Genomic DNA, 57,193 nt, shown 5'->3' on the forward strand with positions numbered 1-57,193 from the left:
ACGTAAGCGGGACAAGACCAAGGCGGATGGTAGGGGGGATGACAGCTGTTATGCTGAGCCTCCCTCAGAGGGAAACCAGTGTTGTGTCCTGTTTGCGAATGCGACGAGTGATAACATGACCGGCACTTCCACCAGCACGCCGACGACCGTTGCCAGCGCCGCGCCAGATCCCAGACCGAACAGGCTGATCGCGACCGCTACGGCCAGCTCGAAAAAGTTGGAGGTGCCGATGAGGGCGCAGGGGGCTGCGACGTTAAACGGAATGCCCCAAACCCGCGCGGTCCCGTAAGCCAAAAAGAAAATGCCGTAGGATTGAAGCAACAACGGGACAGCAATCATGGCGATCACCAGCGGACGTTCAAGGATAACCTCTCCCTGAAACGCGAAGAGCAGCACGACAGTGACCAGCAAACCGATGATCGAGAACGGCTGAACGCGAGACTTGAAAGACACGATAGCCGCTTCCCCGCCTTTGGCAACCAAGCGCTGTCGCGTCAGGTATCCGACCAACAATGGCAATATAACATATAAGCCAACCGACAACATCAAGGTGTCCCAAGGCACGACGATGTTGGTTGTCCCCAGCAGGAAGGCCACGATCGGCGCAAAGGCAAAGACCATGATAACATCGTTCACACTGACTTGAACCAAGGTGTACGTGGCGTCGCCGCGTGTCAGGTTCGACCAGACAAAGACCATGGCCGTGCAGGGCGCAGCCCCCAGAAGGATCACCCCCGCGAGATAGGCTTGCGCGTCATCCGGTGGGATCAGGCCTGCGAAGACGTAGTTGAAAAACACCACGCCGAGCGCTGCCATCGTGAATGGCTTGATCAACCAGTTGACCACTAGCGTGACGACCAAACCTTTGGGCTTGTCGCCCACTTGACGCAGCGCGCCAAAGTCAACACCCACCATCATGGGATAGACCATGGCCCAAATCAGCACCGCCACAGGTAAGTTGACTGACGCGATTTCCAAAGAAGCGAGTGCGGAAAAAGCGCCCGGAAACAGATTGCCGAGCAACAGCCCCGCGCCAATCGCCAGCGCCACCCAGACGGAAAGCCAGCGTTCAAAAAGTCCAAGTCCTGCCGCAGCGGGAAGTGATGTATCGGTCATGTCATGCTTTCTGTAGAAAGAGAGACGTCGCCAGTTTGGGTGGCAGACGTGTCAGTATCGTCGAGGGTGTGTTGCAGGGGCATTTGGTATGGCGCCCTGCTTTTGCTGTGTCGTTTGCGCGGATCGAGTGCGCAAAACTCCCAGTGCAACGGACTAAAATATTGTATCTTTCCTTGGCCATGTCTGTGTCCTAACAGGCGCATGCGAGTTCGTTGATGACCGGCTGGCACAGCTCTGGTTGTCCGCCACAGCAGTCCTCCATCAAAAAAGCCAGCAGGCCTCGTACACCTTCCATATCCGAAAAGTAACGGATGCTGCGGCCTTCGCGCTCGCTTCGGATCAAACCTGAACGCGCCAAAATTGAAAGGTTGGTCGACATTGTATTCTGGCGCACGTTCAAGGTGTCGCTGATGTCCCCAGCCGTCATGCCGACGTCACCAGCTTTGATGAGAAGACGAAAGACATCAAGTCGAGTGGCCTGACTGAGAGCGGTGAAAGCGTCGAGTGCATTAATTTTATCCATATATCGGGAATTATAGATATGTAGAGGGTGAGTCAATCCTTCCTTTGAAGTGGCGAATGTGACCCAAGTGAAAACGGCTATGCACTTCCACCTCAGGAGGCTTCAACGCGGTCAGCCATTGCTGATAAAGCGTTGCCTCAGTCCGTTACCCGCGACTAATAGCTACAAATTTGTGCCACGGTTTTAAACTGATAGCTGTTTTGATCTTGCACAAGGTCTTGAGAAAGGGGTCTTATAGGCTGCCAATCCATTGGAGACCACCAGATGTCTAGCACGTCCTTTGCAAGTAAAATAACGCGGCTGCCACGGGCCTTTGATCAAGATCGAGGGGCTGAAGCGGCGGCATTTGTGCCCGATTTGACGGGGCAAACGCGTGATTTGATCATCGGTGCGGGGGGCAGTGCGCCTTATTTGCATGGGTTAATCGGGCGCGAAGCTGATTGGATAACGCTGGCGCTCAACGACCCTGATGCGGCATTGACCTCTGAGTTGACGCGCATTGAGGCTCTGGCCCCTGATACGCAGATTACCGCATTGAACGCAGAATTGCGCCGCGCCAAACGACGTGTCGCCTTGCTTGCGGGCTTGTGCGATTTGGCTGGAGTCTGGCCGCTGCATCAAGTCACGGGGGCCTTGTCGGATCTGGCTGATCACACGACACATACAGCGTTACGAGCGCATGTCGCACGTGAGATCGAACGTGGAAAATTACCAGGTCAGACCCAAGATGATGTTGAAAGCTGCGCTGGCATGGTGGCCTTGGCCATGGGCAAGCATGGGGCAGGTGAGCTCAATTATTCGTCTGATATTGATCTCATTTGCCTGTTTGACGAGACCCGATTTGATCCTGTGGACCGTATGGATGCGCGTGCGGGTTTTATTCGCGCCACACGTAAAGCCATGGCGTCTTTGTCCGAACTCACTGCGGATGGATACGTGTTTCGCACGGATTTGCGCCTGCGCCCTGATCCATCTGTGACGCCTGTCTGTTTCGCTATGGACGCGGCAGAGCGCTATTATGAAAGTGTCGGGCGCACATGGGAACGCGCGGCCTATATCAAGGCGCGTACCGCCGCGGGCGATTTGGTGGCGGGGCAGCAGTTTTTGGACACGCTCACACCTTTCGTTTGGCGCAAACATCTTGATTTTGCGGCCATTCAGGAAACCCATGATATGCGGCTGAAAATACGTAAACACAAAGGGTTAGGTGGCGCACTTAAACTTGAAGACCACAACATCAAATTGGGACTTGGAGGTATTCGAGAAATCGAGTTTTTCGCCCAAACACGGCAATTGATTGCAGGGGGACGCGACAAAGATTTACGGATGCGTGGCACTTGTGATGCATTAAGAGGATTGGCTGATAAGTCTTGGATAGAACATGATATTTGTGACATTTTGACCGCCGATTATACCGCGCATAGAGAGGTAGAACATCGCTTGCAAATGCTGCGCGACCAGCAAACGCATAGCCTGCCATCAACGCCAGACGAATTCGACCGATTGGCGTATTTGATGGGGATGGACACAGAGGCAATGCGTGCAGATATTTTGCAACGTTGCGCACGCGTACATGAGGTGACAGAGGGCTTTTTTGCCCCCTCCGAAGTGCAAGCGCCAGAGATTGACCAATCCGATGAGTTGCGCGAAATCACATCGCGCTGGCAAAGCTATCCGGCACTGCGCTCAGAGCGCGCACAGGAAATTTTTGATCGCCTGAAACGGGACATTTTAATCCGTATCCAAGCTCAAGATCGCCCTTTGGAAGTGGCTGCCAATTTGGATGGTTTCTTGCGCGGATTGCCCGCTGGCGTGCAGCTTTTTGCATTGTTTGAGGCCAATCCTCAATTGATCGACCTGATCCTTGATATCGTTGCGACAGCACCGCATTTGGGGCGGTATTTGTCGCGAAACTCTGGCGTTTTAGATGCTGTTATTGGTGGCGCTTTCTTTGCGCCATGGCCCGGATACGATGCTTTGCGTGTCGAGTTGGCGCAGACCTTGGCCAAATCCGAAGATTACGAGTTGGCCTTGGACAATTCGCGTCGCTGGGCCAAAGAATGGCATTTTCGCATTGGTGTCCACCAATTGCGCGGGCTCATTTCTGCGGATGAGGCTGGGCAGCAATATTGCGATTTGGCGTCTGCGTCGATTGCGGCGCTTTACGATGTGGTGGTCGATGCCTTTGCACAAAAACACGGGGTGCCGCCAGGGCGCGGTGCACTGGTTTTGGGCATGGGATCACTTGGGGCTGGACGCTTAACGGCTGCCTCTGATCTGGATATGATTGTGATTTATGATGCAGGTGGCGTTGAATATTCGGATGGAAAACGTCCATTGGCTTCAAGAACTTATTACGCACGCTTAACGCAGGCTATGATCACGGCCGTCACCGCGCAAACCGCGCAGGGGCGACTGTACGAGGTTGACATGCGGCTGCGCCCGTCAGGCAAGCAAGGCCCTGTCGCCACCTCTTTTGACAGCTTTACGGCTTATCAACAAAACGAGGCTTGGGTCTGGGAGCACTTGGCGTTGACGCGCGCCCGTGTCGTTGTTGGCGCGCCTGATTTGTCTGCGGCGGTCGAGCAGTTCCGCACCAGCCTGCTACAAACACGACATGACGAAGCCGCGATCCGGTTTGAAACCAACGATATGCGCAGGCGTTTGGCAGAGGCCAAGCCTGGGACACCTTGGGATCCTAAAAGCGGGGCTGGACGGATGATGGATATCGAACTGGTGGCCGAGGCAGCTGCTTTGATCACGGGTTGCCCCGCGCAAGACGTTTATACGCAGTTACAATCGGGGCGAGACTTTGGTTGGTTGACGCAAGACGAACACGACGTTTTGCGCACAACGTATAAGCTTACATGGCGCTTGCAGTCGGCAGCGCGCTTGTTGACGGGGGACAAACTTGATCCGGCGGCCATCGGTACGGATGGGCGCGCGTTTTTGATGCGCTCTACCGAAACCGATAGCATCGAGGCCTTGTCGATACAGATCGCACAGGCAAGTGCTGCGGCTGCTGATGTGTTGGACCGCGTTCTGGCACGCCCTGCTGTGTCATCATAAACGCTATGGCTCTTGCGCGGAGCCTTGGCACACTTTAGCTGATGAAAGCTCAAAACAGGAGAACCGCTCATGTCGCGCCGCGAAACACTTGATTACGATGAAGCGCTCGATCCGGGGGGATTGATCCGCGAATCCTACCGCATTGAAAACATCACGATCCAAGAGGCGCGGTCGATCTTTTTGGATTGGGCAATCAAAATTGGACCGGATTTGCGACCAGATATTGCGATCCGGCGCTTGATTGGCCTTTATGAGCAAGGGGCAGCGGACCATCATCCGATGACTTTGGTCTTGCGTGAAGGTTTGGTCAGTTTGACTGGCCCAAGCGTGCGGCGTGGCGGATCTCGTGCGCGTCGCGGTTAAGGCGCGCGATACTTTCGATATGCGCAATTGACTCATACTGTGATCATTTGACTAAATTTCGCGTTTTCTCTCTGAGATAGGATAACGTATTCGTAAGCAGTTTTAGGCATATTTAGAGCATTAGAACAAAAAGACCCAAGGTGCTGAGGGCTTGGATGTGCCGATCGTGGAAATGGAGTTTTACATGCGCGTTAGAAAACTTAACGGAATGTTCGCGATTGCCAATCAGGTGGAGGTGAACACGGTCCAAGATTTGGCAAAAGCCGGTTACAAAACAATTATTTGCAATCGACCAAATCATGAAGGCCTTGATCAAGTTGACTTCAGCGCAATCGCGGCCGAGGCGCAGAAACTTGGTTTAAAAGCGGTTTATCTGCCAATTCATGAGAGAGGGGCAACCGAGCAGGATCAAGCGGCGTTTGATGACCATATATTTGCCTGCCCTAAACCGATTGTCGCCTTCTGTCGCTCAGGCACGCGCCCAGCAGCGCTCTGGGCGAAATTCGATGTTGTACATAACGGTGGACATGTAGGTGGTCCAGAGCGCCGTGTTGACGCGATGCGATCAGGTGCGATGTCTGCGCAACCTGCGGCAAGCATGGCTTATGCAGCAGGTTTCAGAGCGCCAAGACTGAGTGCCATTACAACAATCGGGTCGAGGGCATCGCGTATAAGCCGCAGATCGAGTTGATCCGCAGCTTATGTAAGTGTTTTTTGGAATGAGACAGCGTTAGCGCGACAGTGCAGCGGCCTCGCGTGCCAGTTCTTCGATGGCTTTCCAGTCGCCTTTGTTCACCAGATCATTCGGTGCAACCCATGAACCGCCAACGCAAAGCGCGTTGGGCAAAGACAAATACTGGTGCGCCGTCTTCAGTGAAATGCCGCCGGTTGGACAGAATTTCATTTGCGGTAAAGGCGCGCCGATGGCTTTCAGCGCAGGGGCGCCGCCGTTGGCTTCCGCAGGGAAAAACTTGGCGACAGTATAGCCGCGCTCAAGCAGGCGCATCACATCTGAGGATGTCGCAGTGCCGGCCAACAATGGCATGTCCTGTGCTTCGCAAGCATCCAAAAGAGCGTCTGTTGCGCCAGGGGATACGCCGAATTTTGCGCCCGCAGCTTTGGCGTTTGTCACGTCTTGCGCCGTCAAAAGCGTGCCCGCGCCAACTGTGCCACCTTCGACTTTTGACATCTCTTTGATAACGTCAAGGGCGCAGGGGGTGCGCAAGGTCACTTCGAGAGCTGGCAAACCGCCCGCGACAAGCGCTTCGGCCAATGGACGTGCATGGGCGACGTCATTGACAACAAGAACAGGAACGACGGGGGCAAGTGCGCAAATTTCGGCGCACAGAATGCTGGCCTCTTGTGGGGTCATGGTGGGGCTCCTTATGCCACAAAATAGGGGTGTTAGCCCTAACAAGCCTATTGTCACGCTCAGGTCAAGGGACAGTCGCTTTTGCAACGCGTTTGAGCATCACACAATGCGCCAAACTTATGAAAATGCCGCCCACAGGGTTGTGAGCGGCACATTCTTAGATCAACAGCTGGGCTTGATGGCCGATCCTATAGGATTGTCGCAGCGCCTTCGGTGGCATTGCCCGCGTTTTGGCGGAACACTTCGAACAGCTCGCGGCCCATGCCGATGCTATTGGCGGACAAATCAATTTGCACGGCGTCGCGGGTGTCAAAATCTGCCTCAAGCACTTCTAAAGTGCCTGCAACCGCATCCACGCGGACCAAGTCGCCATCGCGCAGTTTTGCGATCGGTCCACCATTTGCGGCCTCTGGTGAGACGTGAATGCAAGCGGGCACTTTACCAGAGGCCCCAGACATACGGCCATCCGTGACCAGCGCCACTTTGAGACCGCGATCTTGCAGGATTGATAGAGTAGGGGTCAAGGAATGCAATTCGGGCATACCGTTGGCACGCGGACCTTGGAAGCGCACGACAACCACGGTGTCATCAGTGAATTCGCCATTGTTAAAGGCGGGTTTCACATCGCGTTGATCGTGGAAAATGCGAACTTTGGCCTCAACGATGCGGCGCTCTGGGGCCACGGCAGAGACTTTCATCACGCCGCGTCCAATATTGCCTTTAAGCTCTTTCAGGCCACCGGTTTTTTGAAAAGCATCAGCGACTGGGCGCAAAATACGATCGTTCAGCGTCTCTTTCGAGCCGTCTTCAAACACCAATGCGCCGTCTTTGATTTTCGGATCTTTGGTGTACAGTGATAGCCCATCACCAGCGATGGTTTTGACATCTTCATGCAGCAAACCATTTTCCAAAAGCTGCCCAATCATATAACCAAGCCCGCCGGCCGCGTGGAAGTGGTTCACATCCGCTAAGCCGTTCGGATAGACTTTGGCCATCAAAGGGATCACTTCTGAGATATCAGAGAAATCTTGAAGGTCCAGAATGATGCCTGCAGCACGCGCCATGGCTGGCATGTGCAACACAAGATTGGTCGAGCCACCGGTTGCCATCAAGCCAACAAGCCCGTTCACAAAAGCTTTTTCATCCAAAATCTGCGACGTCGGACGGAAATCATTGCCCAGATTGGTAATCTCAAGGGCTCGTTTGGCCGCGGCTGCGGTCAATGCGTCACGCAGATCGGTGCCTGGATTGACAAAGGATGCGCCGGGCAGGTGCAGCCCCATGATTTCCATCAACATTTGGTTGGTGTTGGCTGTGCCGTAAAACGTACAGGTGCCAGATCCGTGATATGACGCCATTTCAGCCTTCATCAACTCTTCACGACCAATTTCGCCAGTCGCAAATTGCTGACGCACTTTGGCTTTTTCATCATTCGGAATGCCCGAGGTCATCGGACCCGCTGGAACAAACACGGACGGAATGTGGCCATATGTCGCCGCCGCCATCACAAGGCCCGGGACGATTTTGTCACAAATTCCAAAGAACACGGCGGCGTCAAAGCAATTGTGCGACAGGCCCACACCCGCAGCCAAGGCGATCACATCACGGGAAAAGAGGGACAGTTCCATGCCTGGTTGACCTTGGGTGACACCATCACACATCGCTGGAACACCACCTGCGACTTGGGCTGTTGCACCAACAGAGCGCGCCGCATCGCGGATGATGTCGGGGTAATGTTCGTAAGGTTTATGTGCGGACAGCATGTCATTATATGCGGTGATGATGCCAAGGTTTGCCGCGCGATCTGCAACAAGCGCATCTTTGTCTTGTCCCATGGCCGCGTAGGCATGAGCTTGGTTGCCGCAGCTCAAATGTGCGCGCACAGGGCCCGCGTTTGCAGCAACGCCCATCCGCTCTAAGTATGCGTCACGTGTTGGGCGTGAGCGCTCTATGATACGGTCGGTGACGGCTTTGATCTGTGCATTAAGTGACATGGAGCGGGCCTTTGCGGTCAATTTTAGGGTGAATTGCGTTTTGTGGGCTTGCGTGAGTTTATATACATCTCGTTAGCGCTAAACTATACTGTGTTAGCGCTAACTTAAAGCCGCAGTGCAGAAATGTCCAGAACCATTTGCCACATCGGCGTGCGGTATAGCATCTGCCTGTTCTTTCATCGACGAACACCAGTGAACTGGATGATGCCAAGGTATTTCTTGCGACACGATCCGGTATTTCCAACATGTTGCGCTGCAATGCAGCAGGCGCATGGCGGGGTTTCGCAATGGGTAGTGGTGGTCTGAGGCTGTGAGGCGTAGGTATGGATCAAGCAATACGACAGTGTCCTTGACCTAGGATACAGAGCGCAAAACAAAATTACGACTTAAAAGGAAATATAACATGACAAACGCACCAGTCTCACAACTCGAACTCGTTGCAATCGAAGCGCGTGCACGTCAACTTCGTGCTGAAACTGCTCTGAGCATCGTTACAACCGTTTCCAAATGGGTTCGTCGCCTGTTTTCCTTCGGTGCGACCTCAACAGCACAAAGCGCTGCGTAAATCTGATTTTGGTACGCTTGAGAGGGCTGCCTGATCAGATTATGACCAAAAATGATATACAGGTCTTTAGATAAGACCCAGAAAAATCCCGCAAAATGCTGCGGGATTTTCTCATTCCTGCCTCAATTCGCCATCATGGTTAACACAGAATTAATGGGGAATACCCCGGAGGCAGAGCAATGAAAACCGTCACTAAACGCGTAAAAATGATCGCAGCAATCGGCCTCATGGTCAGTGCCGCAGCCTGTGCACCTGTTGAAACAGTGTCGCGTGCCGCGCCAATTGATGCTCCGCTTTCTGGGCAGGTCTCAGCCAAACCAAATTACATCCAGCCAGATTTTAAAGTCAGCAAGATCAATGTTTTCGTGCCAAAAGATTTAACCGTATCAGAAGCCAATACATATAAACCAAACGCTGACATTGTGTGGCGCGGAGATGCTTACGGCAATCGTTATGAACAAGTTCAAGCTGTTTTAGAAGCAGGGCTGGCGACAGGCGCGCGGGCATTTGATGGTGCAAAAGAAGTCATCGTCGATGTGCAATTGGTACAGTTTCACGCGCAAACCGAAAAAGTGCGTTACACCTTTGGTGGCGAACACGAAATTATGTTTGCTATGACCATTCGCGACGCCCAGACAGGGGCCACACTCGTACCGCCGCGCTTGGTGGATGCAACTTTCGATGCTTTGGGTGGTATCGCTGCCGTAAATGCCGAAAAAGCTGGCGTGACACAGAAAGTACGGATCATCGAACGACTGGCAGAAGTGATCACAACTGAGCTGCAACAGCCCTACGCCTTCTGATCCCCCTTTCATGGAACGCAAAACCTCAGTAAGAGGGGGGCATGACGCACCCTTCTGAATCATTACCCACCATTCGTCTTACCCCAAAAGCCAATGCCCGCGCAGTGCGCCACGGCAGCCCTTGGGTGTTTGACAATGAGCTGGTCCTCGACCGCCGCACGAAAAACCTCACACCCGGCGCAATTGCGCGGCTTGAGGATGCGGAGCGTAACTTTTTGGCCCTTGTTGGCGTCAATCCGAACAGCCGCATTTTTGCGCGGGTGTTGGATCGCGATCCCGACATGGCGATTGACGAGGCTTGGTTTGCCCCCCGCGTCAAACATGCGCTGCAACATCGCGAAATGATGTATGCTGAGCCCTTTTATCGCTTGATCCACGCCGAAGCCGATGGCCTGCCAGGGGTTATCGTTGATCGTTTCGGCGATACTTTGGTGATCCAGCCGAATGCGGCTTGGGCTGATGCCTTGCTGACACCTTTGGTCGCAGCTTTGAAATCCGTCACCGGTGCCACGACTTTTGTGATGAACGGCTCTGGCCGTGCACGCACTTTGGAAGGTTTGGACGAAAAACTAGAAGTGATCGATGGCGCTGTCGAAGGCGTGATCCCCGTATCCATGAACGGCGCCACTTACATGGCCGACCTTATGGGCGGGCAAAAAACCGGATTGTTTTTTGATCAACGCGACAACCACGCCTTCGCGCAGAATCTTGTCAAAGGCAAACGCGTCTTGGATGTGTTTTCCCATGTTGGCGGGTTCGGCTTGGCAGCTTTGGCAGCCGGTGCAGAATCCGTTGTCTGTGTTGACAGCTCTGCACCTGCGCTTGAATTGGCTGCACAAGGCGCGGCTGCTATGGGCGTGTCTGACAAGTTCAGCGCCCGCAAAGGCGATGCTTTCGATACTATGGCAGCTTTGTTGGCCGAGGGCGAAAAGTTCGACGTTGTGATCTGTGATCCACCTGCGTTCGCGCCAAGCAAACCTGCACTTGAAAAGGGTCTGCGCGCCTATGAACGCGTGGCGAAAATGGCGGCTGCTTTGGTTGTCGATGGTGGATATCTGGGCCTGTGTTCGTGTTCACATGCCGCTGATTTGGAACGGTTCCGCAATTCGTGCAACCGTGGCATTGGCCGCGCGACACGATCAGCGCAACTTATCCATACGGGCTTTGCCGGTGCCGATCATCCACTGATGCCGCAACTCGCGGAAAGCGGATATCTTAAAGGTCTGTTTTACCGCATGATGTCTTAAGGACTTCAAACACATGAAAAAAGTGCTCCTTGATGCCTGCGTTTTATACCCCACAGTGATGCGTGAGGTTCTGTTGAACGTGGCCGCCAAGGGGCTTTTTACCCCGCTGTGGTCTGAGCGCATTTTAGAAGAATGGGCCAGAGCCGCGCGTAAAATTGGCCCGACGGGCGAGGCGCAGGCCCGCGCCGAAGTGGCGCTTATCAAAGCCGTTTGGCCAAAGGCTTGCGTTAAACCTCACGCGGGGTTGCAGGCGCGGCTGTATCTGCCCGATGAAAATGACATTCATGTGCTTGCTGCCGCGATTGCAGGCAATGCCGACGAGCTTGTCACCATGAACGCCTCAGATTTTCCGCAAAACACCCTGCGCGAAGAGGGCGTTGAGCGCCGTGACCCCGATGGGTTCTTGTGGGAGCTCGCCTCGCATCACCCTGATCTGGTTGGTGCTGCTTGCGAAGACGTTCGCTTGACGGCCGAACGTCTGTCTGGCCAGCCATGGGATATGCGCAAACTGATGAAAAAAGCGCGATTGCCGCGTTTGGGCAAAATGCTGGGCTAATTTGTTATTGGGTCTTTTTTGCCACCTGACGCCGCATCCATTCATCCGCAACATCGCCCAAGGTTAAATCCGTTCCGTCTTTGATCCATTGCATAAAGGGGCGGTCAAATTTGAAGTCTTCGCCGCAGGTTTGCCGTAAAAATCGACGCACATTCTGTGTGTTTTTATAATTGGGCGTAATGGGCGTGTCTCGGTTGAGAGGGGCTGAATGCCAGTCTATCCGCATGTGACGTCCTCCGATTGATGCGTTTATGTGGCTAAGCCTGCCACTTTGCCTCGTTCACCTCAATCGCTTTGATCCGTTCTTCCACTTTCGGATGGCTCATAAACCATGCAGGGGTCTTGGCGCCATGTGCGCCTGTCAGTGCATTAAGTTTCAAAAACAGTGATTTCTGCGCCTCAGTGCCAATGCCTGATTTGTGCAACAAGGCAGAGGCATAGGCGTCCGCTTCAAATTCATCGCGGCGCGACAGTTTCGCGGCGAGCATGCTGGTCATGGCTGAGGCGATATAGATCGCAAACGGGCCGATGAGAGGCACAAAACGCAATCCCATAGCGAGCGCCGTGCGCAGAGCATTTTGACCTGAAAAATCAATCATCCGCCGTTTGGAATGACCCAAAGCGACATGGCCCAATTCATGCGCCACAACGGATGCCATTTCTTCGGCTGTGACTTCGCCAGAACGGAATTTTTGGTAAAACCCGCGCGTGATATAGACTTTGCCATCTGGGGCCGCCAAGCCGTTCACTGGCTCGATGTCATATAAAAACACTTGCACACGCGGCAAATCGAGTGCGTGAGCCAGCCGCATGAATTGATCGCGCAGGGTAGCGTCAGCCAGTTCAGCGGATTTTGACGCCAATTCACGCGCAGAGCGTCCCGCAGACATGCGGTACATAACATAGCCGTAGATGAGGGCCAAAAGGATGGGGAGGAACTTGAGCATATGACTTATATGGTGCTCTCGGATTGTTTGGCAAAGGGGGCAGGGGCTGTTTCTTGCTTTTGCTCGTTCTCGCGGGCTTTATCCGTGGCACGTTGCGCGCGCAACACTTGGGTGATCCAAAGGCCTGCAACGGCCGCGATGACCAAAGCTGCGATCAAGCCCATGACATCGCTCACCAGTTCGGACACCAATGCCAAACTGCCCGCGAATGCAAAACCAATCCAAATGTACAGATTGACCCAAATCGCCTCGCCTAAGACATCTGCGATGGTAAAGCGCAGCCATTTCAAACCAGCAGCGCCCGCGACCACATTTACATAGGGTCCAAGGGGCGCGACAAGCCATGTTGAGAAAAACACACCGTATCCGCCGCGCCTGTCCACGGTTGCCTCTGCCCGTGCGATCACACGTGCGCGGGCAGGTGACCGTGACAGTCGCGTCAAAGCGCGTCGTCCGAATTTACGCCCGATAAAGAAACCGGTTTGGTCCCCCAAAACCGCGCCTGAAAACGCCGATAGCAACAAAATGGGGGCCGAAATATCACCTGAAGCTGCCAAAGCGCCGCCAGCCAGCATCATCAAAGATGTGGGGATAGGAATGAACAAACATGAAAAATAAGTGCAGATGCAGACGCCTAGATAGCCATAGGTTGTGATCAGCGCGACAATATTATCCGTCATGATCCATCCTTTGGCGCAGGGCGATGCGGAGGAGGAGGCGGCGGAGGAGAAGGGCGCGTCAGGTTGAAACTGTGGATCGCGTCTTCAATAGATGTGATCAAATCGCGCGTTGACATATCCTTTGCAGCGGCGATTTGGTCCAAGTTCATGGGGCCTTTTTTATGACGTTGAAAATCGCCTAAGGCGTCGCCCACGATATGCGGCGGAACGGCCCAAGAGTGTGCGATATATTTTGGCGTCATCCATGGCTCTATCGCTTGGGCGCGATGTTGCGGATCATGCCAATAGACCCAAAGCGCCACGGAGCGTACAGTGAACAGCCCCGCGACCGCCAGTGAGACCACCAAGACAACCGTGGCGATTGGCGTATTTTGCCAAAGACGTTTGAAAAACTGTGATATAACGCGATCCTTTTCGGGCGTTTCGTGGGGGTTATACGCAGGTTTTGCAGTGTTCCGTCGCGTAGGGCGTGTTTTCACGACCCCAATAGTTTCATACCCTTTGTCAGCCCGTCAAGCGTCATCGGCACCATGCGGTTGTCGAAAATTTCGTTAATCATGCCAATGGATTGCGTGTAGCGCCAATGATCTTGAGGCACAGGATTAAGCCAGAGGTGATCGGGCCAATGGGCGCGGGCACGCGACAGCCAAACTTCGCCGCTTTCATCATTGTAATGTTCGGTCGCACCACCACGCATCGCGATTTCATAAGGTGACATCGACGCATCGCCAACAAAAATCACTTTGTAGTCTTTACCGTAGGTGTTGAAAACATCTTGGGTCGGGGTTTGCCCGTTCCAACGACGGATATTGTCGCGCCAAACGCCTTCATACAAGCAGTTGTGGAAATAGTAGTATTCAAGGTGCTTGAACTCTGTGCGTGCGGCAGAAAACAATTCTTCGACCACCTTGATGTGATCATCCATCGAGCCGCCCACGTCAAAAAACATTAAGACTTTTACGGCATTGCGCCGCTCAGGTCGCGTTTTTACATCAAGATAGCCGTTCTCAGCCGTCGCGCGGATGGTGCCGTCCAAATCCAGCTCGTCATGGGCGCCGTCTCTGGCCCAAGAGCGCAGACGTTTCATCGCAACTTTAATATTACGGGTTCCAAGTTGGGCCGTGTCGTCGAGGTTTTTGAAATCCCGTTTGTCCCAAACTTTGACAGCTTTTCGGTGACGCGATTGGTCTTGTCCGATGCGCACGCCTTCGGGGTTGTAACCGTAGGCACCAAAGGGCGAGGTGCCGCCAGTGCCGATCCATTTAGAGCCACCTTGATGTCGGTCTTTTTGCTCGTCCAAGCGCTTTTTGAGTGTTTCCATCAGCGTGTCAAACCCACCCAAGGCGTCGATTTCGGCGCGTTCTTCGGCGCTTAGGTGTTTTTCAATTTCCTTGCGCAGCCAGTCTTCGGGCAGATCAATAGCCTCGATAACCTGTTCTGAAGATATGCTTTCAAGACCTTGAAAAGATTTTGAAAAAGCCTGATCGAACTTGTCTATGTTGCGTTCATCTTTGACCATGATAGCGCGGGCCAGAAAATAAAATTCCTCGATGTCATACTGTGCAAGACCGGTGGAGATAGCTTCCAAAAACGCGAGATATTCGCGCAAAGACACAGGCACGTTGTGACTGCGTAATGTTTGGAAAAAGGGTAAAAACATCAAAGGTCCCTCACATAAAGGGGCTGGTCTGCGTGGCGCAGGTCCAGGGATCTTAGATCAAGATATCGATGATTAGCGTGATAAATAGCCCGATCACAGAAAACCCCAGCATCAAAGCCGCAGCATATTGCAGCTTGTCCAATCGGTTTCCGTCCCGTTTTGTGGCGATACGCCACCCAAGTGTTGCGCCGACAATTGCCAATAGAATGACGATCATAGTCTTATGTCCTTCATCTGCCAAAATGCGCGCAAGCCTGCGTCACTCTCTGGGCTGTTTTTGCGAAACAGAGCCGTCTTAACGCCGCGCGAGACTTGCAATTTCGCTGGATCGAGCAAGGACCTGTTCATCTGTGCCAAATCCATACCGCGCCCAGCCCAGACTGTCGAGCCGAACCAGCCGTGCCTCAGAGGCGCGCCCAAGAGCGGTCAGGGCTTCGGCTTTGGTCATCATCAAAGAGGCGAGCAAGGTTGCATTGCCTGCGGTGCGCGCGATCGGGATCGCAGTGTTGGTGAGACGCAAGGCTTCGTCAAAATTGTTATCAAGCAAAGCAATGGCCGAAAGTTGCAACGCGACATGAGCCGCATGATAGGCTGTGTCGCTACGTGCCGTATAAATGGCGTAGGCATCTGACAATGCAGCCCGTGCAAGCCCGCGATCAGCCCCAACAGACAAGCGGCCAAGCAAAAAGAGTGAAAACCCTGTGCGCGAGTCATTCCACCCTTGGGACAGCGCAAAGTTGACAGCGCGTGCTGCGGCTGCGCGACGCGCATTCGGTGATGGTTGCGCGCCCATTGCGGCCTCGACATCGTTGATCCACGCGCGTGGTGTCGGGGTAAAGGGCGGTGTGCTCACGCGATTTCCGGCGGGATTAATGTGGCTCAAAATTGCAGGTAAGCGCTGTGCCACCTGCGCGCGTGACATGCCGTTGCGCAGGGCAGGGTCATAGGTTGCGCGCAAAATCAACATATCAAATTCAGTCAAGATCGAATGAATATTGTCGTCATTATACACACTGTCGGTCAAGCTATACAGGTCGTTGAGCGGTCCCAAAGCTTGGGCCAATTCTTCGTGCAGACAGTCGCGCATTTCTTGCGGCGCTTCGTCATTGGGGATGAAGATCGACAGTTTTTCGCGCCGCATGACGTTGGTCCAGCTCAGATCACTGCGGGCGGCATGACGATATTGATCCCAGCTGGAAATATTGGGCGCAACGATGCAAGCCGCATTGGGAATACGTTGGCGTAAGTCTGCATGGGGCAGGGTCTCGATGGTGATATTCGCGTCCACATTTGGTCCGACGCGGGTGATATCAATGCCCGCCTCACGGCGCAATCGCGCGATCAAAAGCTCTAGATCAGGGCCTAAGGATGCAGGGATGGCACTCCCCGTCACGCGCAGGGTGATCGGTCCGTCAAATCGGGTGAATTGTGACAGTTCCGTGCCATTTTCAAGTTGGAAACTCAGCGCCATAAAATCACGCGCAATTGAGGTATTCGAGCGGGTGATTTTAGCGGGCCTCAGGGATGAAAAGAGTTTCATCGGTGGCAAATCAAGCAAGACCGAGGGTGCACGAGCTGTGTCGCGCTGCGTTCGCAGTTCAGGTGCGCCACAACCGATCAGAACCCCCATAGCCAAAACCACAGCGCCCAGCCGCCAAGCACGGCCTGCGGCGATGGGGCAAGTGGCAGAATTAGGTTTGGATAAGGGGGGGGATTTAAGCACTTATGATGGCCTTTGGTATTTCACAAACGGGGTTAAAGTGGCAACTTGATCATAGAGATTGCGGGCCGTGACGTTGGACTCTTGCGTCATCCAATACACTGATGGCGTCCCATTTTCATCTGCGGCACTGTAAACGCGGTTGATCAAGGCCCGTGCGGCCCCTTTGCCACGTGCGCTTGGCGCTACGTATAGGTCTTGCAGGTAGATCACATCTTCCAGCCGCCAATTATGGGCATGGGTGATGTAATGCACAAAACCAATGATCTTGTCGTCTAAGACAGCGACAAAAGCGGCGCGTTCAGACTGCGCAGGGTCCGTCAGCCGATTGAACGTGGCTTCTGATACTGCGTCGGGCACAGCAGACTCGTAAAACGTCAAATAGGCCTGCCAAAGCGGTTTCCATGCCTCTTGATCTGTACGCGTCAAAGATCGAATGGTGATGTTCATCTCAGCGACGTCCTTTGCGGTCTAAAAAGGCCAAACGTTCAAACAGCGCCACGTCTTGTTCGTTTTTCAACAAGGCGCCATGCAATTTGGGCAGCGCGTTTGCACTGTCCATCGCAAGGTCTTCCGGTGTTAAATCTTCTGCCAGCAGCAATTTAAGCCAATCCAGTACTTCCGAGGTCGAGGGTTTCTTTTTCAACCCTTGAGTCTCTCTTATGGTATAGAACTGTGTCAAAGCCGTGGTCAAAAGGCGGTCTTTCAGGTTCGGGAAGTGAACGTCGACGATTTGGCGCATCACCTCCATGTCTGGAAAGCGGATGTAATGGAAAAAACAGCGCCGCAAAAACGCGTCTGGCAGTTCCTTTTCGTTGTTCGAGGTGATGATGATCACAGGGCGATGGCGCGCGCGCACGGTTTCACCCGTCTCGTAGACATGAAATTCCATCTTATCGAGTTCTTGCAGCAAATCATTGGGAAATTCGATATCGGCCTTGTCGATTTCATCAATCAGCAAAACCACTTTTTCGTCCGCCTCAAAGGCCTGCCAAAGTTTGCCTTTCTTGATGTAATTGCTCACATCCTCGACTTTTGGATCCCCCAACTGACTGTCACGCAAGCGCGACACGGCGTCATATTCATACAGGCCTTGCTGGGCGCGGGTGGTGGATTTGATATTCCATTCGATCATCTGCATGCCCATGCTTGCGGCCACTTGGCGTGCCAGTTCGGTTTTGCCTGTCCCCGGTTCGCCTTTGACCAAAAGAGGACGCTCCAGCGTGATGGCCGCGTTCACAGCAACTGTGAGGTCTTTGGGCGCGATATAAGTGTCAGTTGATGCGAATTTCATAGCTAAAGAGCCCCGATCTAACGAATTTTCAGGCCAATCATAGCAGCGGATCACAAAGGTACAACGCGTGGTAGATCACCTAGTGACATCCGCTTGCAAAGCAGGTAAATGAGCGGCAATTGGAGGTGCCGACCAGTCAAAAGTGATAGCACTTGAGCTGTCGGCGACAATGAGGTGAGCACTATGACGGCCGAATTAACCCTGCCTGACGATTATCGTCCATCGGTAGACGAACCCTTTATGAACGAACGTCAGATCGAATATTTTCGTCGCAAACTTGAAAATTGGAAAGCAGAGCTGCTGGATGAAAGCCGCAACACGCTTGAAGGTTTGCAAGACGGAACCCGTAGCATTCCAGACATCGCGGACCGTGCGTCTGAAGAAACCGACCGCGCTCTTGAATTGCGCACGCGGGATCGCCAGCGCAAGCTCGTGACAAAAATCGATGCTGCCTTGCGTCGCATCGATGCTGACGAGTTTGGATATTGTGAAGATACGGGCGAGCCGATTTCGCTTAAACGTCTTGATGCACGCCCCATCGCGACCTTGAGCCTTGAGGCGCAAGAGCGTCACGAGCGCCGCGAAAAAGTACACCGTGACGACTGATCCGCTCGTGTGTTTTTGACAGTGAGTGCGCTTTGCGCGTCATTGCGCGCAGGTGACCTGTCTTTGAATCTATGCCAAACACCGAAGCAATCGCTTCGGTGTTTTTCGTTGCGCTGGCTTTGCATGAGGGTTTCATATGTTGATCGGACAAGATATCGCCATTCTCGGCGCTGGCGTTGCTGGCCTGACAGTTGCGCGCGCTTTGGCGCTGCGCGGGGCCCGCGTTACCGTTTATGAACGTGCGCCTGAGATTGCGGAAGTGGGGGCGGGGTTGCAACTGTCGCCAAATGGCGTGGCGGTCCTGTCGGCGCTTGGGCTGGATACAGGCCTGAATGCGATGCACTCTACGGGGGTGTTATTGCTTGATGGGTATTCTGGGCGCAAGGTTTTGCATATGGATTTCAAAGGCCTTAAGCCCGAAGCAGATTTTTTGATGGTGCACCGCGCTGATTTGATTGATGCTTTGCTCAAGGGGGCTCAGGATGCAGGCGTTCAGATCAAACTCTCACATAGCGTCGAGACGGTTGTTGACGATGGTGACGCTGTAACGCTGCGGTTTGAAGGCGGCGCGCAGTGCGTTCATGATGTGGCTGTGGGGGCAGATGGATTGCAATCGCGCTTGCGCAAGACATTGAACGGCGAGGCCGCGCCCTTTTTCACCGGACAAACGGCTTGGCGTGCGACTGTGCCCGCCATGGGCGGCGAAGACCCGATTGCGATGATTCATATGGCGGCAGGTCAACATGTGGTGTGCTATCCGCTGCGTGATGGAACGTTGATCAATATTGTTGCCGTCGAAGAGCGCGCCGATTGGACCGATGAAGGCTGGCATCTCTCAGGTGATCCTAATCAGCTGAGAGAACATTTCAAAGCCTTCGGTGGCGGTGTGACCAGTCTTTTGGCGCGGGTCACTGAGGTTTCAAGATGGGGATTGTTCCGTCATCCTGTGGCGCAAAATTGGCACGGCGCGCGCACAGCCTTGATTGGCGATGCGGCGCATCCGACTCTGCCGTTTTTGGCGCAGGGGGCCAATCTAGCCTTAGAAGACGCTTGGGTTTTGGCCGATTGCCTTGCCAGTATGTCGCTTGAACAAGCGCTGCCAGCCTATCAATTGCGTCGCCGTGCCCGCGTGGTGCGTGCAATTGATGCAGCCACGGCCAATGCGCGCAATTACCATTTGCGTGGCCCCAAACGGATGGCGGCCCATATGGTGTTGCGTGCGGGCGGCAAGATCGCGCCACGCACTGTGGTGGACAGGTTCAGCTGGCTTTACGACCATGATGTCACGCGGGATGTCACTTAAATCTCGCAAAGATACCGCGGCCCATATCAACTGGGCGGCGGTTATTTGTATTGGATGAGAGGTTAAGAGGCCTCTAACGCTGAAATAATGCCCGCGAAATCAGCCGCTTTTAAAGACGCACCGCCAACCAGCGCACCATCAACATCTGGGACAGCGAAAATGTCAGCCGCATTACTTGGCTTGACTGACCCACCATAAAGCAGCGGTAAATCTGCGGCGATATCGCCAAAGCGCGCAGTGAGAGTGGCGCGCATATCAGCATGGATTTCTGCAATCTCATCAAGAGTTGGCACTTTTCCCGTGCCGATGGCCCAAACCGGTTCATAGGCGATCACCAGTTTGCTGGCATCGATTTCATCGGGCAGGGACCGCAAAAGCTGCCCGTGCACCACTTTAAGCGCGTCGCCCGCTTCGCGTTGTTCCAGCGTTTCGCCAACACAGACAATTGCTGTCAGACCTGCCGCGCAAACGGCTTCGGTTTTAGAGCGCACATCCGCGTCGCTTTCGCTGTGATCGGCGCGGCGTTCCGAGTGGCCCGTGATCACATAGGTCGCACCAGCATCCGTCAATTGCGCGGCAGAGATATCGCCCGTATGCGCGCCACTTTCATTGGAATGGCAATCTTGTCCGCCTATGGCGATGGGGCTGTCTTTGAGGATCGCGGCCATGGATGTGATCAGCGTGGCAGGGGGACAAAGCAAAATATCGACACTTGGGGTGTCAAAGGCTTTGGCCAGAGTGACGGCCTCGCCCAAGCTGGCGGTGACGCCGTTCATCTTCCAATTGCCTGCTGCCAGTTTGCGTGCCATGTCGCGCTCTCCTCAAATATGTTTCGCACATCATTGCAGCGTTGAAAGCGCCGTCAAGTGGATAGCAAGCCTGAGGGCCGCCTGCGGATGGTTTTAAAGCGCTGCCAAGGCCTTTTGCCCCCAATTACAGGCAAGATTTGCGTCATCCAAAGCCGCATTCGGCAATGTCCAATAGCCCATTGGCCCACGAGGCGTTTGAAATCGCGTGGCACCTGCGCTGGCAAGACTGTCAGCAAAATCGCCTTTGGCTTTCAGATACACCGTGCCGTCGCGATCAAGCGAGGCAAAAATGACTCCGTCGCAATAAATGGCCAAGCCGCCCATCATCTTACGTGTTGAAATCATCCCGAGTTGTGCAAACAGCTCTTCGGCAAAAGTGATCATGCTTGGCGTGATGCTCATGACTTTTCAGCCTTTTGTTTGCGTGCCGCTTTTTTGGCTTTCGCAATGCGCTTTTTTTCGGTGGCTTTCAATGCTGGCGCATAAGACAGACGCGCCCAGTCGCGCGCCTCATCAGGATCATCGCTTGCGCTTTCGGGCAGTGACATCAAAGAGGTCACAACCGTTTCACCGCCTTTTTTAGGATAGGTGAAAGGCTCGGACCCCGCGTCAACAAAGGCGTCAACAGTTGTCTTATCGGATTTCATATAAATCGTGCCGCCGATGATACAGGCGAACATGATGTCGCCCTCAACATATAAAGCACTGCCCCCGAAAAGCCCGCCAACTGTGATCTCGCTTATGTCGGCGAACAGGTCGCGGGCATGGGCGATAAGTTCAGCAGGTGCAGGCACTTACACGCCGCTTTGTTCGGACAGGCTTTCATCAAACTTGATACTTTCGCCGCAGCCGCAAGCGTCAACCACATTGGGATTGCGGAACTTAAAACCAGATTCCAGCAAGGACACTTCGTAATCAATTTCAGTGCCAAACAAGAACATCTGCGCCATAGGCGCGATCATCACGCGGCCACCATCTTGTTCGACCACTTCGTCCAGAGGATCGATGTCGTTCACGTAGTCCATGGTGTATTCCATGCCTGCGCAGCCGCCTTTTTTGATGCCAATGCGCAAGCCTTTGGAGCCATCTTTCTCCATCAGTTTTGCGATTTGTGCCGCCGCTTTGGGCGTGATGCTGACGGCTTGTTTGCCTGGAATACCGAACATGTGCGTTCTCCTTTCCCCTAACTTAGGGCTTTGCGGCCATGATCTCAAGAAGCGGATCGCCGTTTAACCCATTGTTGATCGCAAGTGTTAAGATCGCGATGGCAATGGCCCAGCTGAACGAGGCCAACGTGCCGATGATGACGTATTCGGCTTTCTCGTTTTTAGAGGCGGCATCAAAGCGCAAAACGGATTTGGCTGCGATCAAAAACCCAATGCCTGCGGGCTGTCCAGCGAGGAACATCAAAAATATAAGACCGCGTTCCAGCAGGCCAATCATCATACCGCCTTTGGGAAGGGATTTCTTGGGGGCGCCTGTGATGAACGGCTGCATTAATTTGCCCACGGCAAAACCACCCGCACGGGTTGTGTATAAAATACCCGCCGTCAGCAGCATGGCTTTCGGTGCCCAAGCACTGATGTTAATAAGGCCTCCGCTCGCGAGGTCTTTGGTCCAGACGCCATCTGCCCATAGGGTCGGGGCAAAGGCTGCGATCGCTGCAAGGGTCACGAGATGCGTCAGCTGATCGGTTAGATAGGGTTTGATCCCGTCGTCTTTGCGGGTTTTGACCCAGATGGCTTTCAACGCATCAATCGCCATGTGCAGTCCTGCAAGCACGGCAATTGGCCAAGCGATAGATCCCAATGCGACCACAGCGCAGAGGTAAACCACAAGCGTATGGACGAGCAGGGTGGTCACACGATCCTTGCTCTGCGCCATTTTAGAAGTCTGAAATACGTAGTCGGCGAGCACATGCGCGAAGAATAGGCCTGACAGGGTTTCAAACATTATTGCTTTCCTGTTTCAATATTTATCAGTGCAATTCGAATTGCGATATACCCCGCGCTGTCGAGAGACTTTGTGATTGACTGGCGGGACTTGCCTAGTGCTTTGGCGATTTCTGTGTATGTCGTTTTGTCTAATGGGGATAACATTCTAAGAAGTGGAGCGGCTTGTGCTGGTGTCCAGTCTTTAGATATGAAGTCCAGCAAAGTGGTGCACGCCAGAGTTTTCCCTCGAGAATAGTAGCCAATGCTAAATCCTGATTCTGGGGCAAAGCCTTTTATTATTTCTAGATTAGAGCCTGAGTTAGCAAAAACATGTGCCGTCTCATCATTGAGATTCAGTTCAAGTTGATTGTTGGTGTCTCCTTCAGCAATCCCAATATAGCTATCAAACTCACTGCCCTCAGCGCGCAAGGCCGCCCGAAACGCCAAAGCCGACCGCAGCGCATATTTCGGCTCGGCCAGCGCCACTTGCCAGCCATCGCCGCGATGGCGGGTAAAATGAAGGCTTTCCCCCATCCACTCCGCTTGCATCTCGGCACAGTCGCGCAAGGCGTCAAAAGCGCGTTCAAGCTTTTCGGGGCCCAGCGCGGTTGAGCCGACGATATCGCCAGTAAGAACGGCTATTTTGCGTGTTTTATCTGTCATGATGCAGCCAATATAGGCTGCGTTTGTTGATATGCAACCTATTTAGGATGCGTTTGTCGTTTTGCACCCTGTTTAGGTTGCGTTTGGCAGTGCGCAGCCGATTTGGGCTGCGCGTCAGCTTGGGGTCCACGTTAAGGCCCAAACCGCGTCGACGCACTCAACAATGTGCCAATCGCGTCCAAAGCAGCGCGGATGGGCGGATCATGACGGGCGTCATGATGGCTGACCAACCATTCTTCATGGGTGAGTGCATCAATCTCGGGCGAGACCTGCACCAGTTCGGGCATGGCGCGTCCAGCGAAAATGGGCAAAATCACGCGGGCTATGCCGCCAATGGCCAAATCGGCCTCAGCGCGGGGATCAGAGACGGTGCTGATGATTTCATCGGGTTTGTTTTGCCGTAACCAGCGCTTTGATGGCGTTGTGGCAAGAGATTCGGGAAGGGTGATGTAACCCAATACGTCGGGGCTACGGGCGAATTCAGCATAAGCAATGCGTGCGGTACGCCGCCCTGCCAGCCATGTTTGATCAGGGCGCCTGTTGCGAATGCCTATGTCCGCTTCGCGCCGTGCAATGTCGACCATGGCGTCTGAAGAAACGAGCTCGGGCACCCACGGAACAGATGGCACCAAAGAGGCGTCTTGAGACCAAACCTCACCAAAATGCCGTGCGATGTATTGTGTGGTCCAATGGCCTGCAGTGATGCGCACAAGGGAGCGTGTTTGCGTGGTGTTGAAGGCGGCCAAGTGTTGCGCGGCGGCGCGCAGATGTTCGACCTCGGCGGCAAGGGCGCGCCCATCGCTGGTCAGCGTGTACCCGCGTGCGCCGCGCTCAAATAGACGCTTGCCCAAAGTGCGCTCCAAAGCCGTCATCCTGCGCGACAATGTGGGCGAGGGGGTGCCTGTGGTCTGCTCCGCCCCCACAAGACCGCCGCCGTCGACGACAGCGAGGAATAGCATGTAATCATCTAACTTGGGGGCGGTTTTGAGTTTGGGCTTATCTTTCATTTTTGAAAGTCCAAATGCAGTTTCTGGGCGTATTTCGACAGGTTATTGTACGGTAATCTCTGCATATTGGTTTCAATAATGCAAGAGGTGCCTGATGAATGACCGTTTAGCGATTTTCTTATCGCCTTCAAAATCTCAAACGCCAACAGGGTTTCAGTCAGAGCAAGCGCACTACCGCGCGCTTTATCAGCAGTTCAAAAAGGACAGAGGCGCAAGGCGGGTGCAACGGTGCTTGGGGATGTTGAGGCGCGAAAAGAAAAACGGCCCCGAAGGACCGTTTTGAAAGCGAAATATCAACAGCGTATGCACTTACATAAAGCCAAGCTCTAGACGCGCTTCATCTGACATCATTTCCATGCCCCAAGGCGGTTCCCACGCCAGATCGACGTCAACTTGTTTGACGCCCGGCAACGGTTCAATCGCATCGGCGACCCAACCCGGCATTTCGCCCGCAACAGGACAGCCCGGTGCGGTGAGAGACATGATCACATGCACTTCGTTCTCAGTGTTGATTTCGATCGTGTAGATCAACCCGAGATCATAGATGTTCACGGGAATTTCAGGGTCGTAGACGGACCGGCAAGCTTCCACGATGGCTTCGTGAAGCGGGTGTTCCGTGTTTGAAGGCTTGATCAGCGGAGTGCCTTCGACGGGAGCGTCTGAATCTGTCATGTCTGTCCTCGTGTAAACTTGACCAAAGATATAGGGTTTGGCTGGGGTAAGGTCCAGACCTTGGCTTGGTCTTTTGTGCGTGCGAGGCTATTGATTGGGCAGTTGAGCACAAAAAGGGCCATTGCCATGTCTATTCTCGCCGCCGATCAAAATCTGTTTCATGTCGATATCGAATATAAAGTCGATTTGGCGCTGGTTGAACCGCATATGCAAGCGCATCTGGCCTTTGTCGATGAAGGGTATGATCGTGGATTCTTTTTGGCTTCGGGTCCGAAGGTGCCGCGCACGGGTGGGGCGATTTTGGCAACTGCGCCCAACCGCGAGATGCTGGAAACATTTTTAGCGCGCGATTCTTTTGTCACCGAAGGACTTATTGCCCTGACTGTGACTGAATTTGTGCCGCGCCGCACAGTTAATGGCCTGTAACCAAAGAACCTGTAACCAAAGAAACTGTGACGGCGCGGTGAACCGCTAGCTGGCTGTCTTTTTACTTGCACCTTTGCGCGCAGGCATTGGACGGACACGTTTTTCGATGGTGTCATACAAAAGACCCGCGATGTTTTTCTTGGCGGTCTTTTCAGCCCCCTCCAATCCGGGCGAAGAATTGACCTCTAGCACTTTCGGGCCATCATCCGCGCGCAGCAGGTCCACGCCAGCCATGCGCAGACCAAAGGCTTTGGCCGATCTGACGGCCGCATCGCGTTCGGTTTTGGTGATGCGTACTGCTGTGGCTGTGCCGCCCAAATGCAGGTTCGAGCGGAAATCGCCACCGCTTGAGCTGCGTTTGATCGCAGCGACCACTTTGCCATCGACAACAACACAGCGGATATCGACGCCTGAGGCTTCTTTGACAAAATGCTGCACCAGAAAGTTGGCTTTGAGACCGCGAAACGCGGAAATCACCGATTGCGCGGCTTTCTTGGTCTCAGCCAGTACAACGCCGCGCCCTTGGGTACTTTCAAGTAATTTAACGATCAGCGGTGCTTGCCCCGCCAAATCGATCAGATTGTCCGTGTCTTTCGGCGAGGCGGCAAAAGCCGTGGTCGGCATATCGATGCCATGACGCGCCAAAACTTGGTGCGCATGCAATTTGTCCCGCGATTTGGCGATGCCATCGGCAGAATTGAGGCAATAGGTGCCAATGGTTTCAAACTGACGGATCACAGCACAGCCATAAGAGGTGATAGAGGCACCGACACGCGGGATCACAGCATCATAGCGGGGCAGGCGTTTGCCATCGTAATAAATTTCAGGCGCCATAGCGTTGATCGCCATGTAGCAGCGCGTGGTGTCAATCACTTCGATCACATGCCCGCGCTCTTGGCCTTCGGCCACAAGGCGCTGGGTGGAATAGCTGTCAGGCTCGCGTGAGAGCACAGCGATGCGCAATGCCCGCGGCGCGCTTGAGGTGCGAATGGCCGCAGAAAAATAAGCGCTGTCATCCAGTTCAGCTTGGCAAAAACTCTCGTTCGGAGTGACAATCATGTCGTCATCAATGGCTTGGCGCCCCAGTAGCATACGATAGGCCATATTGGTGCGATTGGTCAGAGTGATCTCGATCGGCCACGTGCGATCACCGATGGAAATATCGGTGCTGATTACATAGCGCAGCTCGGTTTCACCATTGGAGGATGTGACTTCGCGACGATCCACCACTTTTGCAGAGCAGGCGATGACGATGTCTTCGCGTGCAGGCACTGGATGGATGTTAAATCGCACCATTGGGGCGTTTGCAGGGCCAAAAGGTTCAATGTCGAACGCATGTAGCGCAGAGGTGCGCGCGCCTGTGTCAACTTTAACCTTAAGGGCAGGCAGACCAAGCGCGGGCAGCTTTGCCCACTCTTCCCAGCCCAAAGCGAAAGGAGCTTTGTCCGTCATCGTTTTATCTCACATCTGAAAGGGAAGGCGGTTCGGTATGATGCCGCCAGAGACGCCCTCTCTCACCTATTCACGATTCTAGCAATAGGGTTTGTGAGTTTTGTGACAGAGCCGGATTTTTTATGCCTTTGGCGCGCGCGTGATACGCGAGAATTGGCGTCGCCCCCTCAACATGATGCGCAGCGTGACGACCTGATTTCGCTTATCAATTGGGCGAAACTGTGGGGCAACTCGTTAAACTGCTCAAGATTTACACCAAGACAGACATTGCCCTTTAGGTAACTTAAGCCCTCAGAGCCAAGGACTTTTCATAAGACGCATCCAAGCGCAGTCTTTCACAATACGACAAAGGGGAAGACTATGTCAGAACAAAATACGCAGTTGGTGTACAACTTAAACGACGTTCCTCCGCCGCCCAAAGCGGCCTTGGCGGCCTTTCAGCACGTCTTGGCATCCATCGTCGGCATCGCCACGCCGTCTTTGATCATTGGTGGCGTTTTGGGGCTGGGAGAACATGTGTCCTATCTCATCGCGATGGCATTTTTCGTCTCTGGGGTTGCCACGTTTATTCAATGCAGACGGGTGGGGCCGGTTGGCTCTGGTTTGTTGAGTGTTCAAGGCACGTCTTTTGCCTTTCTCGGTGCGATTTTGGCCGCGGGCTTTGCAGTGAAAGGTCAAGGCGGCACGCCAGAAGACATTCTAGCGATGATTTTCGGTCTATGTCTGGCTGGCTCTTTGATTGAAGTCATCCTGTCGCAGTTTTTAGACAAACTCAAACGTGTGATCACGCCGACGGTGACAGGTGTTGTGATCACCGTGATTGGTCTAAGCTTGATCAAATCTGGTTTTACCGATTTTGCTGGTGGCGCGCAGGCTGGCGAAGATCTGGGCAAGCCTTTGTTCTTGCTTTTGGGCCTTTTGGTTGTGGCCGTGATTTTGTTTGTGACGTTTTTGGGCAATCCTATGTCGCGCATCGCTGCCATCATGATCGGTCTCATCGTGGGGACTGTTGTCGCCAGCTTCTTTGGTCTGGTGAATTTTGGCGCGCTCGGCAGTGCAAAGCTGTTCGCTTTGCCTGTTCCGTTTAAATACGGCATCGACTTTGATTTTGCTTTGTTTGTGCCTATCGCGTTTTTGTATTTCGTGACAGCGATTGAAACCTCAGGCGATTTGACTGCGAACTCTGTGATTTCAGGCGAACCTGTTGACGGCGAGGTTTACATGGGCCGCATCAAGGGCGGTGTTTTGGGCGATGGTGTCAATTCTGCCATTGCTGCCGTGTTCAACACCTTTCCAAACACCACGTTTTCGCAAAACAACGGTGTGATCCAAATGACAGGCGTGGCCAGCCGTCATGTCGGCATGTGGATCGGTGGTCTGTTGGCTCTGATGGGGCTGTTTCCTGTCATTGGCGCGTTCTTTTTGATTATTCCTAAACCCGTTTTGGGCGGAGCTACCGTGGTGCTGTTTGCGTCCATCGCAGTTGCAGGCATTCGCATCCTTGCCTCGCAAGAGATGACCCTGCGCCGCATCTACATCATGGCTGTGTCCTTTGGTCTGGCTTTGGGCGTGACCTTGGTGCCTGATGCCACGCAGCATTTGCCAAACTTTATGAAGCAAGTGTTTGCAGCGCCCATCACCTTGGCGGGTCTCTCTGCGATCATCCTGTCTTTGGCGATTCCTGAAGACAAAGAGTAAGAGCACCATTTGGTGCTAAGTGCACAAACGTAAAAAAATAGCGGCCCGCCTGAAGTTCAGGCGGGCTTTTTGTTGGTTAAGGAAAACGAAAGGAAGGTCTATTCTCTATAAAGCCAAACTTTCACCAACGTGACCAGGTTTGCTATCTTGAAAAATCGGCGCATCACCACGGCCACTGCAATACTGAATAGCAAAATTGCACCTAAACTTTGGCCTTCGCTAACGACAATGAAAAGATAAGCGTCAGGAATAAATTGAGACAGATGGTCTAAAGCTAATTTCCGATGTTTGCTGGACATGAATGAGTCTCCAAATTGTTATGAATTTGCAGTGCTAACTCCGAACGGTTGCCGCGATCTCATGCCACTGGGAGAAAATATACCTACAACGGCAAATGCTAAAGCTTCGCACTTGCCTAGTTCACACCCTCTCTGGCCCAAGCGCGCGTTTCGCGGTAAGTCGTTTTCCTATGACACAACGAATCTCATTTTCCCTCGATGCCACAGATGGCAAAGCCCGCACGGGCGTGATTTCAACCCCGCGCGGCGACATTCGCACGCCGGCCTTTATGCCTGTGGGCACGGCGGGCACCGTGAAAGCGATGATGCCCGAAAGTGTGCGCGCAACTGGCGCGGATATTTTGCTGGGCAACACCTATCACTTGATGCTGCGCCCCACGGCGGAACGCATTGATCGCTTGGGCGGTTTGCACAAGTTCATGAACTGGGACCGGCCTATTTTGACCGACAGCGGCGGGTTTCAGGTGATGAGCCTCGCAGGGTTGCGTAAACTCAACGAGGAAGGCGTGACTTTTGCCTCTCACGTGGATGGCTCAAAACATGTCATCACACCTGAGCGCTCTATGGAAATTCAAAAGCTGCTCGGCTCAGACATTGTGATGTGTTTCGATGAATGCCCTGCGCTGCCTGCCACCGACGAAGAGGTCGCCAAATCCATGCGCATGTCGATGCGGTGGGCGCAGCGGTCGCGTGATGCCTTTGGCGACCGTCCGGGGCATGCGCTGTTTGGCATCATGCAAGGCGGCGTGACGCCTGAGTTGCGCGAAGAAAGTGCCAAGGCACTTGTTGATATCGGGTTCGACGGCTATGCGATTGGCGGCTTGGCTGTGGGTGAGGGGCAAGAGGCGATGTTTGGCGTGTTGGAATACGCGCCTGAGTTCCTTCCCCAAGACAAACCGCGCTACCTCATGGGCGTGGGCAAGCCTGACGACATCGTGGGCGCGGTGAAACGCGGCGTCGATATGATGGATTGCGTTTTGCCCTCGCGCTCTGGTCGCAACGGGCAGGTGTTCACCCGTCGCGGCGCGATCAACATGAAAAACGCGCGCCATGCAGACGATCCGCGGCCTTTGGATGAGGCCTGCACTTGCCCCGCCTGTACGCAATATTCGCGAGCCTATTTGCATCACGTGTACCGCTCGCATGAGATGATTTCAGGCATGCTTTTGACATGGCACAACCTGCATTATTTCCAAGACCTCATGCAGGGCATGCGCGATGCGATTGCCGCTGGTACATTTGAGGCTTGGGAAGCTGAGTTCCACGCCATGCGCGCGCAAGGCGATATCGAGCCGCTGTAACGGTAAGCTTTAACGCAAGATATTGAGGTCGCTCACATAATGTTTGAGCGGCCTTTTTTTAAAGATTTTCGTAAAGTTTTATACTTAACCCACTGTTATCCTTGTCTTTATCTGTCTGATTTTTGCCACATTTTGGACCAAGCGTCTGGCTAGGTCTGGGACATCAGATCAATCAGGGGTATATCATGTCCGTATCAAAAATGTGGAGTTTGGCCATCGGCCTGTTCTTTCTTTGCGTCTTGGCATCAACGTTGCCGTCCGCCGCCGCCATGCCTAAAAGCGCAAAGGCGACTCAATCGCCGCTGTCGCTAAAATCTGCGGTTTTACAACAGGATTCAAGGCCGTCGCTCATGAGGCAAATCCCGAACGTGGCTGTCGCTTGCGCTATGCCTTTGGATGCGACGCATCAGATTGCTCAATGCACCATAGATACTTCGGTAGACGCTTTGGTGAAATAATGTGTGCACGTGCCTGTGACGGCCTTGCTCCCGTCTTTGCATCACGGGTGCGTTTGAAAAATTAACGTTGCCTTAGCGAAAACATACCGAATTAACCTATTTCAGTGCTTGCGGGTCGGCGCGAAGGCGGGCAAACTAAGTCCAAATCCAACTGCACTTGGTTGAAATTGGGGGCACAGGGCCCCAAATGTGATGAACCAAGTCAGGAAAGGGCCAAAGATTGCCGCCAAGCGGGATCCGGTTCTTTTGCAAAATAAGGACACAAAATGCACGAGCAACTTCAATCATATCCCGTACTGCCTTTGCGCGACATTGTGGTTTTTCCCCATATGGTCGTGCCCCTGTTCGTGGGCCGCGAAAAATCCGTAAAAGCGCTTGAGGAAGTGATGTCGCAAGACAAGCAAATCCTTTTGAGCGCACAAATTGATCCATCTGTTGATGATCCTGAAGCGGATGGCATCTACCGCATGGGTGTTTTGGCGAATGTTTTGCAATTGCTCAAATTGCCCGACGGCACCGTAAAAGTGCTGGTTGAGGGCGATAAACGCGTTCAAATTACAGAATTTGTTGAAAATGACCGTTTTTTCGAGGCGGCAACAGCCGAGCTGTTCGAAGTCGAGGGCGATCCCGCCGCTGTAACGGCCTTGGTGCGCTCTGTTGCAGAAGAATTCGCGCATTACGCCAAGATCAAAAAGAACATCCCAGAAGAGGCTTTGACCGCCGTTGATGACACCAAAGACCCTAGCAAAATGGCCGATCTTGTGGCGGGCCATTTGGGTGTCGAGGTGGCGCAAAAACAAGACTTGCTGGAAACCCTGTCGGTCGAGGCGCGCCTTGAGGCGATCTATGGCATGATGCAGGGCGAAATGTCTGTGCTTCAGGTCGAGAAAAAGATCAAAACCCGCGTCAAATCCCAGATGGAGCGCACTCAACGTGAGTACTATTTGAATGAGCAAATGAAAGCCATTCAGAAAGAGCTTGGCGATGGCGAAGAGGGTGCGAACGAGATTAACGAACTTGAAGAGAAAATTGCCAAAACCAAATTCTCTAAAGAGGCCGCTGAAAAAGTTGCAGCAGAGTTGAAGAAACTCAAATCCATGAGCCCAATGTCGGCTGAGGCCACAGTGGTGCGTAACTATTTGGATTGGATGCTGTCTATTCCATGGGGCGTCAAATCCCGTGTGAAAAAAGACCTGAAACGTGCCGAAGAGGTGCTTGATAAAGATCACTACGGTCTGGAAAAGGTCAAAGAACGCATCGTTGAATACCTTGCCGTGCAGCAACGCAGCCAAAAACTCAAAGGCCCAATCATGTGCCTCGTGGGCCCTCCTGGTGTGGGTAAAACATCACTTGGGAAATCCGTTGCCAAAGCCACAGGGCGCGAATTTATTCGTATCTCTTTGGGTGGCGTGCGTGACGAATCCGAAATTCGCGGTCACCGTCGGACCTATATCGGGTCGATGCCCGGTAAGATCATTCAGGCGTTGAAAAAAGCCAAAACCACGAACCCGCTGATCTTGCTCGATGAAATCGACAAGATGGGCCAAGACATGCGTGGCGACCCCGCGTCTGCGATGCTTGAAGTACTTGATCCTGAACAAAACTCCACCTTCGTGGATCACTACATGGAGGTCGAATACGATCTGTCCAACGTGATGTTCTTGACCACGTCCAACAGCTACAACATGCCTGGGCCATTGTTGGACCGGATGGAAATTATTCCTTTGTCTGGCTACACCGAAGACGAAAAAGCCGAGATCGCCAAGCAGCATTTGATCCCCAAGCAGATCAAAAATCATGGCCTGAAAGCGAAAGAGTTTTCGATCTCTGACGCGGCTGTATCTGATGTGATCCGTTACTACACACGTGAAGCAGGTGTGCGAAACTTGGAACGTGAAATGGCCAAGGTTGCGCGTAAGTCTTTGACAAAGATCGTCAAAAAAGAAGTGGATTCTGTTCAGGTCACCCCTGAAAACTTGGAAGACTTCTTGGGCGTGAAAAAGATGCGTTATGGTTTGGCCGAAAAAGAAGACCAAATCGGTGTTGTGACTGGATTGGCCTATACTTCTGTGGGCGGCGATTTGTTGCAAATCGAAGCCCTGCGCCTGCCTGGTAAAGGGCGGATGAAAACCACAGGTAAGCTTGGAGATGTGATGAAGGAATCCATCGACGCAGCGTCCAGCTATGTGCGTTCAATCGCGCCAGAGATCGGGTTGAAGCCGCCTGTGTTTGACACGTTGGACATTCACGTTCACGTGCCAGATGGTGCAACGCCGAAAGATGGACCCTCTGCAGGTTTGGCCATGGTCACCACGATTGTGTCTGTGCTCACCAAAATTCCCGTGCGCAAAGATATTGCGATGACGGGCGAGGTCAGCTTGCGTGGCAATGCAACGGCCATCGGTGGTTTGAAAGAAAAGCTTTTGGCGGCTTTGCGCGGGGGCATCACCACTGTGTTGATTCCCGAGGAAAACGTCAAAGATCTCGCGGACATTCCAAACAATGTCAAAGAGGGCTTGGAAATCATTCCTGTGACACATGTGTCCGAGGTTCTCAAACACGCTTTGGTGCGCGCGCCTGAGCCCATTGATTGGGACCATGAGGCCGACGATGCAGCGCGGTTGGCCAAAGCCACGGCACCTGCCGCAGAGGCTGTTCCTGTCGCGCATTAATTTTGGGATGCGCGTTGCGTGCCCCAAATTCTAAAATGATTATGAAGTTAAAATAAAGGCGTTCCAGTATATGGGGCGCCTTTGTTATATTGATGTTGGATTTGATGCATTTGTTGTGAGAGAAAAAGATGGTTTTTCGCCTGCCGTTTAATATTTTGTGTCATATTCAATCATTTAAGATGAAATTTAGTCTTAACCTGCCTGATTTATATCCAATGCGACTTGGTGGGGCATCGTAGCCATTTCCCATTTGCAACTGGGGGCGTAGAAAGGTTAATGTTTCTATAAAAGAAACAACCTAAAGGTCTGTATCATGGCAACGCGCCGCACAACGACAACGACTGAAGAACCTAGCAAAACCACAACTCCGACAACTGTTGCAACGTCTACGCCCGCCGCTGACGTCGAAGCGCCTGAGGCCAGCCTTGTACATGTTGTGAAGAAAAAAGAGCTTATTGAACGTGTGTCTGAGGCCTCTGGCATCAAAAAAGGCATCGCGAAAAAAGTGATTGAAGCGACGCTCAAAGAAATGGGCGATATTATGCAAGAAGGCACAGAGATGAATTTGCCGCCACTTGGTAAAGTGTCGATCAATCGCCAAAAAGAGGTTGCAAACGCGTTTATTTTGATCGCCAAATTGCGTCGCGCTAAAGGTATGCTTGCCAGCAAATCACCCGCAGGTGAAGGCGAAGTTGCATCCGGTGAAGATGTCGACACAACTGAATCTGAATAAAGCGAAAAAAGTGGTGTGATGGCTCTTGCATCATGCGCGTCCTAGGTCTAAACACCGCGCCACGGCGGGTCGTTAGCTCAGTTGGTAGAGCGCTTCGTTTACACCGAAGATGTCGGGAGTTCGAGCCTCTCACGACCCACCATCAGAATTCAAAGGGCACACTGCAGAGTGTGCCTTTTTTCGTTGCGTGACGCCGCCTCACGGTCTACCTCATGCGCATGATAAAACATCCCATATTTCTTTTGCGCCACGGCCAGACAGAATGGAACTTAGAAGGCCGCATGCAAGGGCAGCTTGATAGTCCGTTGACGGCAAAAGGGTGGGCACAAGCTCAGGCGCAGCGCGATATATTGAAACCTGTGTTTGCGGCTTTCCCTCAGATTGATTTTCAAGCTAGCCCGCTTGGGCGAGCATGGGACACGGCTGTCACCGCCGCAGACGGCCATCCTGTGTATCAAAATGATGTGCTCAAGGAAGTGTTTGCTGGCAGTTGGGAAGGACGCTTGCGCGCCGACATCGTCGCAGAACGTGGTGGATCGGCAGCTGAAGAGGATATGTTCGACTTGTTCTTATCCGCCCCAGACGGGGAAGGGGCCGCCACCCTCGAGCAGCGCTGTCGCAACGCTTTGAACGCCTTGAACGGGCCGGCTGTTATCGTTTCTCATGGGGTCGTCTCTGCCTTCTTGCGCGGATTGGTGCGTGGCTTAGGTATAGTTGACATCGCACGGCTGTCGCACAACCAAGGTGTCGTTTTTGCGTTGCACAACGAGTCAGAGACGATGTTGGAAACGCGCGCAGATGCTGAACTGTATTTGGCCAGCATCCGCGCTTAACGTATTTAGAATTTAGTCCTTTGATACGGCATCCAAGATGCGGGCCCACGACCGAATGCCTTTGTGAAAACTTTCCACGTCGTATTTTTCATTCGGCGAATGGATTTGATCGTCATCGCGGCCAAAGCCTGCCAACATCGCATCAACACCCACGATCCGTTTGAAGTGACCGGCGATGGGAATGGAGCCGCCACAGCCAACAAACGCCGCTTCATTCGGCCATTCATCAGACAAGGCTGCGCGGGCTTTCTCGAATGCGGGATGGTCTGTCGCCATGGTCGAGGCTTTTGAGGAACCATGCGGATTAAAGTCTACCGTGCAATCGTCTGGCAGGTTGGCGCGCACGTAGTCATAAAGTGCTGCACGAATTTTGTGAGGGTCTTGATCGCCCACCAAACGCGCTGACAACTTGACCGAGGCTTGTGACGGCAACACTGTTTTGAACCCTTTGCCTGTATAGCCACCATTGATGCCGTTGAATTCCAGCGTGGGCTCGGACCAGATCATTTGCAGTCCTGTTTTACCGTCTTCGCCAGCAGGGGTTTGCAGTCCAACCTCTCCCAAGAATGCCTCTGCGTTAAACGCGAGGGCGTCCCATTGGCTGCGCAATTCATCGGATAACTCTGGCACGCCATCATAGAAGCCGGGCAGGGTGACACGACCTGAGTCGTCATGCAGTCCGGCAAGAATCTTGTTGAGAACCCGAATTGGATTGCGGGCGATACCGCCAAACATCCCAGAATGCAGGTCTTTATTGGCGGCGGTGATGGTGATCTCGTCGCTCATCAAACCGCGCAGCATGGTGACAATCGCAGGCGTGTCGTGGCCGAAGAGACCTGTATCGCAAATCAAGGCCACATCGCCTTTCAGCTTGTCTTTATGCTCTTCCATGAAGGGCACCAATGACGGTGACCCGCTTTCTTCTTCGCCCTCAAAGAAGAATGTGATTTCGCAAGGCAGTTCGCCATGTTCGGCTTTCCAAGCGCGGCAGGCCTCGATAAAGGTCATCAACTGGCCTTTGTCATCAGACGACCCGCGCCCGCGAATTACCTGTCCTTTGGCTGTGTCTTCGATTTGTGGATCAAAAGGATCAGCGTCCCAAAGATCAATAGGGTCAATGGGTTGAACATCATAGTGGCCATAGAACACCAAGTGTGGTGCGTCTGAATTGTCAGGCCCGTCGACATGCCCCATCACCATAGGGTGGCCTGGCGTGGTATAGATTTTTGCATCGACGCCGATCGAGGACAGATCCGCGACAAGCCAATCCGCCGCAGCAGCACAGTCTTCTTTATAAGCCGGATCAGTTGAAATAGATTTCAGACGCATGAGGTCCAAAAGGCGATCCATAGACGTGGGAAGGTCTGCGTCAATACGCGACAAAACGGGAGACAGGCGTGTGGTCATGGAGGGGACTCGCTTTGGTCAAAGGGGAGGTTTCGCCACAACTTACCGCGCCAAACTGCGGTGTCCAGTCGCGGGGGGCAGTTTGATATAGATCATTCCTAAATGTATTTGCTAGAAGCTACACCAAAGGGCGCTTATATAACCGCTGACCTGACTGCTTAAATATCTTGCGTTTATTGAATATGTTTTGCAAGTTAAGCATCCACCGCTGTCAAAAGCGATGAAAGACCGAATGAGAGGACGACCCGTGAACTATACAGCACAGCTCGATGATGCGCTTCAGCGCCTGCATGACGAAGATCGTTACAGGACCTTCATTGATATCGAGCGCGAGCGTGGGAATTTCCCGCATGCTGTATGGAACAAGCCTGACGGCACAAAACAGCCTGTCACCGTTTGGTGCGGCAATGATTATCTGGGCATGGGGCAACACCCCGTTGTTCTTGAGGCGATGAAAGAAGCGGTGGATGCGACGGGTGCGGGCTCTGGCGGCACACGCAATATTTCTGGCACAACTGTTTATCACAAACGCCTTGAGGCCGAATTGGCCGATTGGCATCAAAAAGAAGCGGCCTTGGTGTTCTCATCCGCCTACATAGCCAATGACGCGACACTGTCGACTTTGCCGAAACTTTTCCCAGGTCTGATTATTTATTCTGATGCGCTCAATCATGCCTCCATGATCGAAGGCGTGCGCCGCAACGGTGGTGCAAAACGCGTGTTCCGTCACAATGATGTTGAACACCTGCGTGAGCTGCTGCAAGCCGACGACCCTAACGTGCCAAAATTAATCGCATTCGAATCTGTTTATTCTATGGATGGCGATTTTGGGCCAATCGAAGCGATCTGTGATCTGGCCGATGAATTCAACGCGCTGACCTACATCGACGAAGTGCATGCCGTTGGCATGTACGGCGCGCGTGGAGCAGGGGTTGCGGAACGTGACGGCCTGCTGGATCGTCTTGATATTATCAACGGGACGCTTGGCAAAGCGGTTGGCGTCTTTGGTGGCTACATCGCGGCTTCTGCCAAGATGTGTGACGCTGTGCGGTCTTATGCGCCTGGGTTTATTTTCACTACTTCACTGCCCCCTGCCGTCGTGGCGGGCGCTGCGGCCTCTATCGCCCATCTCAAAACAGATCAGGCCTTGCGCGCACAGCATCAAACACAAGCCGCAATCCTGAAATTGCGTCTCAAAGGCCTTGGCTTGCCTATCGTCGATCATGGTAGCCATATTGTGCCGCTGATTGTTGGTGACCCTAAACACACAAAGCTGATGTCCGATATGATGCTTGAAGGCTTTGGTATCTACGTCCAACCGATCAACTACCCAACTGTGCCCCGTGGCACAGAGCGCTTGCGCTTTACACCCTCTCCGGTTCATGGCGCACGGGAAATGGACACTTTGATACACGCATTAGATGATCTGTGGTCCCATTGTGCGCTGAATCGTGCCGAATTGGCTGGTTAACCATTTTTCACTCTGTGCGCTGCCTTTGACCATATGCTAATTAAATACAGATATAGCGAACGAATCGCTAAATCGAATTGGGGCAATCTAGGTATGCGGATGTTGGGGCGGTGGAGTAAACCACCAGTCGAGGAAGAACAGCAGCCACGCGGTTTTGACGACTTCGAGCTCAAGCTTGGTGACGTCATGCGCGGGGAACGTGCAACACTTGGCAAATCGCTTCTTGATGTCCAACGCGAATTGAAAATCAAAGCGACTTATGTTGCGGCGATTGAAAACGCCGATCCTTCTGTTTTTGAAACCCAAGGCTTTATCGCGGGATATGTACGCTCTTATGCGCGCTATCTTGACCTTGATCCTGAGTGGGCTTTCGCCCGTTTCAGCGCTGAAAGCGGTTTCGCTGTGGCGCATGGCATGTCGCCCGCAGCCTCTTCTGCACGCAAGCCGTCGGCGATGGCATTGTCGACGTCAAAGCGCAAATCCGACGATCCTTATGCTGATCCGAACGCTTCTTTCGTCCCCCGTGGTGAAAGCTTTTTTGCGCGTATCGAACCCAGTGCGATTGGATCTACTGCTGTTTTGCTCGCCCTTGTTGGGGTGATTGGCTATGGCGGCTGGTCTGTTTTGCAAGAAATTCAAAAAGTGCAACTTGCGCCTGTTGATCAAGCGCCAGGTGTGGCTTCTGAAACCACAACACTTTCTGAGACCTCAGTTGTTGTTGCGGGGTTGGATGAAAGCGTAGGGGTTTCTACCCCCTCATCCGAGGCGCTTGACCGTCTTTACCGTCCACAAGCTTTGACCACACCGGTTCTCGTGCCGCGTGATGGCCCGATTGCCTCTCTTGATCCGCGCACCGGTGGTGCATTGGTGCAAGAAGAAAGCGCTGAAGATCGCCTTGAGGCGATGTCGCGTCAATTGGCCTCTGCTGCGATTGCCGGACCTGATGCTTCGGTGATCCAAGTTGTGGAAGAGGCCGCGCCAGAACTGGCTTTGATCGCTGTGCGCCCATCTTGGGTGCGTGTCAGCTCTGCCGATGGGTCTGTTTTACTGGAAAAAATTCTTGATGCAGGTGAACGTTACATTTTGCCTGCGACCGAAGAAGCCCCACTTTTGCGCACGGGCAATGGCGGTGGCGTTTACTTTGCTTTGAACGGCCAAGCTTATGGCCCTGCAGGTGAATCCGGTTCTGTGGTGAAAAACATCGCTTTGTCGGAACTGGATATCTCAGACAGTTTTGAGGCCGTCGATCTTGCGGCCAATGATTTTGTTGCTGAGATGTTCAAGGTGGCTCAAAACACCACCGCAGAATAATTTGATCGTTGTTCACAATATCGTTTGAGTTTGCCTCATCCGTAACATGCTTTTGTGCGAGGCAAACCCACTGCGCTGTCTGCGATTGTATGCTTTGTCCCATTGCCCCCAACGTTTACACAAACTATCTATAGGGCAACGACACAAAACGTTCCGAAAGGTGCCCCATGTCCCTGAACCATATCCGTCCGTGGCGTAATATTTATCGTCGGACCAGCCGCCAGATTATGGTGGGCAATGTACCGGTTGGCGGCGATGCGCCAATTTCGGTTCAGACTATGACCAACACAGACAGTTCGGATGTACGTGCGACTTTGGATCAGGTGTTGCGCTCTGCTGATGCGGGTGCGGACATTGTGCGCATTTCAGCACCCGATGAGGGCGCCACGAAAGCTCTCAAAGAAATCTGCCGTGAAAGCCCCGTGCCCATCGTGGCTGACATTCATTTTCACTACAAACGAGCTATTGAAGCTGCTGAGGCAGGGGTGGCATGTCTGCGGATCAATCCCGGTAATATCGGTGATGAAAAGCGCGTGAAAGACGTGATCAAGGCTGCAAAAGACTATGGATGTGCAATCCGTATTGGCGTGAACGCGGGGTCTTTGGAAAAGCATCTTTTGGATAAATACGGTGAGCCTTGCCCTGACGCGATGGTCGAAAGCGGCATGGATCACATCAAGATTTTGCAAGACAATGACTTTCACGAATTCAAAATCTCAGTGAAAGCCTCTGACGTGTTTATGGCTTCTGCCGCCTATCAGCAATTGTCCGAGGCGACAGATGCGCCGATCCATTTGGGCATCACTGAGGCGGGCGGTCTGACATCCGGCACGATCAAATCTGCCATCGGAATGGGGCAATTGTTGTGGATGGGTATCGGCGATACGATCCGTGTGTCTTTATCTGCTGACCCTGTGGAAGAAGTCAAAGTTGGCTATGAAATCCTGAAATCTTTGGGCTTGCGTCACCGCGGCGTGAACATCATTTCGTGTCCATCTTGCGCGCGTCAAGGATTTGACGTGATCAAAACCGTCGAGACCTTGGAAAAGCGTTTAGAGCATATCAAAACACCGATGAGCCTATCTATCATCGGCTGTGTTGTGAATGGTCCTGGCGAGGCGTTGATGACCGATGTCGGTTGGACAGGCGGCGGCGCTGGATCAGGTATGGTGTATTTGGCAGGCAAGCAATCGCACAAGCAGTCCAACGAGGACATGGTGGATCATATCGTCGAACAGGTTGAAAAAAAGGCGGCTGAAATTGCCAAGCGTATGGCCGAAGAAGACATGGCCGCAGCCGAGTAAACTTGGGTGTCGTCTAAAGAAAAACCCCGCTTGATTGGCGGGGTTTTGTCATTTCAAAATCGCATGTGTTAAGGCCCTTAGCCCTGTGCACGCAGCTCTGCCACGATTTCGACCATGCTGTCGTAGGGCACATAGCCACGGACCACTTCGGATTCCATGATGAAGGCGGGCGTGCCGTTGATTTGCATCGCCTGACCTAATGCATGATTTTGTGCGATGATTTGGGTGACCTCATCGGACTCCATTCGGTCCATCACGGCGTCAACATCGACATCCGTGCCGCGCAACAGGCGCTTCAAGCTGCCCTCTGAGACGTTGTTGCCGCCAGACATCAAAGCCTCATGCACCTGCGCGTAGGCTTCATCACCGGCCACCAAGTGTGTGGCGATGGCAAAGCGTGAGGCCAAAATGGAATCTTCGCCCAGAATAGGGAATTCTTTAACGATCAATTTAATATTGCCGTCGTTTTCAAGCAAAGCAGACACATCAGGATGCGCTCTTTTGCAATAGCTACAACGGTAGTCCAAAAACTCGACCAATGTGATGTCGCCCTCAGGGTTGCCCAAAACCAAATCCGCAGGGGACTCGAATAAGGCAACCGCATTTGCTGAAACCAAATTGCGGTCTGTTTCTTCGGCCGTTTGCGCATTGCGCTGTTCCAACACGGCAATGGCTTCCATCAAGACTTCTGGATTGTCCAAAAGATAGGCGCGCACTTCAGCGCGAAAGGCGTCACGGTCGGCGTCGTTCAGATCGGTCAGATCGCTGGACCAAGCGGCACTCGCCACAGACAAAGCCGTAAGCGCGCAGACACTTAGGGTCAAAAGAGGGCGGGTGAAACGCATTGGTGTTCTCCATTTTAATGTGTCGCCTTAGGTCTAGCACAGATAAATGCGGCGTCCAGCCAACAGTTTTATGAAAGGCGGGATGCCGCACCCCTAAAGTCAGGCATGGCATTGCGTTTTTGGGGCTGCGCTGGCATCCCTAGCGAAATGCCCGTTTCAAGAGTGATCGCAGATGAAAATTTCACGCCGCAGTGCCGTTGCCCCCTTTATCGTCATGGATGTGATGGAGGCCGCCCGCGCCGCCGAAGCTGAGGGGCGCCATATTATTCATATGGAAGTGGGGCAGCCCGCAACGGGGGCGCCAGCACTGGCGCGTGCGCGTTTGGCACAAGAGATGGAGCAAGGTCCCTTGGGCTACACCGTCGCTTTGGGCTTGCCTGATCTGCGAAAAGGCATCGCGGAGTTGTACAAAGATTGGTACGGTATCGATCTTGATCCTGCGCGTGTGATCGTGACCTCAGGGTCGTCGGGCGCGTTTGTTTTGGCCTTTACGGCCTTGTTTGATGCAGGAGCCAAAGTGGGGTTGGGCGAACCGGGGTATCCCTCATATCGTCAAATTTTGAGCGCGCTTGATCTTGAACCTGTTGGCATTCAGTCCAAGTTGGAAAATAGATTGCAACCGGTGCCCAGTGATCTACCGAACGGGCTAGATGGCTTGATCGTGGCCTCTCCGGGCAATCCATCGGGCACGATGCTGGATCGCAGTGCCATGGCTGCATTGATAGAAACCTGCGCAGACACAGGCGTGTCGTTTATTTCGGACGAGATTTATCATGGCATTCAATATGACGGACGCGCGGTATCGGCCTTGGAAGTCTCTGATGATGTCTATGTGATCAATTCCTTTTCCAAGTATTTTTCGATGACGGGCTGGCGTGTTGGCTGGATGGTTGTTCCCGAAGATCACGTGCGGGTGATCGAGCGTTTGGCGCAAAATCTATTTATATGTCCGCCGCATGCGGCCCAAATCGCAGCACTTGGCGCACTGCAATCGCGTGAGGAATGTGATGCGCATACACAGGTCTACGCGGAAAATCGTAGGCTGATGCTGGATGGCTTGCCCAAAGCGGGTTTTGACAAAATAGCACCGCCGGACGGGGCGTTTTATATCTACGCAGATGTGTCTGAATTGACGGAGGACAGCCGTGCCTTTTGCGCTGAAATTTTGCAACAGGCTGGTGTTGCAGTGACGCCTGGGTTGGATTTTGACAAACAACGTGGCGCGCAGACGTTACGGTTTTCTTATGCACGATCCACGGCGGATATTGTTGAAGGGCTCGCACGCCTCAACGCCTTTATGACATCGCGCCGTAAGAGATGAAATATGCCCGAAAGTTCTGTGCTTCTTGGCTAGAATTTTTTCCACCTGCAAGTTACACTGCACTTTAAGAGCCTAAAATAAGGTTCAGATGAGGTAAAAATGCAGTTTCCCAAAACCTGTTTGATCGCAGCGGCGTTTGGCGCGTGGAGTTTTTTCACGCCGGTTAGTCTGTCCGCGCAAGACAATTTCGTTGCTTTGGCGCAGGTGAGCGGCGATGACGCGCGCGTCGTGGATCGTGGTGATGGAGCGACATTGAACCTGTCTCTGAGCCAGCCCGTGCCATATCGCATTTTTACTCTGACTGATCCACTGCGCATGGTTATCGATTTTGCTGAAGTGGACTGGACGGGGTTTAACCCTATCAGTTTTGATCAAGCCACGTCTGTCATGGCTGTCAGAGTGGGGGGCTTTCGCCCTGGTTGGTCGCGCATGGTCTTGGATCTGTCCAGCCCGATTGCTGTAACCTCGGCGCAGATGTTGCGCACCGACGCGGGGGCGACGTTGCTGCTCAGTTTAGATTCTGTAAACGATGCAGATTTTACTGCGGGCTCTGGCGTGCCTGAAACGGCACAATTTGCATTGGCGGGGGATCCTGTTGAGCTTGCCCCTGTGGCCCGTGCGCCGATTGGCACTGGACCTTTGCGGGTTGTGCTTGATCCGGGACATGGCGGGATCGACCCCGGTGCGGTGCGCGATGGTCTTCATGAAGCGGATTTGATGCTGAGCTTTGCCCAAGAATTGCGAGATGTCTTGGTGCGAGCCGGCGGGTTTGAAGTCGTCTTGACGCGTGATGATGATTCCTTTGTTCCGCTTGAAAGCCGTATTTCTATCGCGCGTGCCGTGGCCGCTGACGTGTTTATATCGCTGCACGCTGATGCGATTTCCGAAGGCCATGCAGAGGGCGCAACTGTATATACGCTGGCTGAACGGGCATCAGACGAAGCGTCTGTGAAATTAGCGGAACGTCATGATCGGGCTGATCTGTTGGCGGGTATCGATTTGAGTGACCAAGATGATGTGATCGCATCCGTCTTGCTGGATATGGCACGCACAGAAACAGTACCGCGCACAGATCGTTTGGCCGAGGCTTTGGTGTCACGGCTGCAAAAGTCGATTGAAATGCACAAACGTCCACGGATGGAAGCTGGTTTTTCTGTGCTTAAATCCGCAGATGTGCCGTCGATATTGCTTGAATTAGGGTTTCTATCGTCGCCCAAAGATCGTGCCAATTTGATCGATGTCGAATGGCGTCAGACGACGGCGCAAGCAATCCGTGATGCGCTTGTCACTTGGGTAGATGAAGAACGTGCTGTCGCGGTGAAAACGCGCCAATAGATGCAATACCGCCGTGATCTGTGTCGATCTGCGGTGGTCATCCGATAATTCCCCGTATTTGAAGCGCAATTCTGCTCACATTATCGCCAGTTGGTTTTGACCCGCGCCTCGACCCCGTATAAGTAAGGACGGCAGACGCAGGCACGAGCAACGACTCGTGTGATCGGTGGTGAGAAAGGCTCTCAATTTGGCTCGGTTTATTTTTTCCTTCATTGGGACGATCTTTTCGTGGATCACTACGGCCGCATTCTTGGGTGCTGCTGTTATTGGTGGTATCTTTTGGATGTACGGGCGTGATTTGCCTGACCACGAGGCCTTGGCACAATATACGCCGCCAACCATCAGTCGCATTTATTCTGGCGAGGGGCGTATCATCGATGAATTCGCGCGTGAGCGTCGATTGTACACGCCTGCCGCAGAAATTCCCGATTTGGTGAAATATGCGTTTATTTCGGTCGAGGATAAGAATTTCTATTCCCACAAGGGCTATGATCCTTTGGGGATTCTCAAAGCCGCCGTGCAATGTGCTCAGGGTGCACGCTGTCGTGGGGCCTCGACCATCACGCAACAGGTGATGAAAAACTTTTTGCTGTCCTCGGACAGGTCAGCAGAACGTAAGATCAAAGAAATCATCTTGGCTGCGCGCCTTGAAAGAACCTTGTCGAAGGACGACATCCTTGCGCTTTATCTGAATGAAATCGATCTGGGGGCGCGCTCTTTTGGTGTGACGGCTGCGGCGCAGACCTATTTCAACAAATCTTTGAGCGAGTTGAATATCGAAGAGGCCGCATTTCTAGCGATTCAGCCCAGAGCCCCTTATTCTTACCACCCCGTCAACAATTATGACGCTGCTTTGGATCGCCGCAACAATGTCGCGCTGCGTGAAATGTACGAGAACGGGCATATTTCTTTAGAGCAATACGAGCATGCAAAAGCACAGCCGATCAGATCTGTGCAAAATGGTGATTTTGACAGCTACCGCAAAGCTTTGCCGCCACGCGATTACTTCACCGATGAAATCCGTCGCCAACTATCCAAAAACTTTGGTACAGATGAATTTTTCGAAGGCGGCTTGTCCATTCGTGCGACCATCGATCCTGAACTGCAAACCCAAGCGGCGCATGCGTTGCAAGGTCGTTTGGAAACGCTGGATCGTGAACAGGGGCGCTGGCGTGGCACAGGCAAAAGCATCGATGCCGCAGCTTTGGACAACGGGACTTGGGAAGAGGCTTTGAGCGATGTTCGCGTGGCTCGTGACGTGACGCTCGACAGTCAATGGTTTGTGGGGGTCGTTGATCAAGTTGGCGATCAATCCATGACGCTAATGGTTGAAACCGTTGGCGAGGCCACCGTACCGCGCAATGATATTGGCTGGGTCAGAGGGTCGTTCAAAGACAACTTTACCCGTGGCGATATCGTTCATGTGCGTCGCATGACGTCGGGTGACAATGGCACAGGTGATTTCATTCGCTGGACATTGCGCCAAGTGCCCGAAGTGCAAGGCGGCTTTATGGCGATGGACGTCAACACCGGCCGTGTGATTGCGATGCAGGGCGGTTTTTCTTATCAAAACTCGGTGTTTAACCGTGCAACCCAAGCCACGCGCCAGCCGGGGTCATCGTTTAAGCCCTTTGTTTATGCCGCCGCTCTTGATTCAGGGTTTTCGCCCGCAACGATTGTTGTAGATGCGCCGATCGAGATCAACACACCCCAAGGGGTTTGGCGTCCGAAAAACGCATCGCGTCGTTTTTATGGCCCAACGCCGCTGCGCACAGGGATCGAACAATCACGGAACTTGATGACCATCCGTTTGGCCCAAGAGGTTGGTATGGATGTGGTTGCAAGCTATGCAGAACGGTTCGGCGTTTATGATCGCATGGGGCAATATTTGGCCTCGTCTTTGGGAGCCGAAGAAACAACGCTGTTCAAAATGGTGGCCGCTTACGCGATGTTTGCCAATGGCGGCGAACGGGTTGAGCCGACACTTGTGGACCGTGTGCAAGACCGCTGGGGCAAGACCATCTATCGTCATGATCAACGCATCTGTGAAGAATGTGATCTGCCTGACATCAGCGCTGGAGTAGCACCGACGATTGTGTCCAACCGCGAACGCGTGATGAACGCGATCACAGCCTATCAATTGACATCCATGATGCAGGGCGTTGTCAGCCGCGGCACAGCTAGAGGTCGGGTGAACCTGCCTGTACCTGTAGCTGGTAAAACAGGCACCACGAACGATGGTAAAGACGCTTGGTTCGTTGGCTTTACCTCGAACATCGTTGCTGGTTGCTACATTGGGTATGATACGCCGCGCGCTATGGCTGGGGCCTCTGGTGGTGGGTTCTGTGGCCCTGTGTTCAACGAATTCATGCAAAAAGCCGTGGCCAAATATGGCTCAGGTAAGTTCCGCGTGCCGCCCGGCGGACGCTTTATCAAGATTGACCGCTTCACCGGTGCGCGCTTGTCTGATGATGCCTCTGGTGCAAATGTTGTTGCGGAATATTTCCGTAACGGCGAAGAGCCAGTGTTCGGTTTGGCCTTTGATGGTGGTTTTGCGATGGGGTCAGATTTGCCGCTTTACACATCTGATGCATCTGACGCGGGCGGCACGCGTGACGTGCAAACCGGTTCCGGTCGGGTGATCAAAGTGCCCAAAAAAGCGACCATCAATTCCCTGTCCTCTGGCGGGCTTTATTGAATTCTGCCGCACCTTTATGAGGTGCGGCAGACCCATTTGCGAACAGGCGCGGCATTGATTGTTGGGAAATCCCTTGTGTCTGGCGTGATGCGCTCGTAAATGTATTTCCCAATTCAGACGTGGCCTTTTGGCTATATATAATAAGGTAGATGCACGTGCGCGCCGAGATTCAAAATTCAGTTACGAAGATCGAAAAATCCATCGAGTTGCTCAAACAGCGCCTCGACTGGGAAACCGCGCCGTATCGCTTGGAAGAATTTGGCGCGATGATCGAAGATCCGACCCTGTGGGATGATCCTGAACGGGCACAGAAATTGATGCGGGATCGTCAGACCTTGATGGATGCTGTCGATATGGCCAAAAGCATCGCGCAAGAGATGCAAGACAACATCGACATGATCGAACTTGGCGAAATGGAAGAGGACCAAGAGGTCATCACCGACGCCGAACAAGCTCTACAAGCGCTTGAAGTCAAAGCGGCTGAGAAAGAGTTGGAGGCTTTGCTGGACGGTGAAGCGGACGGCAATGACACCTTTCTTGAGATCAATTCTGGCGCTGGCGGCACAGAGTCATGTGACTGGGCATCTATGTTGGCGCGTATGTATATTCGTTGGGCCGAGAAAAAAGGCTATAAGGTCGAATTGCAATCTGAAAGCGCGGGCGAGGAAGCTGGCATCAAATCTGCCGCTTATAAAATTTCGGGCCACAATGCCTATGGTTGGTTGAAATCTGAAAGCGGCGTGCACCGTCTTGTGCGGATTTCGCCCTTTGACAGTGCAGCCAAGCGCCACACCTCTTTTACATCGGTGAAAGTCTACCCTGTGGTGGACGACAATATCGAGATTGAGGTGAACCCATCAGACATTCGCATCGACACCTACCGGTCGTCCGGGGCAGGTGGGCAGCACGTGAACACCACGGACTCTGCCGTGCGGATCACGCACGCGCCAACGGGCATCGTGGTGACGTCGTCAGAAAAGTCACAACACCAAAACCGTGACATCGCCATGAAAGCTTTGAAATCGCGCCTGTACCAAATCGAGTTGGACAAACGTTCTGCCATGGTCAATGAAGTCCATGAAAACGCAGGCGATGCGGGCTGGGGCAACCAAATCCGGTCCTACGTGTTGCAGCCTTATCAGATGGTCAAAGACCTGCGCACGAACTTTGAAACCTCTGACACCAAAGGTGTTTTGGACGGCGATTTGGACGGTTTGATGGCGGCCACTTTGGCGCAAAACGTGTCTGGAAAATCCCGCGCGGATGCTCAAGGCGAGTAAACCTGTTCGAGCCGTTGCGCCCTATTTGTGACTGCCCTTTGGTCTAGGGATGTCGCAATTGCGAGTGCGACATTGCATTGTGATTTCGATCTTAGTGCGGGGTTTCCAAGATGTCATATAAATCATTACTTTGTCGTGTTCCGAGTTGGTCTGCCTTAGGCTTTTAAAAGCCGTGCGGTGTGCCAAACCGTGTCTTTTTGCATAGCGGAAATGAAGAAAACCGCATTCATATTCCATTTTTCCGATCTTATGTGACAAACTCACGGACGCGGCCTGTTCCTTGGCTTAGACAGGGGACAAATACGACGTGCCACAACACGTCTTTGACAAGGAAACGCACAATGATTACGGAATTTACACCATGGGCATCATTGATCGGGGGTATCCTGATTGGTGGCTCTGCGGTCTTACTGATGGCCTTTCAGGGACGAGTGTTTGGCGCGACAGGTATTTTGGCTGGGTTCTTGCAACCCAACGGATCAGGCGACTGGGCGTGGCGTGCTGCCATATTGGCGGGCATGGTCACGGGGCCAACGCTGTACATGCTGTTCACGGGCGCTATGCCAGCGGTTGATGTGCCTGTGTCGCGTCTGGCGTTGATCGTCGGTGGATTTATTGTTGGCCTTGGGGTCACTTTCGGCTCTGGCTGCACCTCTGGTCACGGTGTCTGCGGTATGGCGCGGCTCAGTCCGCGGTCTATTGCGGCAACTGTTACTTTTATGATCACCACTGGCTTCACAGTCTACATTGTGCGCCATATTTTGGGAGGTGTCTAAGATGAAACATGTTTTGACCTATGCGATTGGTTTGATGTTTGGCCTTGGAATTTCCATGGGCGGCATGGCCAATCCTGCAAAAGTTGTTAACTTCTTTGATGTGGCTGGCACTTGGGACGCATCTTTGGCCTTTGTGATGGGCGGAGCTGTGATTACGGCTTTTATCGGCTATCGTATTGTGTTTGGCCGCTGGGACACCCCAGTGTTCGAGCCTACTTTCAACGTGCCAACCAGCCGTCGGATTGATGTGCGCCTGATTGGTGGAGCGGCTGTCTTTGGTATCGGTTGGGGCATCGCTGGGTTCTGCCCTGGTGGCGCTTTGCCAGCCCTTGGTACTGGCGATGCGGATGTCTTTATCTTTTTTGCGGCTTTGGTCGCGGGCATCTTGGCAGCGAAATTTTTGATGAAACGGTCCGCGATGCGCGCAACGCAAACGGCGACCTAACGACAATAGACTTAAAGACAATAAAGGACGATATCATGACGCTGCAATATCCTGTCAACATGTCACAAATACCTGACGTGAAAGCCTTTTTTGATCCAGCAACATGGACCATTTCTTATGTGGTGCGTGATCCGAACTCAAAGTCTTGCGCTGTCGTCGACAGTGTGATGGATATCGATTACGCGGCGGGGCGCATTTCCTATGAAAGTGCTGATGCGATCATCGCCTATATCGAGGCCGAAGGGCTGACGCTGGAATGGCTTTTGGAAACCCATGTCCATGCTGATCACCTGTCAGGCGCGCCGTATATTCAAGGTAAACTGGGCGGCAAAATTGGCATCGGTGAAAATATCACCATCGTCCAAGATGTCTTTGGCAAAGTGTTTAATGAGGGCACTGAATTTCAACGCGACGGGTCACAGTTCGATCGTCTGTTTAAAGACGGTGATACTTATAAAATCGGTACATTGGACTGTTTCACCATGCACACGCCTGGTCACACGCCAGCTTGCATGACGCATACTGTTGGCAACGCCACCTTTACCGGCGATACGCTCTTTATGCCCGATGGAGGGTCAGCGCGTGCGGATTTCCCCGGTGGGGATGCGGCGACCTTGTTTGACAGTATTCAAAAGGTACTGGCCTTGCCTGACGATATGCGCCTGTTTATGTGTCACGATTACGGGCCAAATGGACGTGATATCGAGTGGGAAACCACAGTGGGCGACGAGCGTGCGCATAATATCCACGTTGGTGCAGGTAAAACCAAAGAGGATTTCGTTACCTTCCGCGAGGAACGCGACGCTCAACTGGACATGCCACGGCTGATTATTCCGTCTTTGCAGGTGAATATGCGCGCTGGGGAATTGCCCCCAGCCGATAAGGATGGCAAAACTTTCTTAAAGGTGCCAGTGAACGGTCTGTAAACCGTCAAAATCGCGCAGCACCCTGTTCTGTCCCTCAAAGGGGCAGGGCGGTTTAGACCCTACAGCATGGAAAGTACGCCTCATGGATTTCAATAAAATCAACGATCAACTCACTGTCAGCGGGCAAATTCTACCAACTGAAGTCACAACTTTGGTTGAAAAAGGTTTTAAAACCTTGATCTGCAATCGCCCTGATGAGGAAGTTGAAGAGGTATTGCAATCAACCGCAATGGAAACCGCAGCTAAGGCCGCTGGCCTGAACTTTCGCTATATTCCGATTTACCCCGGTCAGTTCACCGAAGAGAATGTGTCTGAGCTAACAGCCGTGATGACCGATCTTGATGGACCTATCTATGCTTACTGTCGCTCAGGCACGCGGTCTTGCACCCTTTGGGCCTTGTCGCAGGCAGGTCTTTTGGACGCGGGCGATATTATTTCGCAAGCCGCCGATGGGGGCTATGATTTGCGCGGTATGGCTGCTTATCTCACTGGAAAATAATCTGTGGCCTAGATGCGTGTCGTTAACACCGCGCGGCGCAGATTACAGGTTTTTGATCACTTCGCCGCGCGTTTGAATGTGCTTGTGATATTGAAAATACGGCACTTGGCTCAAACTGGATAGGGCACAATGGCATCTGCCAACGGATGTGAGTTTTGCTCTGTCATGGTGGAGCCATTCCCTGCTCGGCTGGTGGATTATTGGACCAAGCGCCACTCATATAAGGAACGTTCAAGTGTCTTTTGCCCCTCGTAAATTTCGTAGATATTTCCCCATTCTCGATTGGGGGTCACGCTATACCCGTGACACGTTTTTCAATGACGGTATGGCGGCTTTGATCGTGACGATCATGCTCATCCCGCAGTCTTTGGCCTATGCTTTATTGGCGGGTCTGCCTGCAGAGATGGGGCTTTATGCGTCGATTTTGCCTCTCGTGGCCTATGCGATTTTTGGCACGTCACGCGCATTGGCGGTCGGGCCTGTGGCTGTTGTGTCGCTGATGACGGCGGCGGCTGTTGGCAATATGGCGCTGCAAGGCACTGCCGAATATGCCATGGCGGCGATCACTCTGGCGTTTTTATCTGGTCTGATATTGCTGGTTATGGGGTTGTTCCGGTTGGGTTTCTTGGCGAATTTCCTAAGCCACCCAGTGATTGCAGGGTTCATCACTGCCTCTGGCATTTTGATTGCGACCTCGCAGTTGAAACATATTTTGGGGGTGACGGCCTCTGGCCACACGTTGCTGGAAATGGTCCAATCGATCCTAAGCCATTTGGGGCAAATCAATATCATCACGCTGATCATTGGGGGGGCTGCGGTCGCGTTTTTGTTCTGGGTGCGCAAAGGGTTGAAGCCGTTTTTGACTGGCAAGGGCGTCTCGCCGCGGATGGCGGATATCGCAACCAAAGCGGGGCCTGTGGCTGTCGTTGTTGTGACAACACTTGTGTCTTTCGGCTTTGGTTTGGCCGATCACGGGGTGAAAATTGTCGGTGACGTGCCACGCGGATTGCCACCTTTGACCCTGCCTGTGTTTTCTGGTGAGGTTTGGTCGCAACTGTTTGGCGCGGCTGTGTTGATCTCGATCATCGGGTTTGTTGAATCTGTTTCCGTGGCGCAAACCTTGGCCGCCAAACGACGTCAGCGTATCGTGCCTGATCAAGAATTGATTGGTCTTGGGGCGTCTAATATTGCAGCTGCGATGTCAGGCGGCTACCCCGTCACTGGCGGCTTTGCGCGCTCTGTCGTTAACTTTGATGCAGGGGCAGAAACGCCGGCTGCGGGTGCCTTTACCGCTATTGGTATTGGGCTGGCTGCACTGTTTTTAACGCCACTTTTGTATTTTTTGCCCATTGCCACTTTGGCTGCCACAATCATTGTCGCTGTGATGTCCTTGGTCGATTTTTCAATCCTGCGCGGCACTTGGGCCTATAGCAAAGCCGATTTTGTTGCCGTCTTGGCCACAATTTTGCTGACGCTTGGTATTGGGGTCGAAACAGGTGTTTCGGCTGGGGTGATTTTGTCCATCGGTCTGCATCTGTACAAGACATCACGGCCTCATATCGCCGAAGTTGGCTTGGTGCCGGGCACAGAGCATTTTCGCAACATCAAACGCCATGAAGTTTTAACGCAGCCGCATGTGGTGACCATTCGCGTCGATGAAAGCCTGTATTTTGCCAATGCTCGGTTTTTGGAAGACTACATCTATGACCGTGTCGCGGATTGTGATGAGATCAAACATATCGTGCTGATGTGCCCTGCGGTGAACGAGATTGATCACTCTGCGCTGGAAAGTCTTGAAGCGATCAATTTGCGGCTAAAAGATATGGGGATTTCGCTTCATTTGTCTGAGGTGAAAGGGCCAGTGATGGACCGCTTACAGAAATCTCATTTTTTGCAAGCTCTGACAGGGCAGGTGTTCTTGTCACAATTTGCGGCCATCAAAGCGCTTGAGACACCCCTCAGCGATAATGACAGTTCGCGTGATGCTCATGCAGTCTTATAATGATGTGAGACTGCATTGACTTAATTGGTATACAATTTTGCTCAAGGGGCGTGCGTGCAAAACTCTGGATCATACTAGCATTTCAGGTCATCATTACACCAAGGCATTCGGGCCTGTGCAATCAAGACAGGCTGCACACCTCGTGAATTGGAGAAAACGCTATGACTTATACCCCCGCAGAAAACCGTTATGAGACCATGAAATATCGCCGATGTGGCAATTCAGGGCTGAAACTGCCCGCAGTGTCCTTGGGACTGTGGCACAACTTTGGTGATGACACGCCACATCAATTGAAACGCGACATTTTGCACACGGCATTTGATGCAGGCATCACCCATTTTGATTTGGCCAATAACTATGGTCCGCGCCCTGGCGCCGCTGAAACTGCTTTTGGTGAGATTCTTAAAACTGATTTTGCCGGCTACCGCGATGAGATGATCATCTCAAGCAAAGCGGGATATTATATGTGGGATGGCCCTTACGGTGAATGGGGGTCACGCAAATATCTGATGGCATCTTGCGATCAATCCCTCAAACGTATGGGCGTTGATTACGTCGATATTTTCTATTCGCACCGCTTTGACCCAGATACACCGCTTGAAGAAACAATGGGCGCGTTGGATAGCATCGTGCGTCAAGGTAAGGCGCTATATGTTGGTATTTCCTCATATAATTCGGATCGCACCCGCGAAGCAGTTCGCATTTTGAACGAACTCGGTACGCCCTGTGTCATTCATCAGCCAAGCTACAATATGCTCAACCGCTGGGTTGAACACGATGGGTTGAAGGACACATTGCAAGAATTGGGCGTCGGGTCCATCGCGTTTACGCCTTTGGCGCAGGGCATGCTGACCAACAAATACTTGAAAGGTATTCCAGAAGGATCACGCGCGACCCAAGGCAAATCTCTGAAGCCTGAATTCGTATCTGACACCGCGATAGCCAACCTTAATAAACTCAATGAGCTGGCCTCTGGGCGCGGTCAAACTTTGGCACAAATGGCCATCGCTTGGGTTCTGCGCAACAACGGGATCACGACGGCTTTGATCGGTGCGTCCAAACCGTCTCAGGTTACGGATTGCGTGGCTGCGGTGAACAATCTTGAATTCACTGCTGAAGAGCTTGCTTTCATTGATGAGCATGCGGACGAGGAAAAGATCAATCTTTGGGCGCTGTCATCCGAGGGCAAAGGCGAAGCGAAGTGATCTAAAGCCCCGCGAAGCGGATCGAGACCTTATGGCGCGGCCTGTTCATCGGGCCGCGTTTTTATATGACGTTTCGTCCGGTGAAATATGTCCAGTAAAGACTGTCATCAAAGACTGGTCCTTTACGAGGGGGCGTATTGGCATATATGCGGTAGAGACCAAAGGGCCAAAGCGCTATGCGTGTCGGTCTGTCTCGCAGTAGGCCCTCAGGCGGCGCACCGCCCCCGTGGGTCACGTTTAAAGGATGATTACATGAGCTGGACCTCACGCCTAATGGTGTATGATTTCGAAGAAGGAAAATCCTTTCCAGTCTTGGAAACAGATATGCATATCGCAGCCCCAAACTGGGCACCTGAAGGCGATGCGCTGATCGTAAACGGCGATGGAAGTCTGTTTTGGGTCGATCTTGAAAATCCGGAACTGTGGGAAATCGATACCGGATTATGTATCAAACTCAACAACGATCACGGTGTTACGCCAGATGGCGAGACCTTGATTTTCTCGGATCATACCTATGGTCAAGGGGCAGTGATCTGGACGCAAAAGCTTGGAGACGAAACCGAAGGTGCCGACCCAAACCGTGTGACGCCCAACAGCCCGTCATGGTGGCATGGTGTGTCGCCCGACGGTAAAACATTGACCTATACTGCCGTGCGAAATGGCATGTTTGGCATTTACACAATTCCGATTGAAGGTGGCGACGAGACCTGTGTGATCGAGGGCGATCATCATTACGACGGGCCTGATTTCACCGCTGACGGGGACTGGATTTGGTTTAATTCCGAACGCTCGGGCAATGGGTCATCTGATCTGTGGCGTGTGCGTGTCGATGGTTCTGACGTCGAACAAATGACGGATGACGCGCGCGTTAATTGGTTTCCGCACCCCTCTCCTGATGGCGATAAAGTTGTTTATGTGTCGTACCTTGAGGGTGTCGAGGGGCACCCAGAAGGCCAAGAAGTCGAGCTGCGTTTGTTCAAGGGCAAAGATATTGCGCCTGAAACGATTGTGTCGCTGTATGGCGGGCAGGGCACCCTTAATGTTCCGTCATGGTCGCCCGATGGGGTGGCTTTTGCCTATGTGGAATATGCGCGACCAGATCAGGCTTAGCCTAACTCGTGAGGGCCTTACACATGAGATCCTTGCGCGCTGCGCCGTTTAGCGGTGTGTGGCGTGCATCCTACATTTGGTGGTCCTGTCACAGTTCAATTTACTGTTTTTCAGAGGATCAGCAGCACAGGCTTCACACGATTTGGTGATACATCCTCATCTTGAAGATGAGCTAATAACAAGTCTTTCGATGGCTTAAACGTCATGGGTAAAAGCCAACTTTGGCAGGTATTTTGCACGCAATTGGGTTGCAATTCCGACCGAGACGTTCAATTACTATGCCTGTTGGTTGCGCGGATGGTATACCATTTTTGCTTGCGCGAACCGAGCTGGAAATTATCTAAGGGCACTTGGTGCCCTGCGAATTAAACGCACACCAGATTGGTGGCGGAAAGGTTGTCTCATGACGTTCACCCCACACGGAAAACATCTCATCAGCGGCGAATGGATCGGAACTGATGCTGTCTTTACATCAGAGCCAGCAACCGGAGACGCGCATGACTTTAGCATCGGAACGCCTGCTTTGGTCGATCAAGCTGTTCAAGCTGCGGAAGACGCATTTTGGAGCTTTGGATATTCTTCTCGCGAAAGCCGTGCGAAATTTTTGAACGCGATTGCCGATGAAATGGAAGCGCGCGCTGATGCGATCACTCAAATCGGTTCTGAAGAAACAGGTCTGCCACAGGCGCGCTTGCAAGGCGAACGTGGCCGCACAACAGGCCAGTTGCGTTTGTTTGCAGCCCACATTTTGGCAGGCGACTACCTAGACCGCCGCTTTGATGAAGCTTTGCCTGATCGTGCACCAATGGCGCGTCCTGAAATTCGTATGATGCAGCGTCCGATCGGCCCTGTTGCTGTATTCGGCGCATCAAACTTTCCGCTCGCGTTCTCAACCGCTGGTGGCGATACGGCTGCTGCTTTGGCTGCAGGCTGTCCTGTCGTTGTCAAAGGTCACTCTGCGCATCCGGGCACAGGCGAAATCGTTGCCGAAGCCATTCTCGCTGCGATCAAATCCTGCGATATTCACCCTGGCGTATTTTCACTGATCCAAGGCGGCAAACGCGATGTCGGGACATCTTTGGTTCAGCATCCGTTGATCAAGGCCGTTGGCTTCACCGGTTCACTTGGTGGTGGTCGCGCCTTGTTCGATTTGTGTGCTCAACGCCCTGAGCCCATTCCGTTCTTTGGTGAGCTTGGATCTGTTAACCCAATGTTCTTTATGCCGAATGCTCTGTCAAACCGTGGCACAGAAATTGCTGAAGGCTGGGCCGGTTCTTTGACCATGGGCGCGGGGCAGTTCTGTACCAATCCTGGCATCAGCGTGATCTTGGATGGCCCAGATGCAGATGCATTTGTTGAAACAGCGACAAAGGCTTTGTCTACGATTGCACCTCAAACAATGCTGACAGATGGCATTGCTGACGCTTACCGCAAGGGTGGGGCCAGCATTTCTGCGGCAAAAGGCGTGCAAGAATTGATTGCGTCAACCTGTGACTTGCGCGATGCGGCGCCTTATCTGTTCGTGACCTCAGGCAAAGACTGGTTGGAAAACGAAGTGCTGGGTGAAGAAGTGTTTGGCCCTCTTGGCTTGATCGTTCGTGCGAAAGATATGGACGAAATGGCAGTGATTGCGAAAGCCTTGAAAGGTCAGTTGACCTGCACAATTCATCTGGATGATGAAGATGCGCAAGACGCCCAAAAATTGCTGCCGATCCTTGAGCGCAAAGCCGGTCGTATTTTGGCGAATGGTTTCCCAACTGGCGTTGAAGTTTGTGATGCGATGGTTCACGGCGGACCTTACCCTGCATCGACAAACTTTGGTGCGACATCTGTCGGGACTTTGTCTATTCGTCGCTTCTTGCGTCCGATCAGCTACCAAAACATTCCTGCTGCGGTTCTTCCGGCTGACTTTTCTTAAACTTAAAATGCATCCTACCACGTCTTTCGCGTGGTGGGGTGACGCCGCTGAGACGTCTCGGATTGGTCGGATTTAAGGTCTATAATCGATTTGTTTTATGGCACGGGTTTTTGCGTTTTCAAGCCACGCGATGCGTTTTTGAAAACTTATCGCCCAAGCTTTGATTTTTGTGCAATGGTTACAAAAACACCCATACGCTTGATGTGTATGGGTGTTTTGATTGTACTCATCCGTCAATGAAAAGGCCGCTTACAAAGCGATCAGCGCGCCGCGATGTTGAACGACTTGCGATGACAGCATCATGCCGGATCTCAACGCGCCTTCCAGATCAGCGCCTTGCATCCGCGCAGTGATATAGCCAGCGTTGAAACTATCGCCCGCCGCAGTGCTGTCCACTGGGGTCACTGGGTCGGGAGAGATCGACATGCCCCCTTCGCCTTGCGACCAAGCGTACATTTCATGCGCGCCGTTTTTGACAATAACAGTGTGCGCGCCCAGATCACGGTATCGTTGAGCGGTGTCTTGGGGTTTGGCATCCCCGAACATTTCTTCTTCCTCGTCGAAA

The 57,193-nt window shown here is 52.9% G+C and carries 57 protein-coding genes and 1 tRNA gene (1 of these 58 cut by a window edge); 32 read left to right on the top strand and 26 right to left on the bottom strand.

All coding sequences use genetic code 11. From position 1 onward, the window contains the following. Positions 1–48: 48 nt before the first annotated feature. Positions 49–1,116, bottom strand: a complete 1,068-nt coding sequence (arsB, locus tag KO503_RS09170) for an ACR3 family arsenite efflux transporter (RefSeq protein ID WP_215991256.1) — start codon at positions 1,114–1,116, stop codon at positions 49–51. Positions 1,117–1,306: 190 nt separating this feature from the next. Next, positions 1,307–1,639 (bottom strand): ArsR/SmtB family transcription factor, encoded by a 333-nt coding sequence (locus tag KO503_RS09175; protein ID WP_215991257.1) that lies wholly within the window; start codon positions 1,637–1,639, stop codon positions 1,307–1,309. Positions 1,640–1,903: 264 nt separating this feature from the next. On the opposite strand from KO503_RS09175, the gene KO503_RS09180 reads away from it, so the two are divergent. The 3 genes from KO503_RS09180 to KO503_RS09190 all read left to right on the top strand — a co-directional run bounded on the left by KO503_RS09180 (position 1,904) and on the right by KO503_RS09190 (position 5,762). Beyond that, on the top strand, positions 1,904–4,708 hold the full coding sequence (locus KO503_RS09180; RefSeq protein WP_215991258.1) for a glutamine-synthetase adenylyltransferase: 2,805 nt from the start codon (positions 1,904–1,906) through the stop codon (positions 4,706–4,708). 69 nt (positions 4,709–4,777) lie between these two features. After that, positions 4,778–5,071 carry a hypothetical protein gene (locus tag KO503_RS09185; protein ID WP_215991259.1) on the top strand — a complete coding sequence of 98 codons (294 nt, stop codon included), beginning with the start codon at positions 4,778–4,780 and terminating at the stop codon, positions 5,069–5,071. A gap of 184 nt (positions 5,072–5,255) precedes the next feature. Continuing rightward, positions 5,256–5,762 carry a beta-lactamase hydrolase domain-containing protein gene (locus KO503_RS09190; RefSeq protein ID WP_215991260.1) on the top strand — a complete coding sequence of 169 codons (507 nt, stop codon included), beginning with the start codon at positions 5,256–5,258 and terminating at the stop codon, positions 5,760–5,762. 39 nt (positions 5,763–5,801) lie between these two features. Here the strand turns inward: KO503_RS09190 and eda are convergent, their stop codons facing one another. Both eda and edd read right to left on the bottom strand, forming a co-directional pair. Continuing rightward, positions 5,802–6,443: a bifunctional 4-hydroxy-2-oxoglutarate aldolase/2-dehydro-3-deoxy-phosphogluconate aldolase gene (gene eda / locus KO503_RS09195; RefSeq protein WP_215991261.1), complete on the bottom strand. Its 642-nt coding sequence runs from the start codon at positions 6,441–6,443 to the stop codon at positions 5,802–5,804. Positions 6,444–6,631: 188 nt separating this feature from the next. Beyond that, positions 6,632–8,437 (bottom strand): phosphogluconate dehydratase, encoded by a 1,806-nt coding sequence (gene edd, locus KO503_RS09200; protein ID WP_215991262.1) that lies wholly within the window; start codon positions 8,435–8,437, stop codon positions 6,632–6,634. A 403-nt stretch (positions 8,438–8,840) separates the two neighbouring features. On the opposite strand from edd, the gene KO503_RS09205 reads away from it, so the two are divergent. The 4 genes from KO503_RS09205 (at position 8,841) to KO503_RS09220 (ending at position 11,608) form a co-directional block, all read left to right on the top strand. Beyond that, positions 8,841–9,002 carry an RSP_7527 family protein gene (locus KO503_RS09205; protein WP_215991263.1) on the top strand — a complete coding sequence of 54 codons (162 nt, stop codon included), beginning with the start codon at positions 8,841–8,843 and terminating at the stop codon, positions 9,000–9,002. A gap of 179 nt (positions 9,003–9,181) precedes the next feature. Further along, the gene (locus KO503_RS09210; protein WP_215991264.1) at positions 9,182–9,805 is read left to right on the top strand and encodes a DUF6778 family protein; all 624 of its coding nucleotides are present in this window, start codon (positions 9,182–9,184) and stop codon (positions 9,803–9,805) included. Between the two features lie 41 nt (positions 9,806–9,846). Next, on the top strand, positions 9,847–11,052 hold the full coding sequence (locus KO503_RS09215; RefSeq protein ID WP_215991265.1) for an RSP_2647 family RNA methyltransferase: 1,206 nt from the start codon (positions 9,847–9,849) through the stop codon (positions 11,050–11,052). Between the two features lie 13 nt (positions 11,053–11,065). Continuing rightward, on the top strand, positions 11,066–11,608 hold the full coding sequence (locus tag KO503_RS09220) for an RSP_2648 family PIN domain-containing protein (RefSeq protein WP_215991266.1): 543 nt from the start codon (positions 11,066–11,068) through the stop codon (positions 11,606–11,608). Between the two features lie 4 nt (positions 11,609–11,612). Here the strand turns inward: KO503_RS09220 and KO503_RS09225 are convergent, their stop codons facing one another. From KO503_RS09225 to KO503_RS09265, 9 genes are all read right to left on the bottom strand, one after another. Then, positions 11,613–11,834: a DUF6434 domain-containing protein gene (locus KO503_RS09225; RefSeq protein WP_215991267.1), complete on the bottom strand. Its 222-nt coding sequence runs from the start codon at positions 11,832–11,834 to the stop codon at positions 11,613–11,615. Positions 11,835–11,865: 31 nt separating this feature from the next. Continuing rightward, complete coding sequence (locus KO503_RS09230) at positions 11,866–12,555, bottom strand: M48 family metallopeptidase (RefSeq protein WP_215991268.1); 690 nt, start codon at positions 12,553–12,555, stop codon at positions 11,866–11,868. Between the two features lie 5 nt (positions 12,556–12,560). Beyond that, positions 12,561–13,235, bottom strand: a complete 675-nt coding sequence (locus tag KO503_RS09235; protein ID WP_215991269.1) for a DedA family protein — start codon at positions 13,233–13,235, stop codon at positions 12,561–12,563. Then, entirely contained in the window at positions 13,232–13,714 is a 483-nt protein-coding gene (locus KO503_RS09240) for a hypothetical protein (protein WP_215991270.1), read from the bottom strand. Before KO503_RS09240 ends, KO503_RS09235 begins: the two co-directional genes overlap by 4 nt. After that, the gene (locus tag KO503_RS09245; RefSeq protein ID WP_215991271.1) at positions 13,711–14,895 is read right to left on the bottom strand and encodes a vWA domain-containing protein; all 1,185 of its coding nucleotides are present in this window, start codon (positions 14,893–14,895) and stop codon (positions 13,711–13,713) included. The genes KO503_RS09240 and KO503_RS09245 overlap by 4 nt, the downstream gene beginning before the upstream one ends. A gap of 52 nt (positions 14,896–14,947) precedes the next feature. Continuing rightward, a complete protein-coding gene (locus KO503_RS09250) occupies positions 14,948–15,112 on the bottom strand; it encodes an apolipoprotein acyltransferase (protein WP_215991272.1) in 165 nt (54 codons plus the stop codon). Between the two features lie 78 nt (positions 15,113–15,190). Next, positions 15,191–16,618 carry a DUF2927 domain-containing protein gene (locus KO503_RS09255; RefSeq protein ID WP_303506701.1) on the bottom strand — a complete coding sequence of 476 codons (1,428 nt, stop codon included), beginning with the start codon at positions 16,616–16,618 and terminating at the stop codon, positions 15,191–15,193. Next, positions 16,619–17,065 (bottom strand): GNAT family N-acetyltransferase, encoded by a 447-nt coding sequence (locus KO503_RS09260; RefSeq protein WP_215991273.1) that lies wholly within the window; start codon positions 17,063–17,065, stop codon positions 16,619–16,621. It abuts the gene before it with no gap. Between the two features lies 1 nt (position 17,066). Then, positions 17,067–17,909, bottom strand: a complete 843-nt coding sequence (locus tag KO503_RS09265) for an AAA family ATPase (protein ID WP_215991274.1) — start codon at positions 17,907–17,909, stop codon at positions 17,067–17,069. A 183-nt stretch (positions 17,910–18,092) separates the two neighbouring features. Between KO503_RS09265 and dksA the strand changes: the two genes are divergently transcribed. Both dksA and KO503_RS09275 read left to right on the top strand, forming a co-directional pair. Then, complete coding sequence (dksA, locus tag KO503_RS09270; RefSeq protein WP_215991275.1) at positions 18,093–18,515, top strand: RNA polymerase-binding protein DksA; 423 nt, start codon at positions 18,093–18,095, stop codon at positions 18,513–18,515. A gap of 136 nt (positions 18,516–18,651) precedes the next feature. Then, positions 18,652–19,818: an FAD-dependent oxidoreductase gene (locus KO503_RS09275; protein WP_215991276.1), complete on the top strand. Its 1,167-nt coding sequence runs from the start codon at positions 18,652–18,654 to the stop codon at positions 19,816–19,818. A 62-nt stretch (positions 19,819–19,880) separates the two neighbouring features. On the opposite strand, the gene tpiA is transcribed toward KO503_RS09275, so the two are convergent. The 8 genes from tpiA to KO503_RS09315 form a co-directional block, all read right to left on the bottom strand. Continuing rightward, positions 19,881–20,627, bottom strand: a complete 747-nt coding sequence (gene tpiA, locus KO503_RS09280; protein ID WP_215991277.1) for a triose-phosphate isomerase — start codon at positions 20,625–20,627, stop codon at positions 19,881–19,883. A 93-nt stretch (positions 20,628–20,720) separates the two neighbouring features. Next, positions 20,721–21,029, bottom strand: a complete 309-nt coding sequence (locus KO503_RS09285) for a TfoX/Sxy family protein (RefSeq protein WP_215991278.1) — start codon at positions 21,027–21,029, stop codon at positions 20,721–20,723. After that, positions 21,026–21,421, bottom strand: a complete 396-nt coding sequence (locus KO503_RS09290) for a TfoX/Sxy family protein (protein WP_215991279.1) — start codon at positions 21,419–21,421, stop codon at positions 21,026–21,028. Before KO503_RS09290 ends, KO503_RS09285 begins: the two co-directional genes overlap by 4 nt. Beyond that, positions 21,422–21,793, bottom strand: coding sequence for a HesB/IscA family protein (locus KO503_RS09295; protein WP_215991280.1), 372 nt, complete (start codon positions 21,791–21,793; stop codon positions 21,422–21,424). Between the two features lie 22 nt (positions 21,794–21,815). Further along, positions 21,816–22,580, bottom strand: a complete 765-nt coding sequence (locus KO503_RS09300) for a DUF3307 domain-containing protein (RefSeq protein ID WP_215991281.1) — start codon at positions 22,578–22,580, stop codon at positions 21,816–21,818. Continuing rightward, positions 22,580–23,224: a hypothetical protein gene (locus tag KO503_RS09305; RefSeq protein WP_215991282.1), complete on the bottom strand. Its 645-nt coding sequence runs from the start codon at positions 23,222–23,224 to the stop codon at positions 22,580–22,582. Before KO503_RS09305 ends, KO503_RS09300 begins: the two co-directional genes overlap by 1 nt. Before the next feature lie 131 nt (positions 23,225–23,355). Further along, complete coding sequence (locus KO503_RS09310) at positions 23,356–24,231, bottom strand: LysR family transcriptional regulator (protein ID WP_215991283.1); 876 nt, start codon at positions 24,229–24,231, stop codon at positions 23,356–23,358. 309 nt (positions 24,232–24,540) lie between these two features. Beyond that, positions 24,541–24,903 (bottom strand): SUF system Fe-S cluster assembly protein, encoded by a 363-nt coding sequence (locus KO503_RS09315; protein ID WP_215991284.1) that lies wholly within the window; start codon positions 24,901–24,903, stop codon positions 24,541–24,543. A 126-nt stretch (positions 24,904–25,029) separates the two neighbouring features. Here KO503_RS09315 and KO503_RS09320 point away from each other — a divergent pair, with 126 nt between their 5' ends. Continuing rightward, positions 25,030–25,329, top strand: a complete 300-nt coding sequence (locus KO503_RS09320; RefSeq protein ID WP_215991285.1) for a YciI family protein — start codon at positions 25,030–25,032, stop codon at positions 25,327–25,329. A 45-nt stretch (positions 25,330–25,374) separates the two neighbouring features. Here the strand turns inward: KO503_RS09320 and rimK are convergent, their stop codons facing one another. Then, positions 25,375–26,781 (bottom strand): 30S ribosomal protein S6--L-glutamate ligase, encoded by a 1,407-nt coding sequence (rimK, locus tag KO503_RS09325; RefSeq protein ID WP_215991286.1) that lies wholly within the window; start codon positions 26,779–26,781, stop codon positions 25,375–25,377. A gap of 360 nt (positions 26,782–27,141) precedes the next feature. Here rimK and KO503_RS09330 point away from each other — a divergent pair, with 360 nt between their 5' ends. Then, entirely contained in the window at positions 27,142–28,479 is a 1,338-nt protein-coding gene (locus KO503_RS09330) for a nucleobase:cation symporter-2 family protein (RefSeq protein WP_215991287.1), read from the top strand. A gap of 98 nt (positions 28,480–28,577) precedes the next feature. On the opposite strand, the gene KO503_RS09335 is transcribed toward KO503_RS09330, so the two are convergent. Continuing rightward, positions 28,578–28,778, bottom strand: a complete 201-nt coding sequence (locus KO503_RS09335) for a hypothetical protein (protein WP_215991288.1) — start codon at positions 28,776–28,778, stop codon at positions 28,578–28,580. Positions 28,779–28,948: 170 nt separating this feature from the next. Here KO503_RS09335 and tgt point away from each other — a divergent pair, with 170 nt between their 5' ends. The 6 genes from tgt to KO503_RS09365 all read left to right on the top strand — a co-directional run bounded on the left by tgt (position 28,949) and on the right by KO503_RS09365 (position 34,775). Continuing rightward, positions 28,949–30,079: a tRNA guanosine(34) transglycosylase Tgt gene (gene tgt, locus KO503_RS09340; RefSeq protein ID WP_215991289.1), complete on the top strand. Its 1,131-nt coding sequence runs from the start codon at positions 28,949–28,951 to the stop codon at positions 30,077–30,079. A 185-nt stretch (positions 30,080–30,264) separates the two neighbouring features. Next, positions 30,265–30,537, top strand: coding sequence for a hypothetical protein (locus KO503_RS09345; RefSeq protein WP_215991290.1), 273 nt, complete (start codon positions 30,265–30,267; stop codon positions 30,535–30,537). Between the two features lie 266 nt (positions 30,538–30,803). Next, positions 30,804–33,209, top strand: a complete 2,406-nt coding sequence (gene lon / locus KO503_RS09350; protein ID WP_215991291.1) for an endopeptidase La — start codon at positions 30,804–30,806, stop codon at positions 33,207–33,209. A gap of 313 nt (positions 33,210–33,522) precedes the next feature. Next, on the top strand, positions 33,523–33,942 hold the full coding sequence (locus KO503_RS09355) for an HU family DNA-binding protein (RefSeq protein WP_215991292.1): 420 nt from the start codon (positions 33,523–33,525) through the stop codon (positions 33,940–33,942). A gap of 66 nt (positions 33,943–34,008) precedes the next feature. Then, positions 34,009–34,084 (top strand) — tRNA-Val (locus tag KO503_RS09360). Between the two features lie 70 nt (positions 34,085–34,154). Beyond that, a complete protein-coding gene (locus tag KO503_RS09365; RefSeq protein WP_215991293.1) occupies positions 34,155–34,775 on the top strand; it encodes a histidine phosphatase family protein in 621 nt (206 codons plus the stop codon). Positions 34,776–34,787: 12 nt separating this feature from the next. On the opposite strand, the gene KO503_RS09370 is transcribed toward KO503_RS09365, so the two are convergent. Continuing rightward, positions 34,788–36,182 (bottom strand): M20/M25/M40 family metallo-hydrolase, encoded by a 1,395-nt coding sequence (locus tag KO503_RS09370; RefSeq protein ID WP_215991294.1) that lies wholly within the window; start codon positions 36,180–36,182, stop codon positions 34,788–34,790. Positions 36,183–36,429: 247 nt separating this feature from the next. Between KO503_RS09370 and hemA the strand changes: the two genes are divergently transcribed. From hemA to ispG, 3 genes are all read left to right on the top strand, one after another. Then, positions 36,430–37,653, top strand: coding sequence for a 5-aminolevulinate synthase (hemA, locus tag KO503_RS09375; protein ID WP_303506719.1), 1,224 nt, complete (start codon positions 36,430–36,432; stop codon positions 37,651–37,653). Positions 37,654–37,752: 99 nt separating this feature from the next. Beyond that, a complete protein-coding gene (locus KO503_RS09380; RefSeq protein WP_215991312.1) occupies positions 37,753–38,964 on the top strand; it encodes a helix-turn-helix domain-containing protein in 1,212 nt (403 codons plus the stop codon). Positions 38,965–39,131: 167 nt separating this feature from the next. Continuing rightward, a complete protein-coding gene (gene ispG / locus KO503_RS09385; RefSeq protein ID WP_215991296.1) occupies positions 39,132–40,268 on the top strand; it encodes a flavodoxin-dependent (E)-4-hydroxy-3-methylbut-2-enyl-diphosphate synthase in 1,137 nt (378 codons plus the stop codon). A gap of 77 nt (positions 40,269–40,345) precedes the next feature. On the opposite strand, the gene KO503_RS09390 is transcribed toward ispG, so the two are convergent. Beyond that, entirely contained in the window at positions 40,346–41,113 is a 768-nt protein-coding gene (locus tag KO503_RS09390) for a DsbA family protein (RefSeq protein ID WP_215991297.1), read from the bottom strand. A 172-nt stretch (positions 41,114–41,285) separates the two neighbouring features. Here KO503_RS09390 and KO503_RS09395 point away from each other — a divergent pair, with 172 nt between their 5' ends. From KO503_RS09395 to KO503_RS09450, 12 genes are all read left to right on the top strand, one after another. Then, positions 41,286–42,434 (top strand): pyridoxal phosphate-dependent aminotransferase, encoded by a 1,149-nt coding sequence (locus KO503_RS09395; RefSeq protein WP_215991298.1) that lies wholly within the window; start codon positions 41,286–41,288, stop codon positions 42,432–42,434. 99 nt (positions 42,435–42,533) lie between these two features. Further along, complete coding sequence (locus KO503_RS09400; RefSeq protein WP_215991299.1) at positions 42,534–43,769, top strand: N-acetylmuramoyl-L-alanine amidase; 1,236 nt, start codon at positions 42,534–42,536, stop codon at positions 43,767–43,769. A 187-nt stretch (positions 43,770–43,956) separates the two neighbouring features. Beyond that, positions 43,957–46,467 carry a penicillin-binding protein 1A gene (locus tag KO503_RS09405; protein ID WP_215991300.1) on the top strand — a complete coding sequence of 837 codons (2,511 nt, stop codon included), beginning with the start codon at positions 43,957–43,959 and terminating at the stop codon, positions 46,465–46,467. A 155-nt stretch (positions 46,468–46,622) separates the two neighbouring features. Continuing rightward, positions 46,623–47,747, top strand: coding sequence for a peptide chain release factor 2 (prfB, locus tag KO503_RS09410; protein ID WP_215991301.1), 1,125 nt, complete (start codon positions 46,623–46,625; stop codon positions 47,745–47,747). 341 nt (positions 47,748–48,088) lie between these two features. Next, on the top strand, positions 48,089–48,523 hold the full coding sequence (locus KO503_RS09415; RefSeq protein WP_215991302.1) for a YeeE/YedE family protein: 435 nt from the start codon (positions 48,089–48,091) through the stop codon (positions 48,521–48,523). 1 nt (position 48,524) lies between these two features. After that, positions 48,525–48,968 carry a DUF6691 family protein gene (locus KO503_RS09420; RefSeq protein ID WP_215991303.1) on the top strand — a complete coding sequence of 148 codons (444 nt, stop codon included), beginning with the start codon at positions 48,525–48,527 and terminating at the stop codon, positions 48,966–48,968. A gap of 35 nt (positions 48,969–49,003) precedes the next feature. Then, positions 49,004–49,894 (top strand): MBL fold metallo-hydrolase, encoded by an 891-nt coding sequence (locus KO503_RS09425; protein WP_215991304.1) that lies wholly within the window; start codon positions 49,004–49,006, stop codon positions 49,892–49,894. Positions 49,895–49,976: 82 nt separating this feature from the next. Continuing rightward, a complete protein-coding gene (locus tag KO503_RS09430; protein ID WP_215991305.1) occupies positions 49,977–50,393 on the top strand; it encodes a TIGR01244 family sulfur transferase in 417 nt (138 codons plus the stop codon). Between the two features lie 235 nt (positions 50,394–50,628). Then, entirely contained in the window at positions 50,629–52,395 is a 1,767-nt protein-coding gene (locus tag KO503_RS09435; RefSeq protein ID WP_215991306.1) for a SulP family inorganic anion transporter, read from the top strand. 161 nt (positions 52,396–52,556) lie between these two features. Next, positions 52,557–53,600, top strand: coding sequence for an L-glyceraldehyde 3-phosphate reductase (mgrA, locus tag KO503_RS09440; RefSeq protein WP_215991307.1), 1,044 nt, complete (start codon positions 52,557–52,559; stop codon positions 53,598–53,600). 252 nt (positions 53,601–53,852) lie between these two features. After that, positions 53,853–54,710, top strand: a complete 858-nt coding sequence (locus tag KO503_RS09445; protein WP_252731018.1) for a TolB family protein — start codon at positions 53,853–53,855, stop codon at positions 54,708–54,710. Between the two features lie 403 nt (positions 54,711–55,113). Further along, positions 55,114–56,628 (top strand): aldehyde dehydrogenase (NADP(+)), encoded by a 1,515-nt coding sequence (locus KO503_RS09450; RefSeq protein ID WP_215991308.1) that lies wholly within the window; start codon positions 55,114–55,116, stop codon positions 56,626–56,628. Between the two features lie 249 nt (positions 56,629–56,877). Here the strand turns inward: KO503_RS09450 and KO503_RS09455 are convergent, their stop codons facing one another. After that, positions 56,878–57,193 carry the 3' end of a sugar kinase gene (locus tag KO503_RS09455; protein WP_215991309.1) on the bottom strand. Its footprint extends 590 nt past the window's final position, so 316 of the gene's 906 nt are visible here — the last part of the coding sequence; its start codon lies beyond the right edge, outside the window — the gene reads right to left on this strand; its stop codon occupies positions 56,878–56,880.

It is taken from the genome of Pacificibacter marinus (assembly GCF_018860505.1).
Classification (GTDB): Bacteria; Pseudomonadota; Alphaproteobacteria; order Rhodobacterales; family Rhodobacteraceae; genus Celeribacter; species Celeribacter marinus_B.

Coding starts and splice junctions, on each gene's coding strand:
- KO503_RS09305 (WP_215991282.1), bottom strand. CDS start 23,224: ATGACAGATAAAACACGCAAAATAGCCGTTCTTACTGGCGATATCGTC.
- KO503_RS09175 (WP_215991257.1), bottom strand. CDS start 1,639: ATGGATAAAATTAATGCACTCGACGCTTTCACCGCTCTCAGTCAGGCC.
- rimK (WP_215991286.1), bottom strand. CDS start 26,781: ATGACGGACAAAGCTCCTTTCGCTTTGGGCTGGGAAGAGTGGGCAAAG.
- KO503_RS09425 (WP_215991304.1), top strand. CDS start 49,004: ATGACGCTGCAATATCCTGTCAACATGTCACAAATACCTGACGTGAAA.
- KO503_RS09395 (WP_215991298.1), top strand. CDS start 41,286: ATGAAAATTTCACGCCGCAGTGCCGTTGCCCCCTTTATCGTCATGGAT.
- KO503_RS09185 (WP_215991259.1), top strand. CDS start 4,778: ATGTCGCGCCGCGAAACACTTGATTACGATGAAGCGCTCGATCCGGGG.
- KO503_RS09315 (WP_215991284.1), bottom strand. CDS start 24,903: ATGACAGATTCAGACGCTCCCGTCGAAGGCACTCCGCTGATCAAGCCT.
- tpiA (WP_215991277.1), bottom strand. CDS start 20,627: ATGGCACGCAAACTGGCAGCAGGCAATTGGAAGATGAACGGCGTCACC.
- KO503_RS09365 (WP_215991293.1), top strand. CDS start 34,155: ATGCGCATGATAAAACATCCCATATTTCTTTTGCGCCACGGCCAGACA.
- KO503_RS09380 (WP_215991312.1), top strand. CDS start 37,753: ATGTTGGGGCGGTGGAGTAAACCACCAGTCGAGGAAGAACAGCAGCCA.
- KO503_RS09335 (WP_215991288.1), bottom strand. CDS start 28,778: ATGTCCAGCAAACATCGGAAATTAGCTTTAGACCATCTGTCTCAATTT.
- KO503_RS09180 (WP_215991258.1), top strand. CDS start 1,904: ATGTCTAGCACGTCCTTTGCAAGTAAAATAACGCGGCTGCCACGGGCC.
- mgrA (WP_215991307.1), top strand. CDS start 52,557: ATGACTTATACCCCCGCAGAAAACCGTTATGAGACCATGAAATATCGC.
- KO503_RS09300 (WP_215991281.1), bottom strand. CDS start 22,580: ATGTTTGAAACCCTGTCAGGCCTATTCTTCGCGCATGTGCTCGCCGAC.
- KO503_RS09320 (WP_215991285.1), top strand. CDS start 25,030: ATGTCTATTCTCGCCGCCGATCAAAATCTGTTTCATGTCGATATCGAA.
- eda (WP_215991261.1), bottom strand. CDS start 6,443: ATGACCCCACAAGAGGCCAGCATTCTGTGCGCCGAAATTTGCGCACTT.
- dksA (WP_215991275.1), top strand. CDS start 18,093: ATGACGGCCGAATTAACCCTGCCTGACGATTATCGTCCATCGGTAGAC.
- KO503_RS09355 (WP_215991292.1), top strand. CDS start 33,523: ATGGCAACGCGCCGCACAACGACAACGACTGAAGAACCTAGCAAAACC.
- KO503_RS09225 (WP_215991267.1), bottom strand. CDS start 11,834: ATGCGGATAGACTGGCATTCAGCCCCTCTCAACCGAGACACGCCCATT.
- KO503_RS09245 (WP_215991271.1), bottom strand. CDS start 14,895: ATGTTTTTACCCTTTTTCCAAACATTACGCAGTCACAACGTGCCTGTG.
- KO503_RS09330 (WP_215991287.1), top strand. CDS start 27,142: ATGTCAGAACAAAATACGCAGTTGGTGTACAACTTAAACGACGTTCCT.
- KO503_RS09400 (WP_215991299.1), top strand. CDS start 42,534: ATGCAGTTTCCCAAAACCTGTTTGATCGCAGCGGCGTTTGGCGCGTGG.
- KO503_RS09275 (WP_215991276.1), top strand. CDS start 18,652: ATGTTGATCGGACAAGATATCGCCATTCTCGGCGCTGGCGTTGCTGGC.
- KO503_RS09230 (WP_215991268.1), bottom strand. CDS start 12,555: ATGCTCAAGTTCCTCCCCATCCTTTTGGCCCTCATCTACGGCTATGTT.
- tgt (WP_215991289.1), top strand. CDS start 28,949: ATGACACAACGAATCTCATTTTCCCTCGATGCCACAGATGGCAAAGCC.
- KO503_RS09220 (WP_215991266.1), top strand. CDS start 11,066: ATGAAAAAAGTGCTCCTTGATGCCTGCGTTTTATACCCCACAGTGATG.
- KO503_RS09260 (WP_215991273.1), bottom strand. CDS start 17,065: ATGAACATCACCATTCGATCTTTGACGCGTACAGATCAAGAGGCATGG.
- edd (WP_215991262.1), bottom strand. CDS start 8,437: ATGTCACTTAATGCACAGATCAAAGCCGTCACCGACCGTATCATAGAG.
- ispG (WP_215991296.1), top strand. CDS start 39,132: ATGTCCCTGAACCATATCCGTCCGTGGCGTAATATTTATCGTCGGACC.
- KO503_RS09415 (WP_215991302.1), top strand. CDS start 48,089: ATGATTACGGAATTTACACCATGGGCATCATTGATCGGGGGTATCCTG.
- KO503_RS09285 (WP_215991278.1), bottom strand. CDS start 21,029: ATGAGCATCACGCCAAGCATGATCACTTTTGCCGAAGAGCTGTTTGCA.
- KO503_RS09390 (WP_215991297.1), bottom strand. CDS start 41,113: ATGCGTTTCACCCGCCCTCTTTTGACCCTAAGTGTCTGCGCGCTTACG.
- KO503_RS09210 (WP_215991264.1), top strand. CDS start 9,182: ATGAAAACCGTCACTAAACGCGTAAAAATGATCGCAGCAATCGGCCTC.
- KO503_RS09420 (WP_215991303.1), top strand. CDS start 48,525: ATGAAACATGTTTTGACCTATGCGATTGGTTTGATGTTTGGCCTTGGA.
- arsB (WP_215991256.1), bottom strand. CDS start 1,116: ATGACCGATACATCACTTCCCGCTGCGGCAGGACTTGGACTTTTTGAA.
- KO503_RS09295 (WP_215991280.1), bottom strand. CDS start 21,793: ATGTTCGGTATTCCAGGCAAACAAGCCGTCAGCATCACGCCCAAAGCG.
- KO503_RS09205 (WP_215991263.1), top strand. CDS start 8,841: ATGACAAACGCACCAGTCTCACAACTCGAACTCGTTGCAATCGAAGCG.
- KO503_RS09370 (WP_215991294.1), bottom strand. CDS start 36,182: ATGACCACACGCCTGTCTCCCGTTTTGTCGCGTATTGACGCAGACCTT.
- KO503_RS09445 (WP_252731018.1), top strand. CDS start 53,853: ATGAGCTGGACCTCACGCCTAATGGTGTATGATTTCGAAGAAGGAAAA.
- KO503_RS09215 (WP_215991265.1), top strand. CDS start 9,847: ATGACGCACCCTTCTGAATCATTACCCACCATTCGTCTTACCCCAAAA.
- KO503_RS09345 (WP_215991290.1), top strand. CDS start 30,265: ATGTCCGTATCAAAAATGTGGAGTTTGGCCATCGGCCTGTTCTTTCTT.
- KO503_RS09250 (WP_215991272.1), bottom strand. CDS start 15,112: ATGATCGTCATTCTATTGGCAATTGTCGGCGCAACACTTGGGTGGCGT.
- KO503_RS09310 (WP_215991283.1), bottom strand. CDS start 24,231: ATGAAAGATAAGCCCAAACTCAAAACCGCCCCCAAGTTAGATGATTAC.
- KO503_RS09235 (WP_215991269.1), bottom strand. CDS start 13,235: ATGACGGATAATATTGTCGCGCTGATCACAACCTATGGCTATCTAGGC.
- KO503_RS09190 (WP_215991260.1), top strand. CDS start 5,256: ATGCGCGTTAGAAAACTTAACGGAATGTTCGCGATTGCCAATCAGGTG.
- KO503_RS09430 (WP_215991305.1), top strand. CDS start 49,977: ATGGATTTCAATAAAATCAACGATCAACTCACTGTCAGCGGGCAAATT.
- KO503_RS09265 (WP_215991274.1), bottom strand. CDS start 17,909: ATGAAATTCGCATCAACTGACACTTATATCGCGCCCAAAGACCTCACA.
- lon (WP_215991291.1), top strand. CDS start 30,804: ATGCACGAGCAACTTCAATCATATCCCGTACTGCCTTTGCGCGACATT.
- KO503_RS09450 (WP_215991308.1), top strand. CDS start 55,114: ATGACGTTCACCCCACACGGAAAACATCTCATCAGCGGCGAATGGATC.